Origin of the sequence: Bacillus sp. FSL K6-1366, assembly GCF_037976695.1 — a bacterium.
Lineage (GTDB): Bacteria > Bacillota > Bacilli > Bacillales > Bacillaceae > Bacillus > Bacillus subtilis.
In genome coordinates this window covers 1952903-2010573 of the sequence record NZ_CP150268.1, presented here as the reverse complement: position 1 = coordinate 2010573, position 57671 = coordinate 1952903, and the positions used below count along the sequence as shown (strand labels likewise).

At 46.4% G+C, this 57671-nt stretch carries 56 protein-coding genes, 1 pseudogene and 4 riboswitches (2 of these 61 running past the window's edge); of the genes and pseudogenes, 37 read left to right on the top strand and 20 right to left on the bottom strand.

The annotated features are described in order from the left end of the window. The 4 genes and pseudogenes from MHI44_RS10495 to dbpA form a co-directional block, all read left to right on the top strand. Positions 1-67, top strand: partial view of a hypothetical protein gene (locus tag MHI44_RS10495; protein ID WP_339203460.1) — the 3' portion only. The gene continues 386 nt to the left of window position 1, outside the view; the window shows 67 of its 453 coding nt (coding positions 387-453); the start codon falls outside the window, past its left edge; its stop codon occupies positions 65-67. Positions 68-84: 17 nt separating this feature from the next. Beyond that, positions 85-213 (top strand): annotated as a pseudogene (locus tag MHI44_RS10490) (hypothetical protein); the annotation flags it as partial. A 351-nt stretch (positions 214-564) separates the two neighbouring features. Then, a complete protein-coding gene (locus tag MHI44_RS10485) occupies positions 565-1713 on the top strand; it encodes a GDSL-type esterase/lipase family protein (RefSeq protein WP_339203458.1) in 1149 nt (382 codons plus the stop codon). 82 nt (positions 1714-1795) lie between these two features. Beyond that, positions 1796-3235, top strand: coding sequence for an ATP-dependent RNA helicase DbpA (dbpA, locus tag MHI44_RS10480; protein WP_038428034.1), 1440 nt, complete (start codon positions 1796-1798; stop codon positions 3233-3235). Positions 3236-3253: 18 nt separating this feature from the next. On the opposite strand, the gene MHI44_RS10475 is transcribed toward dbpA, so the two are convergent. After that, the gene (locus tag MHI44_RS10475; RefSeq protein WP_339203456.1) at positions 3254-4540 is read right to left on the bottom strand and encodes an MFS transporter; all 1287 of its coding nucleotides are present in this window, start codon (positions 4538-4540) and stop codon (positions 3254-3256) included. Positions 4541-4747: 207 nt separating this feature from the next. Between MHI44_RS10475 and MHI44_RS10470 the strand changes: the two genes are divergently transcribed. The 3 genes from MHI44_RS10470 to bglS all read left to right on the top strand — a co-directional run bounded on the left by MHI44_RS10470 (position 4748) and on the right by bglS (position 7381). Further along, positions 4748-5428: a hypothetical protein gene (locus MHI44_RS10470; RefSeq protein WP_029318618.1), complete on the top strand. Its 681-nt coding sequence runs from the start codon at positions 4748-4750 to the stop codon at positions 5426-5428. A gap of 94 nt (positions 5429-5522) precedes the next feature. Further along, entirely contained in the window at positions 5523-6356 is an 834-nt protein-coding gene (gene licT, locus MHI44_RS10465) for a transcriptional antiterminator LicT (RefSeq protein ID WP_003242598.1), read from the top strand. A gap of 296 nt (positions 6357-6652) precedes the next feature. After that, positions 6653-7381, top strand: coding sequence for a beta-glucanase (gene bglS, locus MHI44_RS10460; RefSeq protein WP_015483903.1), 729 nt, complete (start codon positions 6653-6655; stop codon positions 7379-7381). A 157-nt stretch (positions 7382-7538) separates the two neighbouring features. Here the strand turns inward: bglS and citH are convergent, their stop codons facing one another. Continuing rightward, a complete protein-coding gene (gene citH, locus MHI44_RS10455) occupies positions 7539-8819 on the bottom strand; it encodes a citrate transporter CitH (RefSeq protein WP_339203452.1) in 1281 nt (426 codons plus the stop codon). A gap of 199 nt (positions 8820-9018) precedes the next feature. On the opposite strand from citH, the gene MHI44_RS10450 reads away from it, so the two are divergent. The 3 genes from MHI44_RS10450 (at position 9019) to MHI44_RS10440 (ending at position 12235) form a co-directional block, all read left to right on the top strand. Beyond that, positions 9019-11079 (top strand): catalase, encoded by a 2061-nt coding sequence (locus MHI44_RS10450; protein ID WP_339203450.1) that lies wholly within the window; start codon positions 9019-9021, stop codon positions 11077-11079. Positions 11080-11128: 49 nt separating this feature from the next. Beyond that, positions 11129-11419, top strand: coding sequence for a hypothetical protein (locus MHI44_RS10445; protein WP_014478421.1), 291 nt, complete (start codon positions 11129-11131; stop codon positions 11417-11419). Positions 11420-11563: 144 nt separating this feature from the next. Then, on the top strand, positions 11564-12235 hold the full coding sequence (locus MHI44_RS10440) for a DUF3298 and DUF4163 domain-containing protein (RefSeq protein ID WP_137201115.1): 672 nt from the start codon (positions 11564-11566) through the stop codon (positions 12233-12235). Positions 12236-12276: 41 nt separating this feature from the next. On the opposite strand, the gene MHI44_RS10435 is transcribed toward MHI44_RS10440, so the two are convergent. After that, the gene (locus MHI44_RS10435) at positions 12277-13470 is read right to left on the bottom strand and encodes a NupC/NupG family nucleoside CNT transporter (protein ID WP_003227216.1); all 1194 of its coding nucleotides are present in this window, start codon (positions 13468-13470) and stop codon (positions 12277-12279) included. A gap of 127 nt (positions 13471-13597) precedes the next feature. Next, a riboswitch (purine riboswitch) is annotated at positions 13598-13699 on the bottom strand. A gap of 386 nt (positions 13700-14085) precedes the next feature. Here MHI44_RS10435 and MHI44_RS10430 point away from each other — a divergent pair. The 5 genes from MHI44_RS10430 (at position 14086) to MHI44_RS10410 (ending at position 18683) form a co-directional block, all read left to right on the top strand. Further along, complete coding sequence (locus MHI44_RS10430) at positions 14086-14934, top strand: methyltransferase domain-containing protein (RefSeq protein WP_339203448.1); 849 nt, start codon at positions 14086-14088, stop codon at positions 14932-14934. A 153-nt stretch (positions 14935-15087) separates the two neighbouring features. Then, complete coding sequence (locus tag MHI44_RS10425) at positions 15088-16506, top strand: GntP family permease (RefSeq protein ID WP_257434986.1); 1419 nt, start codon at positions 15088-15090, stop codon at positions 16504-16506. 23 nt (positions 16507-16529) lie between these two features. After that, on the top strand, positions 16530-17246 hold the full coding sequence (locus MHI44_RS10420; protein WP_339203446.1) for a CoA transferase subunit A: 717 nt from the start codon (positions 16530-16532) through the stop codon (positions 17244-17246). Next, a complete protein-coding gene (locus MHI44_RS10415) occupies positions 17243-17893 on the top strand; it encodes a succinyl-CoA--3-ketoacid CoA transferase subunit B (protein ID WP_003243049.1) in 651 nt (216 codons plus the stop codon). Before MHI44_RS10420 ends, MHI44_RS10415 begins: the two co-directional genes overlap by 4 nt. 16 nt (positions 17894-17909) lie before the next feature. Then, positions 17910-18683, top strand: coding sequence for a 3-hydroxybutyrate dehydrogenase (locus MHI44_RS10410; RefSeq protein WP_014481333.1), 774 nt, complete (start codon positions 17910-17912; stop codon positions 18681-18683). A 51-nt stretch (positions 18684-18734) separates the two neighbouring features. Here the strand turns inward: MHI44_RS10410 and MHI44_RS10405 are convergent, their stop codons facing one another. The 9 genes from MHI44_RS10405 to MHI44_RS10365 all read right to left on the bottom strand — a co-directional run bounded on the left by MHI44_RS10405 (position 18735) and on the right by MHI44_RS10365 (position 26548). Continuing rightward, positions 18735-19871: a 5-methyltetrahydropteroyltriglutamate--homocysteine S-methyltransferase gene (locus MHI44_RS10405; protein ID WP_042976790.1), complete on the bottom strand. Its 1137-nt coding sequence runs from the start codon at positions 19869-19871 to the stop codon at positions 18735-18737. Between the two features lie 77 nt (positions 19872-19948). Beyond that, a riboswitch (SAM riboswitch) is annotated at positions 19949-20055 on the bottom strand. Between the two features lie 68 nt (positions 20056-20123). After that, positions 20124-21257 carry a 5-methyltetrahydropteroyltriglutamate--homocysteine S-methyltransferase gene (locus MHI44_RS10400; RefSeq protein ID WP_339203444.1) on the bottom strand — a complete coding sequence of 378 codons (1134 nt, stop codon included), beginning with the start codon at positions 21255-21257 and terminating at the stop codon, positions 20124-20126. A gap of 82 nt (positions 21258-21339) precedes the next feature. Next, positions 21340-21446: riboswitch (SAM riboswitch) on the bottom strand. A gap of 65 nt (positions 21447-21511) precedes the next feature. Continuing rightward, on the bottom strand, positions 21512-22000 hold the full coding sequence (locus MHI44_RS10395; RefSeq protein ID WP_042976786.1) for an LURP-one-related/scramblase family protein: 489 nt from the start codon (positions 21998-22000) through the stop codon (positions 21512-21514). 128 nt (positions 22001-22128) lie between these two features. After that, entirely contained in the window at positions 22129-22392 is a 264-nt protein-coding gene (locus MHI44_RS10390; RefSeq protein ID WP_072173222.1) for a hypothetical protein, read from the bottom strand. Between the two features lie 289 nt (positions 22393-22681). Beyond that, on the bottom strand, positions 22682-22810 hold the full coding sequence (locus MHI44_RS10385; RefSeq protein ID WP_003227241.1) for a hypothetical protein: 129 nt from the start codon (positions 22808-22810) through the stop codon (positions 22682-22684). 104 nt (positions 22811-22914) lie between these two features. Next, on the bottom strand, positions 22915-24147 hold the full coding sequence (gene pepT / locus MHI44_RS10380) for a peptidase T (RefSeq protein WP_033882848.1): 1233 nt from the start codon (positions 24145-24147) through the stop codon (positions 22915-22917). A 49-nt stretch (positions 24148-24196) separates the two neighbouring features. Next, entirely contained in the window at positions 24197-24853 is a 657-nt protein-coding gene (gene yxjL / locus MHI44_RS10375; RefSeq protein ID WP_015714960.1) for a two-component system response regulator YxJL, read from the bottom strand. After that, entirely contained in the window at positions 24840-26057 is a 1218-nt protein-coding gene (yxjM, locus tag MHI44_RS10370; protein ID WP_339203442.1) for a two-component system sensor histidine kinase YxjM, read from the bottom strand. The genes yxjL and yxjM overlap by 14 nt, the downstream gene beginning before the upstream one ends. A 17-nt stretch (positions 26058-26074) precedes the next feature. Then, a complete protein-coding gene (locus MHI44_RS10365) occupies positions 26075-26548 on the bottom strand; it encodes a CcdC protein domain-containing protein (protein ID WP_042976783.1) in 474 nt (157 codons plus the stop codon). A 225-nt stretch (positions 26549-26773) separates the two neighbouring features. On the opposite strand from MHI44_RS10365, the gene galE reads away from it, so the two are divergent. Further along, positions 26774-27793, top strand: a complete 1020-nt coding sequence (gene galE / locus MHI44_RS10360; protein ID WP_029318629.1) for a UDP-glucose 4-epimerase GalE — start codon at positions 26774-26776, stop codon at positions 27791-27793. A 71-nt stretch (positions 27794-27864) separates the two neighbouring features. On the opposite strand, the gene MHI44_RS10355 is transcribed toward galE, so the two are convergent. Beyond that, complete coding sequence (locus tag MHI44_RS10355; RefSeq protein WP_121549361.1) at positions 27865-28404, bottom strand: DUF4352 domain-containing protein; 540 nt, start codon at positions 28402-28404, stop codon at positions 27865-27867. A 388-nt stretch (positions 28405-28792) separates the two neighbouring features. Then, positions 28793-28895: riboswitch (guanidine-I (ykkC/yxkD leader) on the top strand. Positions 28896-28971: 76 nt separating this feature from the next. Here MHI44_RS10355 and MHI44_RS10350 point away from each other — a divergent pair. Next, a complete protein-coding gene (locus tag MHI44_RS10350) occupies positions 28972-29808 on the top strand; it encodes a YitT family protein (RefSeq protein ID WP_019712849.1) in 837 nt (278 codons plus the stop codon). Between the two features lie 41 nt (positions 29809-29849). On the opposite strand, the gene MHI44_RS10345 is transcribed toward MHI44_RS10350, so the two are convergent. Beyond that, complete coding sequence (locus MHI44_RS10345; protein WP_339203440.1) at positions 29850-31307, bottom strand: aldehyde dehydrogenase family protein; 1458 nt, start codon at positions 31305-31307, stop codon at positions 29850-29852. 183 nt (positions 31308-31490) lie between these two features. On the opposite strand from MHI44_RS10345, the gene MHI44_RS10340 reads away from it, so the two are divergent. From MHI44_RS10340 to MHI44_RS10330, 3 genes are all read left to right on the top strand, one after another. Next, positions 31491-32384, top strand: coding sequence for a PucR family transcriptional regulator (locus MHI44_RS10340; protein WP_029318632.1), 894 nt, complete (start codon positions 31491-31493; stop codon positions 32382-32384). Positions 32385-32504: 120 nt separating this feature from the next. Continuing rightward, entirely contained in the window at positions 32505-33602 is a 1098-nt protein-coding gene (gene msmX, locus MHI44_RS10335; RefSeq protein WP_003242648.1) for a maltodextrin ABC transporter ATP-binding protein MsmX, read from the top strand. Between the two features lie 104 nt (positions 33603-33706). Further along, entirely contained in the window at positions 33707-34546 is an 840-nt protein-coding gene (locus MHI44_RS10330; protein ID WP_339203438.1) for a polysaccharide deacetylase family protein, read from the top strand. A gap of 13 nt (positions 34547-34559) precedes the next feature. Here the strand turns inward: MHI44_RS10330 and MHI44_RS10325 are convergent, their stop codons facing one another. The 3 genes from MHI44_RS10325 to cimH all read right to left on the bottom strand — a co-directional run bounded on the left by MHI44_RS10325 (position 34560) and on the right by cimH (position 37979). Beyond that, entirely contained in the window at positions 34560-34757 is a 198-nt protein-coding gene (locus MHI44_RS10325) for a hypothetical protein (RefSeq protein ID WP_021480969.1), read from the bottom strand. 57 nt (positions 34758-34814) lie between these two features. Then, positions 34815-36503 carry a M56 family metallopeptidase gene (locus tag MHI44_RS10320; RefSeq protein ID WP_339203437.1) on the bottom strand — a complete coding sequence of 563 codons (1689 nt, stop codon included), beginning with the start codon at positions 36501-36503 and terminating at the stop codon, positions 34815-34817. Between the two features lie 123 nt (positions 36504-36626). Then, entirely contained in the window at positions 36627-37979 is a 1353-nt protein-coding gene (cimH, locus tag MHI44_RS10315) for a citrate/malate transporter CimH (RefSeq protein ID WP_339203436.1), read from the bottom strand. A gap of 555 nt (positions 37980-38534) precedes the next feature. Between cimH and cydA the strand changes: the two genes are divergently transcribed. The 5 genes from cydA (at position 38535) to MHI44_RS10290 (ending at position 45284) form a co-directional block, all read left to right on the top strand. Next, positions 38535-39941 carry a cytochrome ubiquinol oxidase subunit I gene (gene cydA / locus MHI44_RS10310; protein WP_069703973.1) on the top strand — a complete coding sequence of 469 codons (1407 nt, stop codon included), beginning with the start codon at positions 38535-38537 and terminating at the stop codon, positions 39939-39941. Beyond that, positions 39925-40941, top strand: coding sequence for a cytochrome d ubiquinol oxidase subunit II (cydB, locus tag MHI44_RS10305; protein WP_003244559.1), 1017 nt, complete (start codon positions 39925-39927; stop codon positions 40939-40941). The genes cydA and cydB overlap by 17 nt, the downstream gene beginning before the upstream one ends. After that, positions 40941-42644: a thiol reductant ABC exporter subunit CydD gene (gene cydD, locus MHI44_RS10300; protein WP_015250901.1), complete on the top strand. Its 1704-nt coding sequence runs from the start codon at positions 40941-40943 to the stop codon at positions 42642-42644. Before cydB ends, cydD begins: the two co-directional genes overlap by 1 nt. Continuing rightward, positions 42641-44368, top strand: a complete 1728-nt coding sequence (gene cydC / locus MHI44_RS10295) for a thiol reductant ABC exporter subunit CydC (protein ID WP_003244401.1) — start codon at positions 42641-42643, stop codon at positions 44366-44368. The genes cydD and cydC overlap by 4 nt, the downstream gene beginning before the upstream one ends. An 85-nt stretch (positions 44369-44453) precedes the next feature. After that, on the top strand, positions 44454-45284 hold the full coding sequence (locus MHI44_RS10290; protein WP_339203433.1) for an NAD(P)H-hydrate dehydratase: 831 nt from the start codon (positions 44454-44456) through the stop codon (positions 45282-45284). 14 nt (positions 45285-45298) lie between these two features. Here MHI44_RS10290 and MHI44_RS10285 read toward each other — a convergent pair whose 3' ends face one another. Next, positions 45299-46672, bottom strand: coding sequence for a cytosine permease (locus tag MHI44_RS10285; RefSeq protein WP_003244111.1), 1374 nt, complete (start codon positions 46670-46672; stop codon positions 45299-45301). A gap of 211 nt (positions 46673-46883) precedes the next feature. Between MHI44_RS10285 and sigY the strand changes: the two genes are divergently transcribed. Genes sigY through MHI44_RS10255 form a run of 6 tightly spaced genes read left to right on the top strand, consistent with a single transcriptional unit; the run spans position 46884 to position 49788 of the window. After that, positions 46884-47420, top strand: coding sequence for an RNA polymerase sigma factor SigY (gene sigY / locus MHI44_RS10280; RefSeq protein ID WP_015250905.1), 537 nt, complete (start codon positions 46884-46886; stop codon positions 47418-47420). After that, positions 47413-47733 carry a YxlC family protein gene (locus MHI44_RS10275; protein ID WP_003227289.1) on the top strand — a complete coding sequence of 107 codons (321 nt, stop codon included), beginning with the start codon at positions 47413-47415 and terminating at the stop codon, positions 47731-47733. The genes sigY and MHI44_RS10275 overlap by 8 nt, the downstream gene beginning before the upstream one ends. Then, positions 47730-47936 carry a sigma Y negative regulator YxlD gene (gene yxlD, locus MHI44_RS10270; protein WP_003242917.1) on the top strand — a complete coding sequence of 69 codons (207 nt, stop codon included), beginning with the start codon at positions 47730-47732 and terminating at the stop codon, positions 47934-47936. Before MHI44_RS10275 ends, yxlD begins: the two co-directional genes overlap by 4 nt. Further along, positions 47933-48121: a sigma Y negative regulator YxlE gene (gene yxlE, locus MHI44_RS10265; RefSeq protein ID WP_003227293.1), complete on the top strand. Its 189-nt coding sequence runs from the start codon at positions 47933-47935 to the stop codon at positions 48119-48121. Before yxlD ends, yxlE begins: the two co-directional genes overlap by 4 nt. 6 nt (positions 48122-48127) lie before the next feature. After that, the gene (locus MHI44_RS10260) at positions 48128-49015 is read left to right on the top strand and encodes an ABC transporter ATP-binding protein (RefSeq protein WP_339203432.1); all 888 of its coding nucleotides are present in this window, start codon (positions 48128-48130) and stop codon (positions 49013-49015) included. Then, entirely contained in the window at positions 49012-49788 is a 777-nt protein-coding gene (locus MHI44_RS10255) for an ABC transporter permease subunit (protein ID WP_003243335.1), read from the top strand. Before MHI44_RS10260 ends, MHI44_RS10255 begins: the two co-directional genes overlap by 4 nt. Here MHI44_RS10255 and MHI44_RS10250 read toward each other — a convergent pair. Together MHI44_RS10250 and katX are read right to left on the bottom strand one after the other, a co-directional pair. Beyond that, positions 49785-50987, bottom strand: a complete 1203-nt coding sequence (locus tag MHI44_RS10250; protein ID WP_339203431.1) for an MFS transporter — start codon at positions 50985-50987, stop codon at positions 49785-49787. The genes MHI44_RS10255 and MHI44_RS10250 overlap by 4 nt on opposite strands. Positions 50988-51090: 103 nt before the next feature. After that, the gene (gene katX, locus MHI44_RS10245; protein ID WP_003243042.1) at positions 51091-52734 is read right to left on the bottom strand and encodes a catalase KatX; all 1644 of its coding nucleotides are present in this window, start codon (positions 52732-52734) and stop codon (positions 51091-51093) included. 128 nt (positions 52735-52862) lie between these two features. Between katX and MHI44_RS10240 the strand changes: the two genes are divergently transcribed. The 6 genes from MHI44_RS10240 to licA all read left to right on the top strand — a co-directional run. Then, a complete protein-coding gene (locus MHI44_RS10240; RefSeq protein WP_003227303.1) occupies positions 52863-53453 on the top strand; it encodes a DNA-3-methyladenine glycosylase in 591 nt (196 codons plus the stop codon). Between the two features lie 28 nt (positions 53454-53481). Next, positions 53482-53640, top strand: a complete 159-nt coding sequence (locus MHI44_RS10235) for a hypothetical protein (RefSeq protein ID WP_009968374.1) — start codon at positions 53482-53484, stop codon at positions 53638-53640. A gap of 162 nt (positions 53641-53802) precedes the next feature. After that, positions 53803-55728: a transcriptional regulator LicR gene (licR, locus tag MHI44_RS10230; protein ID WP_069703607.1), complete on the top strand. Its 1926-nt coding sequence runs from the start codon at positions 53803-53805 to the stop codon at positions 55726-55728. Positions 55729-55856: 128 nt separating this feature from the next. Continuing rightward, entirely contained in the window at positions 55857-56165 is a 309-nt protein-coding gene (gene licB, locus MHI44_RS10225) for a PTS lichenan transporter subunit IIB (protein WP_003218755.1), read from the top strand. Positions 56166-56180: 15 nt separating this feature from the next. Beyond that, a complete protein-coding gene (gene licC / locus MHI44_RS10220) occupies positions 56181-57539 on the top strand; it encodes a PTS lichenan transporter subunit IIC (protein ID WP_015250911.1) in 1359 nt (452 codons plus the stop codon). A gap of 18 nt (positions 57540-57557) precedes the next feature. Further along, positions 57558-57671 carry the start of a PTS lichenan transporter subunit IIA gene (licA, locus tag MHI44_RS10215; RefSeq protein WP_014478379.1) on the top strand. Its footprint extends 219 nt past the window's final position, so only the first 114 of its 333 coding nucleotides appear in the window; its start codon is at positions 57558-57560; its stop codon lies off the right edge, out of view.

Here is a 57671-nt window from a genome sequence, read left to right as displayed (position 1 = left end):
CTCAGGCGAAGGGATCATGTGGTTTGAATATGATGCTGTTGACATCTATATGGTTAGCGGTAACTAAAAATAGGAGGAATCCATTTGAATATCACACAATACGAAAAAGTGAAAAAACATCTTTCTGATGCGGATACAGGTCCATTTACATTCAACGAGTTTTCTTTCTATATGAAAGAAGATGATCGTTATATTCATATTCCTGTGTTTGAATTAAAACTATCTGCTCAAACCTGTGACATTCATTTGCGGTTTGAAGACATTAGTGCATCAAGGCTGGATGACCTTGAATCCATCGATGCGGTTGAGTTGGAGATTGAACCGACTGACGATCAATGGGAAAGACTCCGTTATTATGTGTATGACGAAGCAGATCAAATAAGCTTCTATTGCGGAGGTTGGGATGTGATCAAGTGTGACAAGAAGTCACACTGATTTTCCCCTTCTTGAGACTCTCCCCTCATTTTTATTCCTCAACGCCATTTTTTTCTCCCTTCAGCCATCATAAAGAAACAATCACCGAGTATGCATTAATGTATGCGTTTTCATAGAGGGGGAGTCTTGATGAAAAAATGGATGGCAACGGTTTTTGTGATGATGCTGATGCTGGGTTTTGACGGGATTGAGAGTGTGAAGGCAGTGGAGCCGAAGGTGTATCAGTTTGACTTTGGAAGCGGTTCGATGGAGCCTGGTTATATTGGTGTCAGGGCGTCTGATCGGTATGACCGATCAAAGGGCTACGGTTTTCAAACACCGGAGAATATGAAGGATGTGGCGGCATCCGGGACTGGTGTGAAGAGTGATGCGGTTCAGTTTTTAGCGTATGGGACGAAAAGCAATAACACGTTTAATGTGGATCTCCCGAACGGCCTTTATGAGGTGAAGGTGACGCTTGGCAATACGGCAAGGGCCAGTGTGGCAGCGGAGGGCGTGTTTCAGGTCATCAATATGACAGGGGATGGCGCGGAGGATACGTTCCAAATTCCCGTCACCGACGGGCAGCTGAATCTGCTGGTGACAGAGGGGAAAGCTGGCACCGCTTTTACGCTTAGCGCCTTGAAAATAAAGAAATTGTCTGATCAGCCGGTGACGAACCGAACCATTTATATCGGCGGCGACTCGACGGTGTGCAATTATTATCCGCTCAACAGCAGCAAGCAGGCGGGCTGGGGGCAGATGCTGCCTCACTATATCGATAAACACACCTTTCAAGTGAGAAACATGGCGTCTGGCGGGCAGATCGCGAGAGGGTTCAGAAATGATGGACAGCTTGAGGCGATCTTGAAGTACATCAAGCCGGGGGATTATTTTATGTTGCAGCTCGGCATTAATGACACAAATCCGAAGCATAATGAATCTGAAGCGGAATTTAAAGAGATGATGCGTGATATGATTCGTCAGGTGAAAGCGAAAGGAGCGGACGTCATCCTATCAACACCCCAGGGCCGGGCGACCGATTTTACTTCTGAGGGCATCCATTCGTCTGTAAACAGATGGTACAGGGCTTCTATTTTAGCTTTGGCCGAAGAGGAAAAAACACACCTCATTGACTTAAATGTCCTCAGCTCGGCATACTTTACATCGATCGGTCCGGAAAAAACACTTGGGCTTTATATGGATGGAGATACGCTGCACCCGAACCGCACGGGGGCCGACGCACTGGCGCGATTGGCTGTTCAAGAGCTAAAACGCCAGGGAATCGATGGCTTTTAACACGTCATTTTTTCGACAAAACACATATGCCTTCGTCAATTAGAGTATAATGAGAACATCTGCAAGAGACAGGAGTTTATACATGAGTCATTTTAAAAACTATCAAATCAGTCATGACATTTTACGAGCATTGGAAGGACTGGGATATACAGAACCGACCAAGGTGCAGCAGAGCGTGATCCCCGCTGCCCTTGAACGAAAGGATCTTGTCGTCAAATCACAGACGGGAAGCGGGAAAACGGCTTCGTTCGGGATTCCTCTCTGTGAGCTGGCGGATTGGGATGAAAACAAGCCGCAGGCGCTTATTTTAACTCCAACCCGTGAGCTTGCGGTGCAAGTAAAGGAAGATATCACGAACATCGGACGATTTAAACGGATCAAAGCGACAGCCGTATTTGGAAAATCCTCCTTTGATAAACAAAAAGCTGAGCTTAAGCAAAAAAGCCACATTGTTGTCGGCACGCCGGGACGTGTTCTGGATCATATCGAAAAAGGCACGCTGCCGTTGGATCGTCTCTCTTATTTGGTCATTGATGAAGCGGATGAGATGCTGAATATGGGCTTCATTGAGCAGGTGGAGGCGATTATCAAGCATCTGCCGACTGAGCGTACGACGATGCTGTTTTCGGCGACGCTTCCGCAGGATATCGAGAAGCTGAGCCGTCAATATATGCAAAACCCCGAGCATATCGAAATCAAAGCGGCCGGGCTTACCACAAGAAATATTGAACATGCGGTGATTCAAGTAAGAGAAGAGCATAAATTTTCATTGCTGAAAGATGTGCTGATGACGGAGAATCCCGACAGCTGCATCATTTTCTGCCGAACGAAGGAGCACGTCAATCAGCTGACCGATGAATTGGATGACTTAGGATATCCATGCGATAAAATTCACGGCGGAATGATTCAGGAAGACCGATTCGACGTCATGAATGAATTTAAACGTGGCGAGTACCGTTACTTAGTCGCAACGGATGTCGCCGCGCGCGGGATTGATATTGAAAATATCTCCCTTGTCATCAACTATGATCTGCCGCTTGAAAAAGAAAGCTATGTCCACCGCACGGGCCGAACGGGACGCGCAGGGAACAAAGGAAAGGCCATTTCGTTTGTCACGGCCTTCGAAAAACGGTTTTTAGCCGACATTGAAGAATATATCGGATTTGAGATTCAAAAAATAGAAGCCCCTTCTCAAGAGGAAGTGGCAAGGAAGAAACCAGAATTTCTAGCTAAAATGAATGACCGTCCGGAAAGCAAAAAGGACAAAAGCGAAGAGCTGAATAAAGACATTATGAAGCTGTATTTTAACGGCGGAAAGAAAAAGAAAATCAGAGCCGTTGATTTTGTAGGAACGATAGCTAAAATTGACGGTGTGTCAGCTGACGACATCGGCATCATTACGATCATGGATAACGCCTCATACGTTGAGATTTTAAATGGTAAAGGCCCTCATGTTCTCAAAGTGATGAAGAACACAACCGTCAAAGGGAAAAAGCTGAAGGTGAATAAAGCGAATAAATGATGAATGACCTGCTCCCAGTTAAAGGGGCAGGTCATTTTGCTGCTGGCTGACATTGGCGCTGGTCTCCTCCGGAACAAAGGCAAGAATCACAATACCAATTACAAACAAAATGATCAGACTGAACACCGCAGTCGAGGATTTCCCGGTCAGCTGGGCGGTCATGGCAATGAGCAGCGGCCCCATAATTGAGGCGAATTTTCCAAAAATGTTGTAGAAGCCAAAGAATTCATTGGCGTGGCGCTTTGGCACAAGCTTGGCGAAATAGGAACGGCTGAGGGCTTGAATACCGCCCTGCGAGGTGGCGACAAGCATAGCAAGTATCCAGAAATCAATCGTTGTCTTCATAAAATAGGCATACACGCAGACGATCATATAAATGACGATCCCGACGTACAGCATGGTCTTCCCCGTGAAGCGTTCTGCCAGTTTTCCGAATATAATCGAAAACGGTGCAGCGACCACCTGAGTGACAAATAGGATGATCAGAAGGCTTGAGGAACCGATCCCTAAATCTGATCCATAGGATGTCGACATCGTAATAATTGTGCCGACTCCGTCGATATAAAAGAAATAAGCGAGCAAGAAGAGGAAAAGTGCCCGGTATTGCCTGATCCGTTTCATCGTTTGGCCGAGCCGCTTAAAGCTGTTGATGACAATATGAGGTTCTTTTTTGATGTAATAGCGTTGATGGACATGTTTAATCATTGGGATGGTGAACAGCCCCCACCAGGCAGCCGTTATGAAGAAGGACAGCTGGCTTGCGGCCGATACAGACACTGGAATCGTCTCTGCTTGTGCGAGCAGGATGACAGCAATACTGATGATAAATGGAATCGTGCTTCCAATGTATCCTAAGCCAAAACCCCGTGCCGAGACGAGATTCATCCGCTTCTCAGGCGTGACGTCCACGAGAAAGGCATCATAAAACACATTGGCGCCGGAAAAACCGATAGCCGATATCGTATAAAACAGCAACAATAGCAGCCAATGCTCACTAGGGATAAAGGCGAGCATCGCGGTGCTGGCGACACCGGCTGACACAAAGAAACCGAAGAACTTTTTCTTGCACCCTTCATAGTCGGCGATTGTGCCTAAAATAGGGCCGAGCATCGCAAGAATAAACGTTGAAATCGCAATGGTATAGCCCAGATAGGCAGTCGATTGAGCGGCGCTGACACCGCTTTCCGCAGCAGCTGATTTATAAAATAACGGAAATACCGCGGTGGTCACGACAATTGAGTAAGCAGAATTTGCCCAGTCATATAATACCCAGCTGTTTTCTTGTTTCGTAAAACGTTTCATCATCAGAGCCCCCTCTCCGGTAACGATACTTCTATTGTACGAGAATTGGGCCTGAAAAGAATGGAATGCACGTCAATTTTTACAAAATATTTATGCTTTTGCGCTTCAAATCATACTTTTGATTTATTGCTGGGGTTAGGTGAATCTGGTACCATTTAACTATATTTTATGGTATTTTCCAGAAGGGATTCAGCAGAGAGGAGACAGAGCATGAGGCGAATAGGCTTGTGTATAAGCCTGCTGGTCACAGTTCTTGTGATGAGCGCATGCGAAAGTGAAGGTGAGGCTCAGATGTTCGCAGACTGTGATCAAAAGACAGTAAAACAAACCGAAGCCAAACCGATGAGCAGTAAGAAAAAGCAGGATTTCCAAGCCCTCGCAAGCGACAGGCAGCTGGCCATTGTGTTCAGTTCCATGATACAAGTGAGCGAAGCATTTGATTATGGAATCGGCAATCCAGAATACTTCGTGCGAAGCAGCATGACTGAAGAAGAAGCAGACATTGCGAAGGAGAATCTCGAATCGATTAAGCTTGAGAACAAATCGCTCAAAAAACAAAACAGCGAGGCGGTCGCCTTGCTACAAAAAACGCGTAATCAAGACATGAGCCGGATCGAAATTCAGCAGCTGACAGAAAATAGAGCCGCTTTTTTTGAGACCGCAGACAGTATGATCAAACTCATCGGCCAAGTCACACCGAAAAACGCGAAGAAGACAAGACAGCAGCTGGATCAGCTGAAAAAACAATATACACAATACAGCGCCGAAAGCGTCAAAATCATGAACAGCATTGTCAGAAAGCAGAAAGCTGACAAGGCATCATTTGAACGCCATCTGGAGGCGCTGCTTCAAAAACAGCCCGGACAGCAGGTACGGAGTGAATTGTACTGATCAGCTTCCGTCTTTCCCTGATGATATTGACCTAGTACAAAAAGAATGTACAATCAAGATATAGTCTGTTCTTAGTTGATTGGAGGGACATGTCATGAAAATTGCGAAGGTGATCAACAATAATGTGATCAGCGTGGTCAATGAACAAGGGAAAGAATTGGTCGTCATGGGCAGGGGGCTCGCGTTTCAGAAAAAGTCCGGCGATGATGTCGATGAAGCCCGCATTGAGAAAGTGTTCACGCTCGATAACAAGGATGTATCAGAAAAGTTCAAAACCCTTTTGTATGATATACCGATCGAGTGTATGGAAGTATCCGAAGAGATTATCAGCTACGCAAAATTACAGCTCGGCAAAAAGCTCAACGACAGCATCTATGTGTCGCTGACCGACCATATTAACTTTGCCATCCAGCGCAACCAGAAAGGGCTTGATATCAAAAACGCCTTGCTGTGGGAAACAAAACGGCTGTACAAAGACGAATTTGCGATCGGCAAAGAAGCGTTGGTTATGGTAAAAAATAAGACTGGTGTGTCTCTGCCAGAGGATGAAGCAGGCTTTATTGCTCTGCATATTGTAAATGCCGAGCTGAACGAAGAGATGCCCAATATCATCAACATTACAAAAGTCATGCAAGAGATTTTGAGTATTGTAAAATACCATTTTAAGATTGAATTCAACGAAGAATCGCTTCACTATTATCGGTTCGTCACCCACTTAAAGTTTTTCGCGCAGCGTCTTTTTAACGGCACTCACATGGAAAGCCAGGACGATTTTTTGCTGGATACAGTGAAAGAAAAGTATCATCGCGCGTATGAATGCACGAAGAAAATCCAAACCTACATTGAGCGGGAGTATGAGCACAAGCTCACAAGTGACGAGCTGCTGTATTTAACCATTCACATAGAAAGGGTAGTTAAACAAGCATAATGAGAGCGCTGACATTTTTATTTTCGTGTGTTCGTTTTTTTCTTACATTTCCATATGATAATGTTAGGATTGTTACTGATAAAGCAGGCAAAACCTAAATTACAATGAGTGCGGATCATCTCTGTCTGTGCTGATGGTAATTTAGGTTTTTATTTTTTTCAGAGGGAAGATGATGATAGTTACAGGATTCAAGTAAGTAAGATTCGGTATTATCATTATTTTGACCGATGTTCCCTTTTAAAAGAATCATGTAAGATCAACATAGAAAACGCTTTCAATGAGAGGGGAATGCCAATATGCCTTATCTGAAACGAGTGTTGCTGCTTCTTGTCACTGGATTGTTTATGAGTTTGTTTGCAGTCACTTCTACTGCCTCGGCTCAAACAGGTGGATCGTTTTTTGACCCTTTTAACGGCTATAACTCCGGTTTTTGGCAAAAAGCAGATGGTTATTCGAATGGAAATATGTTCAACTGCACGTGGCGGGCTAATAACGTATCAATGACGTCATTGGGTGAAATGCGTTTAGCGCTAACAAGCCCATCTTATAACAAGTTTGACTGCGGGGAAAACCGTTCTGTTCAAACATATGGCTATGGACTTTATGAAGTCAGAATGAAACCAGCTAAAAACACAGGGATCGTTTCATCGTTCTTCACTTACACAGGTCCAACAGATGGAACTCCTTGGGATGAGATTGATATCGAATTTTTAGGAAAAGACACAACGAAGGTTCAATTTAACTATTATACAAATGGTGCAGGAAACCATGAGAAGATTGTTGATCTCGGGTTTGATGCAGCCAATGCCTATCATACGTATGCATTCGATTGGCAGCCAAACTCTATTAAATGGTATGTCGACGGGCAATTAAAACATACTGCAACAAACCAAATTCCGACAACACCTGGAAAGATCATGATGAACTTGTGGAATGGCACGGGTGTCGATGAATGGCTTGGCTCCTACAATGGTGTAAATCCGCTATACGCTCATTATGACTGGGTGCGCTATACAAAAAAATAATGCCAAATGTGAAAGAGCCTGCTGCAATATAGCAGGCTCTTATGATTGTAATGAGAAGTTGTTGGCGTGAATCTTCTATTCACTCATAATATCCTATTTGATCTTCTCCCCTCTGTAAATCACGTACTCACTCAATGCTACGATCAAGCTCATACATTTAGAAAGAAATAATCCCAATCAAAAGTGCGGCAATCGTCATCACAATCATTGTTCCTACGGCCCATTTAATAGTGAATTTTTGATGGTCGCCAAAGCTGACGCCTGCCATTCCTACCAATAGATAGGTGGAAGGCACAAGCGGGCTGAGCAGATGCACAGGCTGCCCCAGCAAGGAGGCCCTTCCGATTTCAGCGGCGTCTATTCCGTAAGCGGAAGCGGCTTCGGCGATGATGGGAAGGACACCGAAGTAAAAGGCGTCATTCGACATGAAAAAGGTGAAGGGCATGCTGACGATCGCAGTGATCAACGGCAGGTGCGGGCCCATGGCATCAGGGATGAGTGAAACGAGAGAATGCGCCATGGCATCCACCATTTTTGTGCCGGAGAGAATGCCTGTGAATATGCCCGCAGCAAACACCATCGAGACAACGTTTAACGCATTACCCGCATGCGCCGAGATTCGTTTCTGCTGCTCTTTGACATTTGGATAGTTAACCATCAAGGCAACGGCGAACGCAGTCATAAAAAGAACAGGAAGCGGCAGCAGGCTGGTGATCAGTGCGGCCATCAGAGCGACAGTCAGCAGCAGGTTAAACCATTGAAGAGCGGGACGCTTGAGCGGTGCGGCCTCCGGATCGGAAGACGGTGCGTGATCAATCGAAATGACGCCGAGCCGCTTCCGCTCTTTCTTTCCGAGGATATAAGCAACGGCGATCACCCAGAGAATGCCGGCGATCATAGCGGGAATCAGCGGCGTGAAAACCTCTGACGTGTCCAATTTTAAGGAGGCCAAAACCCTCGCAGTCGGCCCGCCCCACGGGATAATATTCATAACCCCCGAACCGAGCATCGCTATTCCCGCTAACACCAAACGGTTCATGCCGAGCCGTTTGTAGAGAGGCAGCATCGCTGCAATGGTAATCATATAGGTTGTTGTCCCATCTCCGTCCAGCGAAATGGTCATGGTCAGAACCGCTGTGCCTACGGCGATTTTTAACGGATCTCCTTTGACAAACGATAAGATTTTGGCAATGAGAGGATCAAACAGGCCTGAGTCAATCATAATGCCGAAATACAGGATGGCGAATAACAGCATGATACCGGTAGGGGCGAGGTCTGTAACGCCCTGAATCATCATCTCGCCGAGATCTTTGCCAAATCCGCTGATCAGGGCAAACACAATAGGAACGACAATCAAAGCAATAAGAGCGGAAAGCCGGTTAGACATAATAAGGTACATAAAGACAATCATCATCACAAAACCGAGTATGGCAAGCATGATATGACCTCCCCTATTCAACAGCTTTTTGGTAAGCGCTTCCATCCTTTCTTTCTGTGAAGAAGGCTTATTTCAAATGTGTATGACCGCATATTTATATGTAGACCAAAAATCCTAATGAGCGGATTAGCAGTTTATATGAAGAACGCCACGGGTAAATGTGCTGTAGAATGTTTCGTTTTAAAAAGGGGGAGCAGACATGAGTGATGACCAAAACAAACGTGTAAATGAACACTCAAAGGACGAGCAGCTTGAGCAGTACAGGACCGATAACAGCGGGAAGAAAATGACGACAAACCAAGGCTTGCGAGTGTCAGAGGATGAGCATTCGTTAAAAGCCGGGGTTCGCGGTCCGACGCTGATGGAGGATTTTCACTTTCGGGAGAAAATGACGCACTTTGACCATGAGAGGATTCCGGAGCGCGTTGTGCATGCGCGCGGATTTGGCGTGCATGGCTTTTTTCAGGTTTACGAACCAATGACCGAGTACACACGGGCCAAATTTCTTCAGGACCCTTCGGTGAAGACACCGGTATTTGTCCGTTTCTCTACGGTTGCGGGTTCTAAAGGCTCCGCAGACACGGTGCGGGATGCCAGAGGCTTTGCGACAAAATTTTATACTGAAGAAGGAAACTATGACCTTGTGGGAAATAACATTCCGGTGTTTTTCATTCAGGACGCAATCAAATTTCCGGATTTGGTTCACGCGTTTAAGCCTGAGCCACACAATGAAATGCCTCAGGCCGCGACTGCTCACGATACGTTTTGGGATTTTGTCGCCAATAACCCTGAGTCGGCTCACATGGTGATGTGGACGATGTCAGACAGAGGCATCCCGCGCAGCTACAGAATGATGGAAGGCTTCGGCGTTCACACGTTCCGTTTTGTCAATGAACAAGGAAAGGCACGTTTCGTGAAATTTCACTGGAAGCCGGTGCTCGGCGTGCATTCTCTCGTATGGGATGAAGCACAGAAAATTGCAGGGAAAGATCCGGATTTCCATCGCCGTGACCTGTGGGAAACAATTGAAAACGGCGGCAAGGTTGAATACGAGCTCGGCGTGCAGATGATTGATGAGGAAGATGAATTCAAGTTTGATTTTGATATTCTTGATCCGACTAAGCTGTGGCCGGAAGAGCTTGTGCCGGTGAAGATCATTGGGAAAATGACGCTGAACCGCAACCAGGATAATGTGTTTGCGGAAACAGAACAAGTCGCATTCCACCCGGGAAATGTCGTGCCGGGCATCGACTTTACAAATGACCCGCTCCTGCAGGGACGGCTTTTCTCTTATACAGACACACAGCTCATCCGTCTTGGCGGCCCGAACTTCCATGAGCTTCCGATTAACCGGCCTGTATGTCCATTCCATAACAACCAATACGACGGCTATCACCGGATGACGATCAATAAGGGACCTGTCGCTTATCATAAAAACTCACTGCAAAACAATGATCCGTCGCCTGCGACAGCTGAAGAAGGCGGCTACGTCCACTATCAGGAAAAAGTCGAGGGCAAAAAAATCCGCCAGCGAAGCGACAGCTTCAACGATTATTACTCACAGGCGAAGCTGTTCTGGAACAGCATGTCTCCTGTGGAGAAGCAGCACATTATTTCTGCTTTCTGCTTCGAGGTCGGGAAGGTCAAAAGCAAAGACGTACAGCGGCAGGTCGTTGATGTCTTCAGCAATGTCGATGAAGATTTGGCGCAAGAAATAGCCAAAGGAGTAGGTGTGGCGGCGCCAGCGAAGCGTAAAGCATCTAAAGAAATTCTTACTTCGCCTGCGTTAAGCCAAGCCCGTACAGTGAAAACCGCGTCAACAAGAAAAGTCGCTGTACTTGCTGGAAACGGATTTCACGAAAAAGAGCTGCAAACAGTGCTGGATGCTTTAAAGAATGAAGGAGTTACAGTGGATATCATCAGTCAAAATCTAGGGTATATGACAAGCGACAGCGGCCAGCAGCTGGAGGCTGGCGGCACGTTTCTGACTGTTGACTCGGTTCTGTATGATGCCGTCTATGCCGCAGGAGGGCCGGAGTTAAAAGACAACAAACAAGCGATGGCGTTTATCAGGGAAGCTTACGATCACTACAAGGCGATCGGTGCGGCAAATGAAGGAATTGACCTTCTTCAATCCTCTGTCGGAACAACAGAGGGACCAGGCATCGTGACGGCTAAAGATGAATCTGACTACACCGCATTCAGCAAGACATTTATTGATGCGGTTGCCGCTCATCGCCATTGGGATAGACGAATTTGACCGGCTCCTGTATCTTAAAGAAAGATACTTTTCATAAGGAGCATGACACATGAACGAAAAACAGCTCGCTGAAGCTTACGAACGCGACGAAAATATGATGATTTTGGTGTTTGCCCAGTGGTGCGTGAACCATGATCTTGATCCGATGGAGCTGTACGCCAAAGCGTATCCGCAGCAAAAGCTGAATGAAAGCTTGAAAAAAACCATGGACGATCTGGTCGTGCCAAAACACGAAGCAGAGCACATTCCGGACCAGACTGTCATTGCGGTATTAGAGATGTTCGGAAATACAGATTTGGCACAGGCCGTTCATGAAGCGATTTCTGGGCGCAAACAGTAAAAAAAGAGACATCCTGTGTCTCTTTTTTTATTGGAAAAATCATGCTGTTAGACCTAGAAACTTCTTTCGATTTAATCAGTCTATAAAAGTGTGTATTGCTTAAATAAGGGAATGATAAACAACGACATCAAAGGAGGAGATTGTATGAAATGGAATAAAATGATGAAAGCCGCGGGGATTGCAGTCTTGCTTTTTTCCGTATTTGCATATGCGGCCCCATCTTTAAAAGCAGTTCAAGCGAAAACACCGACTGTCAGCACCCATACGTACAAAAAGATCAAGGAGTTAACGTATCCACAAGTGCATCACATCGGGAATGCCGCGTTTGAAAAGAAAATCAATCAAGAGCTGAAAGCCTTCATTGAACAATCGTATCAGGAATATCTGAAAAACAAAAAAGCAGGCGAACAGCAGGGCTTTAAAACGGAATATCAAACATCCTTCAGCGTCAAATACAATGCGGCAGGCAAGCTCAGCATTCAAACACTCAATTATATCTATTCAGGGGGCGCCCACGGTTTAACGTCTGTCCAGTCCTTCAACTATGACTTGAAAGCACAAAAGCGGGTGACGCTGGATCAGATTCTGAACACCAAAACAAAAGTCAGCAAAACGAGAGATTACCTATATAGCTATATCAAAAAACACGATGAGCTGTTTTTCCCTGATGTAAAGAAAGAGGATATAACCCTAAACAAAGACACAATGTTTTACTTTACGGCAAACGGGATCGCCATCGTCTTCGGCCAGTATGACTTGGGGCCTTATGCAGCGGGAATCCGGGATGTGCAGGTGCCAGCCTCTATTTATCAATAATGAAAAGAGCCATATCCGAAAAGGGATATGGCTCAATGTTTCTACCACACAAACAGGCCGACAATCGCAGCACTTAATAAAGATACCGCAATTCCGCTGACGAGCAGTTTCCACACGTTTCTCCCGATGACCGTTGACTTTTCTCCGTCAAGGATCGAATTGTACGTGCCGTAAATCATGCCGACAGTACTGAAGTTTGCAAAGGACGTCAGGAATGTCGTCGCCACCGCAACGGTGTGAGGCGGAAGGGATTTGAGATTGTTTTTCAAGTCAAGCATCGCAACAAACTCGTTCGTTGCTAATTTCATGCCCATCAGCTGAGCAACATACATCGCATCGTGCACCGGCAATCCAAGCAGGAATGCGAACGGACTGAACAGATAAGCAAAAATTGTCTGGATGGTCAGGCCGTGTACGAAAACGCCAAGAATGCCATTAACTGCTGACGTTAATGCGACATATCCGATCACCATTGCCAAAATAACGATAACCATGTTCATGCCGACAAGCATACTGTTAGAAATCGTAGAGAAAAAGTCTTTCTTCTCTTCTTTAGGCGGTGTATAGATGATATCTTCATCCTCCGGCACGTGAACAGGATTCAGCAGGTTTGCGATAATCAGCGCGTTTAAGCAGTTCAAAGGAATCGCTGTAAACACGTATGTCGCAGGCACCATTGACAGATAAGATCCGATAATGGAGCCGCTGATGCTGCTCATGCTCATTAAGCCGAATGTGAGCAGGCGGTTGTTGCTTAAAACCGTTAGCTGCTGGCGGATAACCGCAAGTGCTTCGGTATTTCCCAGGAACATCATTTGAATAGAGAAAAAGCTTTCTAATTTCGGCAAGCGGGAAGCCTTAGAAATCACCCATCCGATTTTATCAATCAGCCAAGGCAAAATGCCGAAATACGTTAAAATATCAAAGAATGTGACGATAAAGATAATTGGAAGAAGCGCACTAAAGAAAAAGTCTACTGTTTCATTCGCCATCACTGACGGAAAGGCAAACGCGATACCGTCACTGGCGCAAGCAATCAGCCAAGTGAAGAAATCACCGATTTTACCGATGGCCCAGCTTCCGACTTTTGTTCCCAGCATAAACCAAGTAATCAGCAATTCCAGAACAATTAACGTAATGATCGGGCGCCACTTGATTTTCTTTTTCTGCGGAGAACATAGGAATACAACTGCCATAATCACAATGAGACCGACAAGGTTTAGTAAAAAGTACATGATAGCAACTCCTATGAGGGTTATTATGGAAACAAAAAAAGCTCTTATCCTTCACAAATTCTGGAAGTGCAGAAAGTGTGAAAAATAAGAGCAAACAGAAAAGAACTTGTCCTTTTCAACTCGTTCAAATTTATTCAAACTTTCTTGTAGTCTAGTTTTTTACGGTTACTAGGTAGAAACAATCAGACCATATTACTGATCATATACAAGAATGTCTTTTTCTAAGATGATAGCAGTATTTTATCCTTTCACTTTTTGAAAATCAACCTTTTTAACTATTTTCACAATAATAAAATTTATATTCTAAAATGAGAAAATAAAGGAAAAACATGCTGGATTGCTATGCTGATATGATGTTGGCGGGATACCAGCATGTCAGTACTGATTTTTCTTCACTATAAGGTTCCAGCTCCTGGATATTTGTTGTATGATGGAAACGGGGAAACCCATACAGCAGAAAGGGAGTTTTTTTCATGATTATCCAATTCATTCGTTATAGATAATGACAGGTGTAGACAAACTGCCAGACCTGGCCAATTTTTGAGATAGGCCTAGGTTTATTTGTCTATGCCTTTTTCATTTATCTAAAAATGAATGAATGGGGTGTTTTTTATCATGAAGCGAACAGTTGATTTCAGCATGTTTCGATGCCCGCTCTGCGATTCTTCTATGGATGCGACATCAGGGAAAAGCTTGATTTGTACAGAACGAGGACATACATTTGATCTATCTCGGCACGGCTACGTGAACTTTCTGACGAAGCCGGTCAAAACCAGTTACGGTGCCGAGCTTTTTGAAGCGAGGAGCAGGCTGATTGGAGAATGTGGTTTTTTTGACCCGCTCCATGATGTGATTGCAGAACTCATCAGTCATCCCACATCTGGTCATGAGGCATTCACCATCCTGGACAGCGGTTGCGGGGAGGGTTCTCATTTGAATGCGCTTTGCGGGTTTGATTATGCAGGGAAAGCAGCGATAGGAACCGGCATAGATCTTTCGAAGGATGGGATCTTAAAAGCTTCTAAGGCATTCAAAGATCAGATGTGGGCGGTTGCCGATGTGGCGCGTGCTCCTTTTCATGATCGCCAATTTGATGTTGTTCTGTCTATTTTTTCGCCGTCCAATTATGCAGAGTTTCATAGACTGCTGAAGAATGATGGCATGCTCGTAAAAGTAGTGCCGCGAAGCGACTATTTAATAGAATTAAGGCAATTTTTATATACTGATTCACCAAGGCGCACGTATTCCAATGCGGCAGCTGTTGAGCGTTTTACAGCAAATGCTGCACACAGCCGTCCTGTCAGGCTGCGCTATGTTAAAACGCTTGACCAGCAGGCGATCCACTGGCTTCTCAAGATGACGCCGCTTGCCTGGTCGGCGCCGAAAGATCGAATAAGCCTGCTGAAAGAGATGAAATCAGCCGATATTACGGTTGATGTTGATATCCTAATAGGAATGAAATGAATGGCAGAGGAAAGCTCCGAAAAAAGGAGCTTTCCTTTTTTAATCGGAATAGTTGGCCCACGCTTCTCGTACATATGGAAAGGGGACGGAAACAGCCGATGCGGACAGGTTCATGTAAACGCTTTCTAGTTCGCGGAAACGGGGGATGTGTGTGTGGAACTGATCATCATTCTATTGGCGTTAGGTTTGCTGATGTTTACGGCGTATCGGGGATTTTCTGTCATATTGTTTGCGCCGATTTGCGCGTTATTCGCGGTGCTGCTGACAGATCCAAGCCATGTGCTTCCTTTTTTTTCATCAATTTTTATGGAGAAGATGGCGGGTTTTATTAAGCTGTATTTCCCAGTGTTTTTGCTCGGTGCCATTTTTGGAAAGGTCGTTGAAATGGCCGGGCTTGCGGCATCAATCGCGAAAACAATTGTCCGGCTTGTCGGGGCAAAAAGAGCGATACTTGCCATTGTGCTGATGGGTGCTGTCTTGACGTACAGCGGTGTCAGCCTGTTTGTTGTCGTATTTGCCGTATATCCTTTTGCGAAAAACATGTTCCAAGAAGCAAACATACCAAAACGCCTCATCCCGGGAACGATTGCTTTAGGGGCTTTTACGTTTACGATGGACGCACTTCCGGGGACGCCGCAAATCCAAAATGTCATCCCGACGTCGTTTTTCAAAACAGACATTTATGCCGCCCCTTGGCTGGGCTTGATGGGCGCAGTGATTGTGCTGGCAGCTGGGATGCTCTATTTGGAATCAAGGCGGAAGAAAGCGCAGGCATCTGGCGAAGGCTATGGCGGTTTTGATTCGCAGAATGCTCCTGCTCCTGAATCGATTGAGTCCGCGGCTGAACCGGACAAAAGCCCGATTCGGCACGCGCTTGCCTTTGTCCCGCTTATTTTCGTCGGTGCAGTGAATAAATATTTCACCATTTACCTGCCAAAGTGGTATCCGAATGGATTTGATTTTTCTTCCATAGGATTAAAGGAGTTCGGCAGGCTTGATATTTCTTCAGCAGCTGCTATTTGGTCGGTGGAGATTGCTTTAGTGATTGGCATCATCACAACGATTTTATTTGATTGGAGAAGTGTGTTTGCCCAATTGAAGGAAGGGCTGAATGAAGGGATTGGCGGCGCCTTGCTGGCATCTATGAATACGGGTGCCGAGTACGGGTTCGGCGGCATTATCGCCGCGCTGCCGGGGTTTCATAAGCTGAGCAGCGGAATTTCACATACTTTTACCGATCCGCTTGTAAATGGCGCCGTTACGACAACTGCGCTGGCGGGAATCACCGGCTCGGCTTCAGGAGGAATGGGCATTGCGTTAAGCGCGATGTCAGAACAATACTTACAGGCGATTCAGGCTTACAATATTCCGCCAGAGGTGATGCATCGGGTCATTTCAATGGCATCAGGCGGGATGGATACACTGCCGCATAATGGCGCCGTTATTACGCTTCTGGCCGTGACGGGTTTGACCCACCGGCAATCCTATCGCGATATTTTTGCGATCACGCTCATTAAAACGGCTGCCGTATTTGCTGTGATCGCGATTTACAGCCTGACTGGTCTAGTGTAGAAGAAAACGAAAGGGGCATCAATATGGAAAAAGTGCTGTCATCAAGCAAGGAAGCTGCGAAACTGATTCATGATGGGGATACGCTGATCGCGGGAGGGTTTGGGCTGTGCGGCATCCCTGAACAGCTCATTTTGTCTATAAGAGATCAGGGAGTAAAGGATTTAACCGTTGTCAGCAATAACTGCGGAGTCGATGACTGGGGGCTTGGTTTGCTTCTGGCTAACAAGCAAATCAAGAAAATGATCGCTTCCTATGTCGGTGAAAATAAAATTTTTGAGCGGCAGTTTTTAAGCGGAGAGCTTGAGGTCGAGCTTGTTCCCCAAGGAACGCTCGCTGAGAGAATTCGTGCAGGCGGTGCAGGCATACCGGGATTTTATACGGCGACAGGCGTCGGCACCTCCATAGCCGAGGGAAAAGAACATAAAACATTCGGCGGCCGGACTTATGTGCTGGAGCGAGGCATTACCGGCGATGTGGCGATTGTCAAAGCGTGGAAAGCGGACACCATGGGCAATTTGGTTTTTAGGAAAACGGCGAGAAATTTCAATCCCATTGCCGCCATGGCAGGCAAGATCACGATTGCCGAGGCGGAAGAAATCGTGGAAGCAGGAGAGCTCAATCCAGATCACATCCATACGCCGGGAATTTACGTACAACATGTCGTGCTTGGCGCGAGCCAAGAAAAACGGATTGAAAAACGAACAGTTCAGCAAGCATCGGGAAAGGGTGAGGCCAAGTGAAGGAAGCGAGAAAACGAATGGTCAAACGGGCTGTACAAGAAATCAAGGACGGCATGAATGTGAATCTCGGGATTGGCATGCCGACGCTTGTCGCAAATGAGATACCCGATGGCGTTCACGTCATGCTTCAGTCGGAAAACGGCTTGCTCGGAATCGGCCCCTATCCTCTGGAAGGAACGGAAGACGCGGATTTGATCAATGCGGGAAAGGAAACGATCACTGAAGTGACGGGCGCCTCTTATTTTGACAGCGCTGAGTCATTCGCGATGATAAGAGGCGGGCATATCGATTTGGCTATTCTCGGCGGAATGGAGGTTTCGGAGCAGGGGGATTTGGCCAATTGGATGATCCCGGGCAAAATGGTAAAAGGGATGGGCGGCGCCATGGATCTCGTCAACGGGGCGAAACGAATCGTTGTCATCATGGAGCACGTCAATAAGCATGGTGAATCAAAGGTGAAAAAAACATGCTCCCTTCCGCTGACAGGCCAGAAAGTCGTGCACAGGCTGATTACGGATTTGGCTGTATTTGATTTTGTGAACGGCCGCATGACACTGACGGAGCTTCAGGATGGTGTCACAATTGAAGAGGTTTATGAAAAAACAGAAGCTGATTTCGCTGTAAGCCAGTCTGTACTCAATTCTTAATGGGAAGGTGTTTGACATGAGAAAACAAGTCGCCTTGGTGACAGGGGCTGCCGGCGGAATCGGATTCGAAATGGCAAGAGAATTCGCCCGGGAAGGTGCCAGCGTCATCGTTTCAGACCTCCGTCCGGAAGCATGTGAAAAAGCAGCCTCCAAGCTTGCAGAAGAAGGCTTTGACGCGGCGGCCATTCCTTATGATGTGACAAAGGAAGCGCAAGTTGCTGATACGGTGAACGTCATCCAAAAACAATACGGCCGCTTGGATATTCTGGTGAACAATGCCGGTATTCAGCACGTCGCTCCGATTGAAGAGTTTCCGACAGACACCTTTGAACAGCTGATCAAGGTCATGCTGACGGCTCCCTTTATTGCAATGAAGCATGTTTTTCCGATCATGAAAAAACAGCAGTTTGGCAGAATCATTAATATCGCGTCTGTTAATGGATTAGTCGGCTTTGCAGGGAAATCCGCTTATAATAGCGCCAAGCACGGCGTCATTGGACTCACAAAAGTAGGGGCGCTGGAAGGCGCGCCCCACGGCATAACAGTCAATGCGCTCTGTCCGGGTTATGTCGATACCCAGCTTGTACGCAATCAGCTTAGCGATCTATCGAAAACTAGAAATGTCCCTTACGACTCTGTACTTGAACAAGTCATTTTTCCGCTTGTGCCGCAAAAGCGACTGCTTTCCGTCAAGGAAATTGCGGATTATGCCGTGTTTTTGGCAAGCGAGAAGGCGAAGGGCGTCACTGGGCAGGCTGTCGTCCTTGATGGGGGCTACACCGCACAATGACATAAAAAACACACTTGCTCCGCTAGGGAATCAAGTGTGTTTTTTCTTTTCTTATTTCCAAACATCATTAGCGATCTCAACCACATGGCGGAGCTTCGCCCATTGCTGTTCTTCAGTCAGCTTGTTGCCTTCCTCAGTTGAAGCAAATCCGCATTGAGGGCTGAGGCAAAGCTGGTCTAAGCTTACATAACGGGACGCTTCTTCGATACGGCGTTTCACGTCATCCGGATTTTCAAGCTCACCGAATTTAGATGTCACTAAGCCAAGAACAAGCTGAAGATCAGACCGTTTTACGTAACGGAGCGGCTCAAATCCGCCTGAGCGTGAATCATCATACTCTAAGAAAAGTCCGTCAAGATTCAAGCCGTCAAAAATGGTTTCGGCTGCTGCGTCATAGCCGCCTTCCGCTGTCCAAGTGGACTGGAAGTTGCCGCGGCAAATATGCATGGTTACCGTCAAGTCATCCGGGCGGTCTGCAATCGCGTCGTTAATCGATTTCGCAAACAGCTGGCGAAGCTCGTCAGGCGTTGTTCCGAACGCTTCGATTTGTTTTAAGCCTTTTTCAGATAAGAAAACGGCCCACGCTGTATCATCAAGCTGGAGGTAGCGGCAGCCTCTGTCATAAAACGCTTGAATCGCTTTTTTATATGCTTTGGATACATCATGCTGGAAAAGGTGATAGTCGTTTTTGTATGCACCTTTTTCCAATTTTCCGCGGAAAAACAGCATATTCGGGCTTGGAATCGTCATCTTTGGCGTCGCGTCACCGGCAATGCTATGGAGAAATGAGTAATCTTCAAGCATTGGGTGAGTTGAAAAGTCGATATCACCTGTGACTTTAATGCCGCGTGCTTTTGTCTGTACGTTATGGAATTGAATGCCTTGCTCAGGAGTAAACGGCTCAACGCCATCTAAGTTTTCCAGGAAATCAAAGTGCCACCATGCTCTGCGGAATTCACCGTCTGTCACGACGTTCAGGCCGGTTTCCTTCTGTTTTTCCACAATGCGGATAATTTCATCGTTTTCGATCTGGCGAAGCTGCTCAGCCGTAATATCGCCGGCCGCTTTTTGCAGCCGCGCTTTTTTAACGGGCTCAGATCTCAACAGGCTTCCGACTTGATCCGCGCGAAACGGCGGTTTTTTTCTTTGAAGTGATTTTTGTTCTGCGGGTGTTGTTTGTTGTGACATGTTGTCCATTCCTTCTTTCCATTCAAATGTAAAAAAGCTCTTCCTTTGGATAAGGAAGAGCTTGCGTGACAATCTCAACCTTATCTTCAAGAGCAATCGTTGCTCTAAAGGATTTAGCACCATTCTGTTAAACAGCGGTTGCCGGGTATCGCAGGGCCAGTCCCTCCACCTCTCTTGATAAGGAAAACCTTTTTATGAAATTTTCTGATAGTATCTATTATTCACACATTTTCTATTTCTGTCAATGATAGATTATCTCCACACATCGTTGGCAATGTCGATGACATGGCGAAGCTTTGCCCATTGCTGCTCCTCTGTCAGAAGGTTGCCTTCTTCTGTAGAGGCGAAACCGCACTGCGGGCTCAGGCATAGCTGGTCCAAGCTGACAAAACGCGCGGCTTCATTGATACGGCGTTTCACATCCTCAGGATTTTCAAGCTCGCCGTATTTCGATGTGATCAAGCCAAGCACGATTTGCAGATCCTTGCGCTTCACAAAACGGAGCGGATCGAAGTTTCCGGAGCGGTCATCATCGTATTCCAAGAACAGGCCGTCAAGGTTTAAGCCGTCCAAAATCGTTTCCGCTACAGCGTCGTACCCTCCCGATGCCGCCCAGGTTGAGCGGAAGTTGCCGCGGCAAATGTGCATTGTGATCGTTAAATCATCAGGCCGGTCTGCCACTGCATCGTTAATCGTTTTGGCAAACAAGGCGGGCAATGTTTCTGGATCGCCTCCGAGCGCCCGGACAACCTCTCTGCCTTTTTCCTCAAAGAAGAGAGACCATGACGTATCATCAAGCTGGAGATAACGGCAGCCAACATCATAGAAGGCTTTGATTGCCTTTTTGTACGCTTGGGCCAAATCATGAAAATATTCCTCTTGATCGTCATAAATGCCTTTATCCGCCTTTTCGCCAAAAAACAGCATATTTGGGCTGGGAATGGTCAATTTTGGCGTCGCGTTACCGGCAATCTCATGTAAAAATTGATAATCAGCGAGCGCTGGGTGGCTCGTAAAATCGAGTTTTCCCGTCACTTTGATGCTGCGCGCTTTCGTTTTTGTGTTATGGAACTGAATCCCCTCAGCCGGGATGAACGGTTCCACACCGTCAAGCCCTTCCAGGAAGTCATAATGCCACCAGGAACGCCGGAATTCCCCGTCTGTTACCACATCGAGACCGATTTCTTTTTGTTTTTCCACGATGCGGGTGATCTCTTGATTTTCGATATCACGAAGCTGTTCCGCTGTCATCTCACCAGCCGCTTTTTTTTGCCGGGCTTCCTTCACCGGAACGGAACGAAGCAAACTGCCGACATGATCGGCGCGGAAAGGTGCTTTGCGTTGTTTTTCTGTTTTTTGTCCTGCAACATTCGTTTGTTGAGCCATGTTATTCGCCTCTTTTCTGAAATATTGAGCATGTAAAAAGCTCTTCCTTTGTGTAAGGAAGAGCTTGAACGATCAAATCTCCGCCTCATCTGCAAGAACGCAATGTTCTTAAGGATTTAGCACCATTCTGTTTGAAACAGCGGTTGCCGGGTATCATAGGGCCAGTCCCTCCACCTCTCTTGATAAGGTAAAACTTCATATTCAGATTTCAATTATCTTAATATTATTACTTTTGGATCAATTGTCAATGTTTTTTAGAGAATACTTTCATTTTCATCGTTATATAAAACCATATCAAGCACGATAGCGATGGCAGTGCAAATCAGAACATCTTCCTCGTTTGCAATCTCCAAGTGATAGGAATCACCCCAGCTTAGCCACTTTTTGCTCACTGACATCCGGACATTTTCCCCGTCCGTCAGCTGGAATTCATCCCTCCATAAATCACCATCGATTTCCCAGTTAAGCCCGGAAATCACAAATTTCGGTTTGAAAAACGTTACTTTCTTCGTTACCTCACAAACTGTTTTCCCGCCAATTGAAATCTCATAGCGCGGCAATAAAGACATTAGTTTTTGTTCTATGGAAACGAGCGTTTTCCCAGATGAGTCTGTCATTTGTAATGAGTCTCCTAACGAGAAAAAACGCCCCTCCACCTTGAATGTTTCTTGTTCATCCCGGTCATAAATGTGAAATGCATCTTTAAATGAGAACATTTTTTGTTTCATAAATAACTCGATCATTGCTGAAGTCTCCTTTGGGTTTGCCTTGTATGAAATTACGGATAGGTGGCGAAAAGGTTTCAGGCTCTAAATCAAAACAATTTTAAAAGGCTGCGTGATTCAGCAGCCTTTTCGTTTGAAATATAGAATTAGGAAAGATGCATCCGGCGTTTTTGGCGGATGGCGTCAAGGTCGATTAGGTTGTTGTGATGAGGTGCGGCTGCTGGCAGAGGGCTTGTCTTTTGCGGTTTGCGGCGATTGTCCTTGCTGAAAGAAAAAAGAAGATAGCCGCATAATGCGATGATAATAAATAGGATCATATTACATACCTCCCAAAAAAAGTTTTGGTACTCTCTATTGTACGGATAAAAAGTCAAAAAGTATTCAAAAAATTCTAAATCAATAAATAACAAGAAACTGTCCCTCTAAAACAGTATAACCTGATGACCTGAAAATAGTCTTGAATCACGCTGTTTGCTCTTGTTGATGATTGGTTCTATAGTTACTATCGACGATAAAATAAATTCCTTTATATAACTTTTAACCTAAGTTTTCGTAATTCAAATTGCCTGTTTTTGGGTGTTGTTTTCTTGCTTGTTTGGTTTATACCCTATTTTGCGGAATTGAACACAAAAAACCCAAATTTCGGAGCATTTGGGCGGTACGGGTGAATACAGATTGTATCTTGGGGATTTGAATGTTTTATTTGAAGAAGCGTTTGAACATTTTTCTGATTTTTTGAAATGGGCTGGATTTCTTTTGCATGTTAAGCGGCCTGGAAATGATCCATTTTTTCAAGAGACTCTTTGCAGCGATTGCATGTTTTGTCATTGTTTTTCCTCCTCATTTGTTGATACTTGTTTTACGGAGGACGCGTTTAAAATGTTTCATTTTCACACAAAAAAGCCAGTCCTTTTTTGGACTGGCTTTTGGCATTAGGCTTGCGCTTCAAACTGCTTTGCAATCTCAACGATGACATTTACGGCTTTGACCATATTATCAACTGAGATGTATTCAAATTTGCCGTGGAAGTTTTCCCCGCCTGTAAAGATGTTTGGCGTCGGAAGCCCCATGTAGGACAGCTGCGATCCGTCGGTGCCGCCGCGGATGGGGGAAATCTTCGGTTCGATGCCGAGGTTTTCCATCGCTTGCTTGGCAATGTTGACGATTTCGATGACAGGTTCAATTTTCTCTCTCATGTTGTAGTATTGGTCGTTCATATCCAGCAGAATCCGGTCTTGCCCGTATTCGTTTTGAAGTTCTTCAACGGCACGCTTCATTGTTTCTTTTCTGTTTTGGAAATTCTCTTTGTCAAAGTCTCTAATAATGTAGTGGAGCTTTGTTTCCTCTACGTCTCCTTGAATCGACAGCAGGTGATAGAAGCCTTCATAGCCTTCCGTATATTCAGGCGCTTCGTCTGCCGGCAGCAGGCTGTTCAGCTTCATCGCGATTTTCGCAGAGTTGATCATTTTCCCTTTAGCTGTTCCGGGATGTACGTTGTTGCCTTTAATCGTAATTTTTGCGGCAGCGGCATTGAAGCTTTCGTATTCAAGCTCGCCGAGCGGCCCGCCGTCAACCGTGTAGGCAAAGGATGCATTGAACCGTTTCACATCAAATTTGTGCGGCCCTCTTCCGATTTCTTCATCAGGCGTAAAGGCGACTCTGATTGTGCCGTGCTTGATTTCAGGGTGTTTGATGAGGTAATCCATGGCTGTCATGATTTCAGCGATACCGGCCTTATTGTCTGCGCCGAGAAGGGTGGTGCCGTCTGTGGTGATGAGTGTATGGCCCTTATAGCCGGACAGCTCAGGGAATTGATCAGGTGACAGGGTGACCTGCAGCTGTTTGTTGAGAACGATGTCTTTTCCATCATAGCTTTCGATGATTTGCGGATTTACGTTTTTGCCGGTAAAGTCTGTAGCGGTGTCGACGTGAGCGAGAAAGCCGATTGTCGGCACGTCTTTTTTAGTATTGGAGGGAAGAGTTGCCATGACATAGCCGTTTTCATCAATGGCTGCATCCTGCATGCCGATGGACTTCAATTCATCAACGAGCATGTTTCCTAATGTCAATTGGCCGGGTGTGGAAGGACAAGTGTCAACGGATTCATCGGACTGTGTGTCGACTTTTACATATGTAGTAAACCGTTCAATGATTTCTTCTTTCATTTCCAATCATCTCCTTTGTCTTATTTTAGCATGGCGGGATGAGAGATTTCTATTGCACAATACCGTTTCGAATGGCAAATACGACTGCCTGTGTCCGGTCTTGGGCATTGCATTTTTGCAGGATGCGGTGCACGTGGGTTTTCACAGTGCTTTCACTGACGAAAAGCTTTTCAGCAATATCTTCATTTCTCAATCCGTAGGCCATTTGCTGAAGAACCTCAAGCTCTCTTTTGGTGAACGGCTCTGCCAGTTCTTCTGGATGGGGCTGTTGCTTCGCTCGAAATGTCTCACTGATAATTTTAGCAGCTGTGACTGTACGGAAAATCGCCTCGCCTCTCGCCGCAGCGCGAATCGCATCTATTAACTCCTCAGGAAGTGTATCCTTCAGCAGATAGCCGACTGCGCCCGCACGGATGCCTTCAAATACGTATTCTTCCGTGTCAAAGGTGGTTAAAATGACTATCTTTGTATTTGGAAGTGCGGACATAATGTCTTTCGCCGCTTCGATGCCTGAGCAATGCGGCATCTGGACATCCATGAGAATGACATCGGGTTTTGTTTGCTCCGCCAATTGAATAATATCGTGACCGTCGCCGGCCTCGCCAGAAACCGTCATATCCGGCTGTGCGTTGATGATGTAGCGGAAGCCTTCACGCACAAGCGGCTGATCATCGGCAAGCGCGACGCGTATGTTATCTTTGTTCATCTTTTTGCTCCTTATGCGTTGTCATGAGCGGCAATGACAGCTCAATTTTCAGGCCGCTCGGCTGTACGGCACTGAAAGTAAGGGAACCGCCTGCTTTTTCTGCGCGCTCTTTCATTCCTGTTAGGCCAAATCCATAAGTAAGGCTGCCGGTGAATTGTCCATCGTCGGTGATTGTGACATAGAGATGGGACTTGTCGTTAGAAATGACGGCCGCCGCATGAGAAGCGTCAGCGTGACGAATGATATTGGTCAGCGCTTCCTGCAAGATGCGGTAGATCGTTTCGCTCACGTTTGGAGGCCAAGACTCTTCTGACAGTCCGGCAGTATCTAAAGAAACGTGCAAGCCGCTCCGTTCCTCCACTTGATGAATGAGCCCCCGCAAAGCGGTAAGCCCCACCATCGATTCACTACGGCCCATTTGGTGAACGACAGACCGTACTTCTTGAAGACATTCCCTGGCGACACTCAGTACATTTTGAATGACTTTTTCTGAATCCTCCTTGCTGCTTTTAAGGATATAGGGAAGGGATTGAAGCTGAACAATCACAGAAGTCAGCTCGTGACCGATGCTGTCATGAATGTCACGGGCAATTCTTGTACGTTCCTCAAGGACCGCGTACCTTAATGAAAGAACAGAAGCCTCCTGCAACTCTGCATGCGCTTTCTGGAGTTCTTTATGAGCATGTTCCAGCTGCACATGCATTTTTGCCAATTCAGCATGATTCCGTTCAGCCTCCCTTCTCGCTTCTCGTCTGAAACGCATGGAGGAGAAGAAGACGTAGAGTCCGATCATGATCGAGATGTTGCTGATGATGGTATTCAAGCTTCCTCCATGTGAGGATAGGAGTAATATGTTGCCTCCAATTAAACATGCTGTGAAGATCAAGGATAGCCGTGAAGGGAGTCTAAAGGCGGCATATATCATTAAAAATACAATCAAAAAATAGGTGGCACCCTGCTCTTGGCCGGAAACAGCCCAAAAGAAATCGGTCAGGAGCCAGAGTCCGATGAATATGCTCAAACTAACAGCAGTGGATACCACATAGGGAATGATCCAAATGAATGCTAAGTATACCGCAAATACAAATGCTAACAAAATGGGATCAGCCTTAGTTGGATGAGATAAAAATTGTATGCAATTCAAAATGAGAATAAGGCTCGGCACAAGCTTCTTGTAGTGCCGAGCCGGAGATTGTCCGTTCATGCTGGTCCTTCTTTCAGTTATTGAATGGATACTTTGCCAGCGGTCAGCCGTCTGTAAGCTTTATAAAGCATGATGTTACGGGCTGTGATGGTGCCGAGGGGAACGAAGAACATAGAATGAATAATGGCAATAAACATCTCGTTGCTATCAGGCAGCCATGTTCTCGCGGCCATGCGCAAAGAAAGTATCACTAGAATGAGAATAACACTTCCAAGGGAGCCGCGTGAAGTGACCTTTCCGGTTTCCGGGTGAATCCGCACGTTTACCATCTTTCCAATGCCAAACCCGCAGACCAGCCCGATCAGTAATAAAATGCCGCTGATCGCCACATGTAATACGGAATGAAAATACGCCGGCTGAAACGATGCAGATACGCCCCATAAGAGCAACAGCGGAATGATCAGCAACTTCCCGGGCTTTACCGTTCTTTCTCGATACATCGATAAAATAATAAGAATCAATACAATAAAAATATAAGGGCTCATCGCCATGTCATCAAATCCTTTCTGCATTAAGCATAGCGAAAATAGGAAAGAAAAACGTCAACCGGCAGATTGATTTTTCAGCTCTATACTTGCTCGCTGCATAAAGGTATGAAAATGCTAATAATATATGAAGAAACTATTAATAAACGATTAAACTTCTTAAAAATGGATGTGGACCGGTTCTAAACACTATATAATGAAAACAGGTCATTTTTTAGGAGGGTTTACATCATGGCAATACTTGTTACTGGCGGTGCCGGGTACATTGGCAGCCACACATGTGTTGAACTATTGAACAGCGGCTACGAGATTGTTGTTCTTGATAATCTGTCTAACAGTTCGGCTGAGGCGCTGAACCGTGTAAAGGAGATTACAGGAAAAGATTTAACGTTCTACGAAGCGGATTTATTGGACCGGGAAGCGGTAGATTCCGTTTTTGCGGAAAATGAAATCGAAGCTGTGATTCATTTTGCGGGGTTAAAAGCAGTCGGTGAATCTGTGGCGATTCCGCTCAAATATTATCATAACAATCTGACAGGAACGTTTATTTTATGCGAGGCCATGGAGAAATATGGCGTTAAGAAAATCGTATTCAGTTCATCTGCGACAGTGTACGGCGTTCCGGAAACATCGCCGATTACGGAGGACTTTCCATTAGGTGCGACAAATCCTTATGGGCAGACGAAGCTCATGCTTGAACAAATATTGCGTGATTTGCATACAGCCGACAATGAGTGGAGCGTTGCGCTGCTTCGTTACTTTAACCCGTTCGGCGCGCATCCAAGCGGACGGATCGGTGAAGACCCGAACGGAATCCCAAATAACCTTATGCCGTATGTGGCACAGGTAGCAGTCGGGAAGCTCGAGCAATTAAACGTATTCGGAAATGACTATCCGACAAAAGACGGGACAGGCGTACGCGATTATATTCACGTCGTTGATCTCGCAGAAGGACACGTCAAGGCGCTGGAAAAAGTATTGAACTCTACAGGAGCCGATGCATACAACCTTGGAACAGGCACAGGCTACAGCGTGCTTGAAATGGTCAAAGCCTTTGAAAAAGTGTCAGGGAAAGAGGTTCCGTACCGTTTTGCGGACCGCCGTCCGGGAGACATCGCCACATGCTTTGCAGATCCTGCGAAAGCCAAGCGGGAACTGGGCTGGGAAGCGAAACGCGGCCTTGAGGAAATGTGTGCTGATTCCTGGAGATGGCAGTCTTCTAATGTGAATGGGTATAAGAGTGCGGAATAAGAATGGAGGCCTTCTCAATAGAGAAGGCCTTTAAAGAACAAGGGTGCCTGAACAGGCACCCTTTTTAGCTGTTATTTGATTTTCACAATAACATCATTACTGAATTTTAGTTTCCAAGTGCCTTTTGCATAAGCTTCCTTGTCAACTTCAAATGCTTTTACACCTGTTACTTTAATATTAGGATTTAGATCACTCAAAATTTTAGAGTTATCAACTTTTGTCTCAGTTGCATAGTTTACAGAAGCATCAATATCAGAATCATAAGAAGTACCATCAGCATCAACTAATTTAACAGTTGGAATTGAAAAAGAGCTAATCGGTTTTTTAGATACGTTTTTAATTGTATATTGAACAGCTACAATAGTACCTCCCTCAGATGCTTTCTTTTCAACATATTGAGTACCGACAGTATCTCTGTCCTCTACCTTCGTAACTGTCACTTCAGTTTTTTCAGTTTTTACAGTATCACCGATATTGTATGTTTTTTCAGTTTCTGCTTTGCTGCTGCTTGATGTTTTGGAAGTGGCTTCTGAACCGCCTCCGCCAATCATATTACCGATAATAATGATGACAACAACTGCGAGAATAAACGTAATGATTTTATGTCGCATAAAAAAGTTACGTTGATCCTTACCGCAGTTAGGACATTTTTTTACACCCTTTGCAATTTCTTGACCGCAAGCTTTACAGGGTACTAGTTTTCCTGCCATTATATTTCCTCCTATGTAATAAAATGTACGAAACATATGTACTATAATGCCTATATTATTTCACTTAGTCAATATAAAATTATGAATTTCTCATAATTATTATCATTTATAGTTAAATTTACTTGTAAAATATATGCTTTTTTTCTTATCGGTTATATCTGTTCTTTTTTAATAGATAAATCATTTTTTCTTCCAGCTTATCTGATGAAAACTCCGCAAATACCCCTTGAACCAATTCGAACCGTCCCTTATAATGCTAATATTGGAAAGTGAAAAGGATATGATAAAAACAGTGGTTTTCTAGGGTTCCGCAATGCAAATTGGACTGTGACCGAGAGAAAACACATAGCAGCTTGGCTGTTATGACACGGTGGGATAAAAGCCCAGGAGTTTCTGCTCTTTTTCGAGAGCGTTCTCCTGGGTTTTTTTATTTGCTAGAACAGAACAATGAGAAGGAGTGTTTTCGTGATGAAAAAGAGAATGTTGGATGTACTTATGCTTGTGATTGGCGCTTTTTTCTTCGCGCTTGCGGTTAATTTATTTGCGATTCCCAATGATCTTGGGGAAGGCGGAGTCACTGGGATTACGCTGATATTGTATTATCTGTTTCAATGGTCTCCTGGTGTCACGAACTTTATCTTAAATGCGTTTTTGCTTTTAATCGGCTACAAGTTTCTGGATGGAAAAACAACGGTTTATACGATCATTGCGGTTGCGGCAAATTCGCTTTTTCTTCATCTGACACATGGGTGGAGCATTCCGTCTGATGAATTGATCATTAATGCGATTTTCGCAGGTGTATTTGCGGGAGTCGGGATCGGCATGATTATCCGGGTCGGCGGGACGACAGCCGGTTCCGCAATTTTGGCCAGAATTGCTAATAAATATTTAGACTGGAATATCAGCTATGCACTCTTGTTTTTTGATTTAATCGTAGTATTCAGCTCTTATTTTATTATTGGTGCAGAAAAAATGATGTTTACGATCGTGATGCTGTATATCGGTACCAAAGTGATGGACTTCATTATTGAAGGTTTGAATACGAAAAAAGCCATTACGGTCATTTCAGAAAATAAGAGTGAGATTGCAGAGCAGGTAAATACCTTGATGGATCGGGGCGTGACGATTTTATCAGGGAAGGGAAATTATACGGGCCAGTCAAAAGAGATTTTGTATATCGTCATTAACAAACAGGAGCTGTCTATGCTGAAAAAAATCATTAGAAGCTGCGACAAAAAAGCGTTTGTGATCGTACATGACGTACGCGATGTGTTTGGCGAAGGGTTTGTGGATATATCTAAATAAAGAAAAATCCCTCTGTACTTGAAACAGAGGGATTTTTTCATTTAGAACGGATATTTGCGGTATTGCTTCTGTATCGAAATCCATTTCGTCACGGTAAATTCCTCGACGACCCACGGATTGCCGAAACGGCCGACACCGCTTGCTTTGTTTCCGCCAAAGGCAATATTCGGCGAATCATTGACGGACTGGTCGTTGACATGGGTCATGCCGCTGTCAATTTGCAGGGCGAACTTTTCGCCTTTTTCTAAATCAGAAGTGAAAACCGCAGAGCTGAGGCCGTATTCAGTATCATTTGCCATGTCAATCGCTTCCTGGTCGTTGCCAGCTTTAATAATGGTTGCGATTGGGGCAAACAGCTCCGTTTGGGCAATTTTGCTGTTGTTGTCCGCACCGACAAAGACGTACGGCGTCAGCACGTTTCCGACGCGTTTTCCTTCAACCGCAAGCTCAATGCCGTCTGTCTTTGCCTGCTCAATGATCTCCAGTGCTTTCTTGATTTGGCGCTCGTTGATCAGCGGGCCGACAACGGTTTTCGGATCGGTTTGATCGCCGTACGGAAGCTGTTTGACACGGGCGGTGAATTTTTCTACAAACTCATCGTATACATCTTGATGAACGATGATCCTGTTGATAATCATACAGATTTGTCCCTGGTGAATAAATTTTCCGAAAATCGCGGCATCCACAGCACGATCGACATCCGCATCTGAAAGAACGGCAAATGGATTGTTGCCGCCGAGCTCAAGTGCCATTCGTTTGAAGGCGCGACCGGCGATTTCACCGATGTGGCGCCCGACTGCTGTTGACCCTGTAAAGCTGATTAATCTCGGGATTGGATTGGTGAGCATGCCGTCCCCGATTTCCTTTACATCCGTCAGCATGACGTTAAGGACACCGGCAGGAAGACCGGCGTGTTCAAACGCTTTCGCAATGATGGTCCCGCCGGAAATAGCAGTTTGGATATCAGGCTTGTGAACAACGCTGTTACCCAGCGCAATTGCGGGCGCAATGGATCTCATGGATAGATTCATTGGGAAATTAAATGGAGAAATCGATGAAATGACACCTAGCGGAAGGCGGTAAATCTTATTGGTTTTCCCTTCAATGTCGGATGGCACCTCTTTGACGCCGCCTAATTCACCAGTATACGTCATGGCTTCATCTAAAATCGCAATCGTTTGTTCCAGCTCGATTGTTGATTTAATGATCGTTCCGCCAGTTTCGCGGGCGATCATCATAATGATGTCATCACGGTTTTCGTGTAAATAGCCGCGCGCTTTTTGCAGCACGGCTTTTCGGTCTTCCGTCGTGCTCTTGGCCCACTCTTTTTGGGCTTTCTGTGCAATGTCAAACGCATCCTCAAGCTGTTTGCCCGTTGCCAAAGATGCTGTTGTGATCACAGACTGGTCATACGGATTCAAAATGTCCTCCGTACGTCCGCTTTCTCCCCCAGTCCATTTTCCGTTGATAAAACTTTTGTTTAACGTTTCGAAACTCATAAGATGACCCTCCTTTGGTCCTGCATGTCTTCTTCTATTTCCGCTGAAGCCAATATGTAAACGAATGAGGTTTCCCTTTCAGTTTCTCGTCTATCTATACCGGATATACTCTTTTTTAGTGGAGAACATGTGTGTTTCGCCTTATACTGAATATACAGATCCTTACATAAGAGAGGAGACTCTATGAAATCGCTGCTGGCTATTTATCCCGGTTCGATTGTGTCTGAGGAGCTTTGCATAAGGGAAGGCTGTCTATGTTTTTTTGATGAGAGCAATCAGAGATATATCTCCATTCCGAAAACAGAGATCAGTGAAAAAGAAGTATTGGTGCTGCAGGCATTTTTGACGCCTGCGGATGAGGGCAATCAAATGTCTATGAAATCACCTGAGGAAAACAAGTGGTTTTCGTTCCTTTTTTCCAGAGGGGAATTGCCGGCGTACATAAAGAAACGGACGAGATTTGTTCACTTTCATTTGTTCGGCAAAATAGAAAGGACGTCCTTTACGGAAGCGGTTCGCCATTTTTGGCCGGTGTCTTTTGTGATTGTGTGGATCCATGAGGACAGAGGCGTGATTGTCGAGCAGGAAAGTGAAGCGGCGGCGGAGAAGGGCGAACTGGAATCGCTCGCAAAGGTTCTTGAAAGTGATTTCTACTTCAGTGTCCGTTTTTACGCCGGAAGATTTTACGAGCCGGATGAGTGTCTGCGAAAACATTATGCTCGTGAACAGGCGTATTTCCTGTTTGCTGAAAAACGGCTGCCTCAGGTGCAGAGTGTGACCTTTGAGATGATCTTTCCTTTTCTATTATTAGAAACAGAAAAAGAAAAACTGGAAACGCTGCTCTCTGAAGAAGCTGAGCTTTTATTTGGAAGTGAAGCTGAGCTAAGGAAGACCATTAAGCTGTTTATTGAAAACAACTCAAACGTCACATTAACAGCGAAAAAGCTGCATCTGCATCGCAACAGCCTGCAATATCGGATTGATAAATTTATTGAGCGGTCAGGGATAGATATCAAATCGTACAAAGGCGCACTTCTTGCCTATTTTATCTGCCTGCAAAATGAAAGTTCAGATTAAATTGGAAATATGCACGAAAAATGGCTGGGTGATTTTATGAACGCTGCCCATTTTAGCGAGAGGGAATTGCTGTTACACTTAATATAAGAAAGCGTTTACAATAACAAAGGGGGATGTTAGATGGCTGAATTGCGGATGGAGCATATTTATAAATTTTATGATCAAAAGGAACCGGCGGTTGATGACTTTAACCTTCATATTGCCGATAAGGAATTTATCGTATTCGTCGGCCCGTCCGGCTGCGGGAAATCAACGACGCTGCGAATGGTCGCAGGACTTGAAGAAATTTCGAAAGGCGATTTTTATATTGAAGGAAAACGGGTCAATGATGTAGCGCCAAAGGACAGGGATATCGCGATGGTATTTCAGAACTACGCGCTCTATCCACATATGACGGTCTACGATAATATCGCGTTCGGGCTCAAGCTTCGGAAAATGCCGAAGCCTGAAATCAAAAAAAGAGTAGAAGAAGCCGCTAAAATTCTCGGGCTGGAGGAATATTTGCACCGTAAACCGAAAGCGCTGTCAGGCGGACAGAGACAGCGGGTTGCGCTGGGCCGGGCAATCGTGCGGGATGCAAAGGTGTTCCTGATGGATGAGCCTTTGTCAAACCTGGACGCGAAGCTGAGGGTGCAAATGCGGGCGGAAATCATTAAGCTCCACCAGAGACTGCAGACTACTACGATTTATGTGACGCATGACCAGACAGAAGCGCTGACGATGGCGACACGGATCGTAGTCATGAAAGATGGGAAAATTCAGCAAATCGGGACGCCGAAGGATGTATACGAGTTCCCTGAAAACGTCTTTGTCGGCGGGTTTATCGGATCACCGGCGATGAACTTTTTCAAAGGGAAGCTCACGGATGGCTTAATCAAAATCGGTTCTGCGGCATTAACCGTCCCGGAAGGAAAAATGAAAGTGCTGCGTGAAAAAGGCTATATCGGCAAAGAGGTCATCTTCGGCATCCGTCCTGAGGATATACATGATGAATTGATTGTCGTGGAATCATATAAGAACTCTTCGATTAAGGCGAAAATCAATGTTGCAGAGCTGCTCGGTTCTGAAATCATGATTTATTCGCAGATCGACAACCAAGACTTTATTGCGCGGATCGACGCCCGCCTCGATATTCAATCGGGCGATGAACTGACGGTTGCATTTGATATGAATAAAGGCCATTTCTTTGACAGTGAGACAGAAGTGAGAATCCGATAAGATCAAAAAAACCGGACATGGGGATGTCCGGTTTTTTGCTATTGAAAATTTCAGAATCAAACCGATGAAAAAGGAGGAAGAAATAGACAGAAAGCAGGAGAACGATGAAACGATTGTTTTTAAGCATCTTTCTTTTGGGCAGCTGTTTGGCGCTTACGGCTTGCGCTGATCAAGAGGCGAATGCAGAGCAGCCGATGCCAAAAGCGGAACAAAAGAAACCGGAAAAAAAGGCAGTACAAGTTCAGAAAAAAGAAGACGATACATCCGCATGGATCAAAACAGAGAAACCGGCAAAGCTGCCGATTTTGATGTACCACAGCATTTCTTCAGGAAACAGCCTCCGTGTGCCAAAGAAAGAATTCGAGGCGCATATGAAGTGGATTCATGATAACGGCTATCAGACATTAACGTCGAAAGAGGCGTATCTCATGCTGACGCAGGATAAAAAACCGAGTGAGAAGTGCGTGCTGATCACATTTGATGACGGGTACACCGACAATTATCAAGATGCGTATCCGGTGCTGAAAAAGTACGGGATGAAGGCAACGATTTTTATGATCGGCAAATCGATCGGACATAAGCACCATCTGACAGAGGAACAAATGAAGGAAATGGCACAGCACGGCATATCGATTGAAAGCCATACGATTGACCACCTTGAACTGAACGGATTAACGCCTCAACAGCAGCAAAGTGAGATGGCTGATTCGAAAAAGCTGTTTGACAACATGTTTCATCAGCAAACCACCATCATCAGCTATCCGGTAGGGCGCTACAATGAGGAGACGCTGAAGGCAGCTGAAAAAACAGGCTATCAAATGGGCGTGACGACAGAACCGGGCGCGGCTTCGAGAGACCAGGGAATGTATGCCCTCCATCGTGTGCGCGTGTCCCCAGGCATGTCGGGCTCGGCTTTTGGTGCGTACATCGAATCAATGAAATAAAAAAAGGCGGCGTTTAATCGCCGCCCCCTCCGCCGCCACAGCCGGAATCGCTGAAACCTCCGTCACTGCTGCATCCATCATGGTATGAGCCGTTGTCTGAATAACCGAAATACCCGCTGTCCGCCTGCTGGCGGCTTTTATTATCCGATGACTGCGGCTGAATGACTGAAAGAAAAACAATAATAGCTATTATCAATAAGATCACTATCACTTCTGGTCACTCCCTTTTTTCACCATATCTGTTATACGGATGAAACGCTGACCGGTTTCATTTCAAAGTGATTGATTCTTTCAGGCGGTCTCTGAGCCAGCGCTTTAGCACCCCACGTCCTTTGTTTGACAATAAAGTGCCGACACGCCAATACATAGGGGGATGAGGAGCGAACTGAAAATCAATCAATCTGAAAAACCAGCTTTTATCACGGGTGAGAGAGTCAATTTGAAGCTCGTCTTCACCTATTTTAGAGCTGTAGGCACTTTGTTTCTGTATGTCCTCATCCTGCCGAACCGCCAAGATTTTCAAGGCTTCAGCCATTTGTTTGTAACCGCCCTCCAGCAATGATGCGCCAAGATTGTCAGCACGCACCTCCATCCATTGTGAACAAAAGGATTGATAGAGCTGGAATAGGATAATGATTGCCATAATGAAAGCCCAAAGCACAATTTTGTGGGCCTCGGGATGGGTGATATGCTGCTCAAACAAGAGGAAAATCCCAACGACAGCTCCAAGAAATAGAAAACGCAAAAGCTGTGATGACAGAACGTCACGTTTTTTGATATGAATTGCCTCATGGGCCAGAATGCCTTCGATGACACGCTGTGGAAGTGTTAGTGTGGCGCTTGTCAGGATGACCATTGACCTCCCGACATTCATGCCTACTGCCATTCCGTTGTAATCATCACTCTCCGTTTCGTATATGCGGACATGGGAAATGCCGGCCGATCGGAAAATCTTATCGGCCGCTGCCTGTACATGCGGATGATGACAAGGCTTGGCGTCCATCGCCGCCCGCAACACACGGTCTGACATATACATGTTGAATACCCAATACAGGATTACGGCAACAGCCATGACCCATGGAGAGGCGTGTAATGCGTATAACGCGAGCACCAATAAGGCGTAAGCGGATACCCCTTTTACGCTGGCGGCAAAATAAAGCTTACCGAGCAGCCGCTTCACATTTTTTCGATGATAAAACGGCAAAACAGAAATCACATTGTCCACATTGTTTTTTGCATCTGTGTATTCCTGAAGAATTGTTTTCCATTTTTGCGGTTCCTTCACCGTCAGAAACAGTGTTTCGCCGGGGAGAGACAGTTTAATGACTTGCTGAAAGCTTGTTGTCAAATCTAAACGTGATGAATACATTGTCAGAAGCGGATGGAGCTTTAAGAGATCAGCTGTTGATTCAAGCTGAATGTCCTTCAAATCGGAAAGCGGGTATGTACGGGTTTCATAGCGAGAGCTGATATGCAATTTTTCTAAGGCAGCTGAATAAAAAACCTTTACGCTGAAAACATTCAGTATACGCTTCACCAGTGCCCCACCGCCGGAGATCATGCCGAGAAGGATCACATATTTGAGAGGGCTTGTGTCAGGTCCATAGATGAAAAAAATAACAGCCCCTGCAAACACAATGGCGGTCAGCGTAATGTCTGACAGGAGACGTGTTTTGTTTCTGGCCAGCTCGATTTCCTGCCAGTCTCCCGAAGGTTTTTCCACACGCTCTGAAACAATGAGATCCATTGCAGTCCAATAGCAGTAGAACATTGTCGCGAGTGAGACAATGCCGTCCATGAATGAGAGATGAGAGAAGATGTAAGCCGCAGCGCCGACCCATAGAACAATATCAATCCAGAAGTCTATGGCCGGAATGAGTTTTGCTGCCAGGGCTGATATCAAATAAAATCCCAGCCCGAGAAGCATAAAGAGAAATAGATGAGTTCCCATAGGCATGCCATATTCCTTTCTATCTAGTATTTCCAACTATTACTATAGCATGAGGCGGGAACTTGCAAAAATATGGACATGCAAAAAAGCAAGCTCTTTCGTTTGACGAAGAACTTGCTCCGAGGTGTATCAATAAAATTGGTGAAGCAGCAATAAGGTTAAGGATACTGTAATCGCGCCCCCGATGCGGGTAGACACCTGGGCGAAAGGCATTAGCTCAAGCCTTTCAGCGGCGCTTAAAATGGCAACGTCACCGGTGCCGCCTTGCCCAGAATGGCATGCATTAATAATGGCGGTTTCAATCGGATACATGTTCAGCCATTTTCCAGTGAAGAAGCCAACGGCCATCATGGTCACAATGACAGACAGAATCGTGATAATATTGCTGAGGTTAAAAGCGGCGACAAGCTTGTCCCACGGCGTCATGGATACCCCAATCGCAAAGAGAAGCGGGTAGGTCACAGCTGTTGAAAAGAAGCGGGACACTCCAAACGCGCCATTTTCAATTGAGGCAGGCACCAATCTGAACAGCTTGATTAGAACAGCCAGTAAAAGCATGGCAACGGGTGCCGGAAAACCGAAAAAATCGTGAGCGAGCATGCCGACTAAGTATAAAGAAACAGCAAGGATACCGCCTGACGCAAATAAAGAAAGGTTGAACATTTGCTGTCCGCTTTGAGATTCCTCCAGCGCAGGGGACTCTTCTTCGGAGCGGTCCACTTTGCCGTTGCCTGTCCATTCCGGTTTTTTCTTTCCGATGCGGTTCAGCAATCCCGCTAGAATAATCGCGCACAAGCTGCCCAGCATAATCGATGGCAGAACAAGTGCAAACGCTTCCCCTTGAGAAATGGGCATGATGTCAGAATATCCGATGGACAGCGGGATAGCGCCTTCTCCGACTCCTCCAGCCATGATCGGAATGACAATGTACAGCAGGGTATGCTGAAATCCGAGTCCGAGCAATGTCCCGACAGCCAGTCCGACAATAGCGGCTGTGACAGAACCGACAATAAGCGGAATAAAGATTTTCATAAATGCTTTTACGAGTGTTTCTCTTTTCATGCCGAGGATGCTTCCAACGACAATGCCGGCGATAAACAAATATAGAAAGTTTGAGTTTTCTGTAAATTCTGTGGTGGATTTGACGATATCATTAGGCAGAAGGTGATAGTACACGACAGCGGACGGAATAAAAGTAGCTAGGATGGCCGGGCCGCCGATAGAACGAACTATCGGTATCGATTTGCCGATTTGGGCAAAGGTAAACCCGAAAAACGCCATGACGGCGATGGATGTCAAAATGTCACTTTTTACATCGTGATGCATAACAAAAACAGTGATTAATATAAACAGCAAGGCATACACAGGAAGCGGTATGATGCCTACTTTTATATTCATGGCTTTCGCAAACCAATTCTCTTTTCGAACCCCTTCGTGAATTGTATCCGTTTGCAATTGCATGTGTGTTTGAAGCTCTCCCATTGAAAAACCTCCCCTATTCTTGATGCAGTGAAATTGTTCACTATGTTAAGTATACTAAAAAATTGAAATTATTAATATATTAAAAATTTACTATTCAACTTTTCTCCACTTGCCGGTTCAAATGAAAAGAGGCATCCTGCCTAAAATCTGTTTATGACGGAGTGCGGAGAAACGAGTGCTGGTGCAGGGCAAGCATTTTGTTCGCAAGGAACGATGTGTTGATGTACGATAATAAAGGGTCATTTATCCTAGCAGCCGACATAAATAAGCAACAAAATAGACAAAAATCCGTCACATAGTGCGGGACTTTTTAGGTATTTTAGGCTTTATTTTTGAAATGAATCGTTGTAAAGTACTTAATATGAACCAGTCAGAGATTGTGTCATTTGGTCAGTCTGGCAATCTTGCCTCATATTGGACGACTTTTTGACACATTTGTGAAATATTGAACAATATTTTTTTTCGTCTATTTTGTGAATTACTGATCAAAGTCTCGGTTCTATTTGTGAAGTAGTGAGCAAATTAACAGTTTTAACCGGAAATGGAGGAGAAAGCATGAGTGAATTGGTATTAGCCCGCATACAATTTGCATCAACAACGTTGTTTCACTTCTTGTTTGTGCCGATGTCTATCGGGCTTGTGTTTATGGTTGCGTTGATGGAGACTCTTTATCTTGTAAAGAAAAATGAGCTGTATCTCAAAATGGCAAAGTTTTGGGGACACTTATTCTTAATAAATTTCGCAGTCGGTGTTGTAACGGGGATTTTGCAAGAATTCCAGTTTGGACTGAACTGGTCAGATTACTCCCGTTTTGTCGGAGATGTATTTGGCGCTCCGCTTGCGATTGAAGCATTATTGGCGTTTTTCATGGAATCTATTTTTATCGGATTATGGATTTTTGGCTGGGACCGCCTGCCGAAGAAAATTCACGCGCTCTGCATATGGCTCGTATCATTCGGAACGATCATGTCATCTTTCTGGATTTTAACAGCAAACTCCTTTATGCAGGAGCCGGTCGGCTTTACGATCAAAAACGGCCGCGCGGAAATGAATGATTTTGGCGCGTTGATTACAAACCCTCAGCTTTGGGTTGAATTCCCGCACGTTATTTTCGGTGCGCTTGCCACTGGAGCTTTCTTTATTGCCGGAGTGAGTGCTTTTAAACTGCTGAAGAAAAAAGAAGTGCCGTTCTTTAAGCAATCTTTTAAACTCGCAATGATCGTCGGCCTTTGTGCCGGTCTTGGCGTCGGCCTTAGCGGACACATGCAGGCTGAGCACTTGATGGAATCACAGCCGATGAAAATGGCTGCCAGTGAAGGCCTATGGGAAGACAGCGGTGACCCTGCTGCTTGGACCGCTTTTGCGACGATCGATACAAAAAATGAAAAAAGCTCAAATGAAATCAAAGTTCCTTATGCCTTGAGCTACTTGGCTTATCAGAAATTCAGCGGAAGTGTCAAAGGGATGAAAACCCTTCAGGCTGAGTACGAAAAAATATACGGAAAAGGCGACTACATTCCGCCAGTGAAAACGACATTCTGGAGCTTCCGTATCATGGTTGGCGCAGGCGTTGTCATGATCCTTGCTGCGTTAGGCGGCCTCTGGTTAAACCGCCGCAAAAAGCTTGAAAACAGCAAATGGTATTTGCGCATCATGATCGCGTTGATTTCCTTCCCGTTTCTTGCGAACTCCGCGGGCTGGATTATGACAGAAATCGGACGTCAGCCTTGGACGGTTATGGGGTTAATGACAACCGCTCAATCTGTGTCGCCTAACGTAACAGCGGGCTCCCTGTTATTCTCAATCATCGCATTCGGTGTGATGTACTTGATTCTGGGCGCGCTGCTTGTCTTCTTGTTTATCCGTGAGATTAAAAAAGGTGCGGAGCATAGTGATCATCATGATGTTCCTGTATCAACAGATCCATTTAGTCAGGAGGTATACCATGGCATCTCTTCATGATCTTTGGTTTATACTCGTTGCTGTATTGTTTGTAGGATTCTTCTTTTTGGAGGGCTTTGATTTCGGGGTCGGCATGGCGACCCGTTTTCTTGGCCATAATGAATTAGAACGCAGAGTGCTGATCAACACGATCGGGCCGTTCTGGGACGCGAATGAAGTGTGGCTTTTGACTGGTGCAGGCGCCATTTTCGCGGCATTCCCAAACTGGTATGCAACGATGCTGAGCGGTTATTACATTCCGTTTGTCATAGTGCTGCTTGCGTTAATGGGCCGCGGGGTCGCGTTTGAGTTCCGCGGCAAGGTGGATCATTTAAAATGGGTAAAGGTTTGGGACTGGGTCGTTTTCTTCGGCAGTCTGATTCCTCCGTTTGTGCTTGGTGTGCTGTTCACGACATTATTCCGCGGGATGCCGATTGATGCCGACATGAACATTCACGCACATGTATCTGATTATATCAATGTATATTCTATACTTGGCGGTGTGACGGTAACACTTCTTTGCTTCCAGCATGGATTAATGTTTATCACGCTGCGTACGATTGGTGATTTGCAAAACCGCGCCCGGAAAATGGCGCAAAAGATAATGGGTGTTGTTTTTGTAGCGGTTCTTGCCTTCGCGGCCCTTTCTGCGTATCAGACAGACATGTTTACACGCCGCGGCGAGATTACCATTCCGCTCGCTGTTTTGATTGTCATCTGCTTTATGCTCGCGGCTGTATTTATTCGTAAGAAAAAAGACGGCTGGACATTTGGGATGACAGGCGCTGGTCTGGCGCTGACCGTGGGAATGATCTTTATTTCCCTATTCCCTCGTGTAATGGTCAGCTCGCTTCATAGCGCATACGATTTAACAGTAGCTAACGCTTCTTCCGGAGATTATTCGCTTAAAGTCATGTCAATTGCAGCATTAACGCTATTGCCGTTCGTCATCGGCAGCCAGATCTGGAGCTATTATGTCTTCCGGAAGCGCGTCAGCCATAAGGAGCCTATGACTTATTAATGGGAAAAGACCTGTTTCGATATAAAGGAATGAAGCGGATTCTCACCTTGATTACTTGTTTAACGATGATTCAGACAGCCGCCATTATTATGCAGGCAGAGTGGCTGAGTGAGGCCGTAACCGGACTGTTCAACGGGAAGGGCATTACCTCCCTTTTTCCGATGATCGGCTTTTTCCTCATCGCTTTTATCGCCCGGCACGGGGTGACGGTGGCGCGACAGAAAATCGTCTATCAATACGCCGCCCGGACAGGAGCAGATTTGAGGAAAAGTTTTCTTGATCAGCTGTTCCGATTAGGCCCCCGCTTTGCAAAGAAAGAGGGGACGGGGCAAATGGTGACGCTGGCGATGGAAGGCATCAGCCAGTTCCGCCGCTACCTGGAGCTGTTTCTGCCGAAAATGGTCAGCATGGCGATTGTGCCTGCGGCAGTTGTCATTTATGTGTTTTTTCAGGATCGGACATCAGCCATCATTTTAGTCGCTGCTATGCCGATTCTGATCATCTTTATGATTCTCCTCGGCCTTGTCGCGCAGAGAAAAGCGGATCGTCAGTGGAAATCCTATCAGAGACTTTCCAATCATTTTGTTGATTCTCTTCGCGGGCTGGAGACATTGCGTTTCCTAGGTTTGAGCAAGTCACACAGCAAAAATATTTTCTATGTGAGTGAGCGGTATCGCAAGGCAACGATGAGCACACTCCGGGTGGCGTTTTTGTCATCATTCGCCCTCGATTTTTTCACGATGCTGTCGGTGGCGACAGTCGCAGTATTTCTGGGCCTGCGCCTCATTGACGGCGATATTTTGCTTGGCCCTGCTTTAACGGCGCTTATTCTGGCGCCTGAGTATTTTTTGCCGGTGCGGGAAGTGGGGAATGATTATCATGCAACGCTGAACGGCCAGGAAGCAGGAAAAACCATTCAAGAGATTTTGTCGCAGCCTGGTTTTAAAGAAGAGACGCCGCTTCAGCTCGAAGCTTGGTCCGATCAGGATGAGCTGAAGCTGTCAGGCGTGTCAGTCGGCCGTTCGGTGTCTGATATTCATCTCTCATTCAAAGGCAAGAAAAAAATCGGCATTATCGGTGCAAGCGGCGCCGGAAAATCAACATTAATTGATATTCTCGGCGGATTTTTAGAGCCGGATGGCGGGATGATTGAGGTTAATGGTACAAGCCGGTCCCATTTGCAGGACGGCAGCTGGCAGAAGAACCTTCTTTACATTCCCCAGCATCCGTACATTTTTGATGATACGCTTGGCAACAACATTCGCTTCTACCATCCAAGCGCTTCGGCAGAGGATACAACACGTGCTGCTGCCTCAGCGGGACTGACGGAGCTGGTGAACAACCTTCCTGACGGATTAGAGGGACGGATCGGGGAAGGCGGCCGGGCGCTCAGCGGCGGCCAGGCACAGCGTGTCGCGCTGGCCCGCGCCTTTTTGGGAAACCGTCCGATCCTGCTGCTGGATGAGCCGACCGCCCATCTTGATATCGAAACAGAATATGAAATAAAAGAAACGATGCTGGATTTATTTGAGGATAAGCTCGTCTTTCTCGCGACTCACCGCCTTCACTGGATGCTCGATATGGACGAAATTATCGTGCTTGACGGGGGCAGGGTTGCGGAAATCGGGACTCACAATGAACTGCTGGAGAAAAACGGTGTGTATACCAAACTCGTGAAGGCACAACTGGGGGAAAGAGCATGAAGAAAGAAGAATGGATTTTGCCGTATATCAAGCAAAATGCCCGCCTGTTCGTTCTGGTTATCTTTTTGGGTGCGGTGACGATTTTTTCTGCTGCTTTTCTCATGTTCACCTCAGGTTTTTTGATTTCTAAAGCGGCGACAAGGCCGGAAAACATTCTGCTCATTTATGTGCCGATTGTCGCTGTGCGCACCTTTGGGATTGCGCGCTCTGTGTCGCGATATGTGGAACGGCTCGTCGGCCATCACATCATTTTGAAAATCGTATCTGACATGCGCGTCCGCCTTTACAATATGCTTGAGCCGGGTGCTTTGATGCTGCGTTCCCGTTTTCGCACGGGGGATATGCTCGGCATTTTGTCTGAGGATATTGAGCATTTGCAGGATGCTTTCTTAAAAACGATTTTTCCTGCGATCTCAGCCTTGCTCCTGTATGCTGTGTCAGTGATAGCGCTCGGCTTCTTCTCTTGGCCGTTTGCCATATTGCTTGCGCTGTATTTGTTTGTTCTTGTTGTATTGTTTCCGGTTGTGTCTTTGCTCGTGACGAGAGCGAAGAATGCGAAGCTGAAAAGCGGACGGAATGTGCTGTACAGCCGTCTGACAGATGCTGTGATGGGTGTCAGCGACTGGATGTTCAGCGGACGCCGGCATGCTTTTATTGATGCTTATGAAAAAGAGGAACGTGATTGGTTTGAGCTTGAACGGAAAAAACAACGCTTTACAAGATGGCGGGACTTTGCTGCGCAATGCCTTGTCGCTGGCCTTATTTTGCTGATGCTGTTTTGGACAGCGGGACAGCAAGCGGACGGCGAGCTCGCTAAAACGATGATTGCCGCTTTTGTGCTAGTGGTGTTTCCGTTGACGGAAGCCTTTTTGCCGCTTTCGGATGCCTTAGGCGAAGTGCCGGGCTATCAGGATTCTATCAGACGCATGAACAATGTGGCTCCTCAGCCGGAGGCGTCACAAACTGAATCAGGGGATCAAATTCTCGATCTTCAAGATGTCACCTTGGCCTTTCGTGATGTGACGTTTTCTTATGACAACAGCAGCCAAGTGCTGCACAACTTTTCCTTTACGCTGCGCCAAGGAGAAAAAATGGCGCTGCTCGGCCGAAGCGGCTCTGGGAAATCAACATCGCTTGCATTAATCGAAGGCGCCTTGAAACCGGACTCCGGTTCTGTGACGTTAAACGGAGTGGAGACAGCGCTGTTAAAGGATCAGATTGCGGATGCGGTGGCCGTGTTAAATCAAAAACCGCACCTGTTTGATACAAGCATTTTGAACAACATCAGGCTCGGAAACGGAGAAGCAAGCGACGAGGATGTGCGCCGCGCCGCAAAGCAGGTCAAGCTGCATGACTACATTGAGTCATTGCCTGACGGATATCATACCTCTGTACAAGAAACCGGCATCCGTTTTTCCGGTGGAGAGCGCCAGCGGATCGCACTTGCGAGGATTTTGCTGCAGGATACACCGATCATCATCCTCGATGAGCCAACAGTCGGCCTCGATCCTATTACCGAACGTGAATTGATGGAAACGGTGTTTGAGGTGCTGAAAGGAAAAACGATTTTATGGATTACACACCATCTCGCGGGAGTGGAAGCAGCCGATAAAATCGTATTTCTCGAAAACGGCAAAACAGAAATGGAAGGAACCCATGAGGAGCTGCTGGCGGCAAACGAACGATATCGCCGCCTGTATCACCTTGATGTTCCTGTAAAATAAAAGACAGCCCTAAAAGGCTGTCTTTTTTGTTTGAAAAAGAAAAGGGACAGGAAAAATAGGAAAAGAAAGCAGAGGAGGGATAGAGATGAATGTTCCATTTTGGACGGAAGAGCATGTAAGGGCCACGCTTCCTGAAAGAGATGCGGAGAGCCATAAAGGCACGTACGGTACGGCTTTGCTGCTGGCTGGAAGTGACGACATGCCGGGAGCAGCGCTGCTTGCAGGGCTTGGGGCCATGCGGAGCGGTCTCGGCAAGCTTGTCATCGGTACATCAGAAAGCGTAATCCCGCTAATTGTTCCTGTTTTGCCCGAGGCGACCTATTGGCGTGACGGCTGGAAAAAGGCGGCGGATGCTCAGCTTGAAGAGACGTACCGAGCCATTGCCATCGGATCGGGCCTTCCGCAAACGGAAAGCGTACAGCAGGCAGTCGATCATGTGCTTACGGCTGATTGTCCTGTTATTTTGGATGCCGGAGCGCTGGCGAAGCGCACATATCCGAAACGGGAGGCCCCCGTCATCCTCACGCCGCACCCGGGCGAGTTTTCCCGAATGACAGGGGTGCCCGTGAACGAATTGCAGAAAAAAAGAGCGGAATATGCAAAGGAATGGGCGGCTCAGCTACAGACTGTCATTGTGTTAAAAGGAAACCAAACCGTCATCGCGTTTCCTGATGGAGACTGCTGGCTCAATCCAACCGGAAACGGGGCGCTCGCCAAGGGCGGAACCGGTGACACGCTGACGGGCAAGATATTGGGGATGCTCTGCTGCCATGAAGATCCAAAGCACGCCATATTAAACGCGGTCTATTTGCATGGTGCGTGCGCCGAGCTCTGGACGGACGAGCACTCCGCTCATACGTTGCTCGCTCATGAGCTATCTGACATCCTGCCCCGCGTGTGGAAACGATTTGAATGATAAAAAAGCTGTCTTCAGAGAGAAGACAGCTTTTCTTGATACCCCGCCCGTTTTTTCAGACGCGGTTTCATTAATACATAGTAAAGCACAGAAGGCACGGCCAAGCCGATAATCCATGCGATGTCTCCGCCGCCAAACATTTTGGCAAGCGGTCCGATGTAAAAGCTTGTGTTGATAAACGGAATTTCCAGCAAGATAGACAGAACGAACGCAATTGTGGTGATCCAATTGACCTTTCCATAAGGCCCGTTTACGTCGAACATGGCTTTGACTTGATACTTTCCGTGGCGAACGAAGTAGTAATCGACTAAATTGATTGCCGTCCACGGAATTAAGAAATAACTGATGAAAAAGATAAAATTCAAAAACAGCTCCATAAAATTGCTCTGTCCCAGTAGGCTTAAGACTGTGCCGACAAGCGTGACACCCAGGATCATGATGATTCTGACTTTGGGCGTGACTTTTAATTTCAGAAACGGCTCCAGCGTTGTTGTCGTGGACATGAAGGCCCCATACAGGTTAAAAACATTGATTGCCATTTGCCCAAATAACACAATGATCAGCATAATAAACGAGAAGGGACCGAACAATTGGACAATCTGGCTGCCTGAGTTTGCCGTAAAGTCAGGAAGTGAGGTTGTCAGCAATGCGCCGAGCAGCATCATCCAGATGGAGCTGACAGATGTACCTGCATAGCTGTACCAAAATGTTTTTGAAGCCGGTGTTTTAACTGGCAGATATCTTGAATAATCGGCAACATACGGCGCGTAGGCAAGCTGCCACGTCGCAACTGCGCTGACTGCCACCAAGAAAATTGGCAGATCAATCGCTCCGGGAATCCAACTGCCTGCTGGAATCGGCAATTGAAAAATGAGAATCGTTGCAGCAAAAAATACAGCAAAAGAGGTCCAAGAAAGGATTTTTTGCATTTTGTGAATCAAATCATGGCCGAAAATGGTGAGTAAAAAACATACGGCGCTTAAGCCTATAATGCTCCATGATCCCGGGATGGGAACAAAGCTGCTTAAGGTTCCGGCCGCCAGAATCGTACTGCTTGCGAAGAAACCAAGGTAGATAAACATGACTAAGAAGAGGGGAAGAATCGCTCCGATTACGCCGAATTGGGCACGGCTTTGAATCATTTGCGGGATGCCTAGCTGAGGGCCTTGCGCGGAATGAGACGCCATAAATATGGCACCGATTAAGGTTCCGCAAATAATAGCGGCAACACTCCAAAACAGATTAAGTCCCATTGCAACGGGAATCGTGCCGGTCACTAACGTGGTGATATGCATATTAGCCCCGAACCATACGGGAAATAAATCTTTCGCTTTACCATGTCTTTCTTCATTCGGAATATATTCAATCGTTCGCCTTTCTACTTTCAATGCATCGTCCTCCATATTGGATGTTTTTTTGAAATCTACATAAAGTCATAGCTTAACAGACTATAAGAGGGTTTACAAATAAGGATATGCAGCCAAACGGCCGGGAAGCCTGATCTGTCAATGGCTGAAAAGAATTGTAAAAAAGATGAACGCTTTTGAATCCGGTGTCGTCTCATAAGGCAGAAAAACAAAAAAGGGGGGATCACGGTCATTGGATACACATGAAGAACAGCGGCTGATCCAGCAGGCGAAAGAGGGAAACGACGAGGCGTTTACAGCCCTTTTCCACTATCACTATTCTTTCTTATATAAATACTTGTTAAAGCTTTCCCTTCACCCCGATCTCAGCGAGGAACTTGTTCAGGAAACCTTTCTGAAAGGGTACATCCATTTAAGAAGCTTTCAGGGCCGTTCAAAATTCTCCACATGGCTGATCTCCATTGCATCGCGGCTCTATCTCGATCACCAGAAAAAGAGAAAGAGAGAATGGAAACGGAATCAGACAGTTACGGAGGAAACAATCCGCAAGATCAAGTGGGACGTGTCGGCGAAAGGGGCAGAGTGGAGCGAAACGCTCGATCTGTTTTCAAAGCTGGACCCTAAACTGCGCACACCGGTTTTATTAAGGCATTACTACGGCTATACCTACGCTGAAATCGGGGTGATGCTTCAAATCAAAGAAGGCACTGTAAAGTCCAGAGTTCATAAAGGGCTCCAGCAAATCAGAAAGGAGTGGGATGATGAATAAAGAAAAGCTTTCTGATCATTTAAAGTCAGAATGGAAAAAAATTGATCAAACAGCCAATCCCTCTATACCGAATCAAAAAGAACTGCTTCACCAGCTGTCACAAATGAAAGCTGAATACAGAAAAAAACTTCTTCAAGAGATCATTTTATTTGTATTCTGCGCGCTGATGGTTGTGAGTGCTGCAATCTTAGCTTTCACTCAAGCTCCTGCTGTGTTTATTGTGCTTCAGGTTTGTGTGCTTGCGGTGCTGCCGATTTTGATTGCGGCTGAGAAAAAAAGGCATCTCGGCGAATGCGAGGTGAAACGCGGATGACACAAACAGAAATTATCATAACGGTTGCGGCTTGTCTCATCGTATTGGCGCAGGGAATCTTTTTATTTATTGATGCGAAAAAACGTAATCACATGGCATGGGTTTGGGGGATTGTCGGATTGATTCAAGCACCGATGCCTCTGATTTGTTATTACTTTTTTGTCATTAGGCCGGATCGGAAGAAAAGGGGGATCAAGCAATGAATATTTCTTGGGAAATGATTTTGCCGCTGATTGTATTACAGCTGGCTTTGGCGGTGTTTGCCCTTATCAGCTGTATAAAAGAAGAGCGGACGAACGGGCCAAAGTGGATGTGGGCTGCAATCATCGTATGTATCAATATTATCGGGCCGATTTTATTTTTCACCGTCGGCAGAAAGCAAAGGTAAGCCGATATGCTGTCTATTGAATCATTATGCAAATCGTACAGGCATCATGAAGCTGTAAAGAATATCAGTTTTCACGTGAATGAAAACGAGTGTGTCGCGCTATTAGGTCCCAATGGAGCCGGCAAAACCACGACTCTGCAAATGCTGGCCGGTCTGCTTTCGCCAACCTCCGGAAACATTAAGCTGTTAGGAGAAAAAAAGCCGGATCGGCGTTTGATTGGGTACCTCCCGCAGTATCCAGCTTTTTATTCCTGGATGACCGCAAATGAATTTTTGACATTTGCGGGGAGACTGTCCGGCCTTTCGAAGAGAAAATGCCAAGAGGAAATCGGCGAGATGCTGGAATTTGTGGGTTTGCACGAAGCGGCGCACAAAAAGATCGGGGGCTATTCAGGAGGCATGAAACAAAGACTCGGTCTGGCACAGGCACTGCTCAATAAACCGAAGTTTTTGATATTGGATGAACCGGTGTCTGCGCTTGATCCGACAGGACGGTTCGAGGTGCTGGACATGATGCGGGAGCTGAAAAAGCATATGGCCGTTCTGTTTTCTACACATGTTTTGCACGATGCAGAACAGGTGTGTGATCAAGTGGTGATTATGAAAAACGGTGAGATTTCATGGAAAGGCGAGTTACAGGAGCTGAAACAACAGCAGCAAACGAACGTTTTTACCCTTTCAGTGAAAGAGAAGCTGGAAGGCTGGCTTGAAGAGAAGCCTTACGTCTCAGCTATTGTCTATAAGAATCCGTCCCAAGCGGTTTTCGAGCTGCCTGATATACACGCTGGCCGGTCATTATTAAGTGACTGTATCCGAAAGGGATTGACCGTCACCCGCTTTGAACAGAAAACGGAGTCTCTAGAAGACGTCTATCTAAAGGTGGTGCACGCATGAAGGTGATGATGGCGCTATTGCAGAAGGAGTGGCTGGAAGGATGGAAAAGCGGCAAGCTGATTTGGCTGCCGATTGCGATGATGATCGTCGGGCTGACACAGCCGCTGACCATTTATTATATGCCGGAAATCATCGCACATGGAGGGAACCTTCCTGACGGCATGAAAATCAGTTTTACGATGCCCTCCGGGTCTGAAGTGATGGTCAGCACGCTTTCTCAATTCAACACGCTTGGCATGGCTCTGGTCATCTTTAGCGTGATGGGCAGTGTAGCCAATGAAAGAAATCAAGGGGTAACAGCGCTGATTATGTCGCGGCCTGTGACGGCAGCCCATTATATCGTGAGTAAATGGCTCATCCAAAGCGTGATCGGCATTATGTCGTTTGCAGCTGGATACGGGCTTGCTTACTATTACGTCCGGCTGCTGTTTGAGGACGCATCATTCAGCCGCTTTGCCGCAAGCCTTGGCCTTTACGCGCTTTGGGTGATATTTATTGTGACCGCCGGCCTTGCCGGAAGTACGATATTCCGGTCTGTCGGAGCAGCTGCGGCTTGCGGGATCGGGCTCACAGCAGCCGTTTCCTTTGCTGTTTCATTATTTCCAGATGGTGCGAAGTGGCTTCCGGCTGAGATTTGCAAGCAGGCGGAGCATATCCTTCTTCATGGAGAGCGGGCAGATTTTTTCGGATGGTCACTCACTTTCTCCATTCTGTGCATCATGCTTCTGGCCGTGTTTTCTGTGTGGCGCTTCCGGCGGTATGAAAGCTATTAATTGATCATGTTACGTTTTTGCGCGAGCATCACAAAAAAGGCGGCAAATGCCAGAGACCCGGCTCCATAAAAAACTCCCGCAAGCCCGACAAGCTGTGCGATTTTTCCGGCAAGAAGGGGCCCGAGGAAGATGCCTAGCGCATAAAATGATTGATAAAACCCCATCACTGACATTTTTAAACGGGCAGAACTGATTTCGACGACATGGCTTAGCAGCAGAGGAAAAACGAAGCCGAGCGCCAGCCCGATACAGGCGTGTGTGATGCAAACCGTGAACAATGCAGCTGAAAAAGGAACATATAGCAAACAGACCCCGGTGACAGCGAAACTAATGAGCATCACGGAGTAAGCGATAAGGCTTGTAAAGCGCAGAAACACAAAGCTTAATGTGGCGGCTGCGTGTGGGAGGAAAAAGGCGCTCATCACCCAAAGCAGCTCCGCGTCGCCCATTCCGAGCTGATCCATGTAAAGCGGCGTAAAACCAAACACTGTCATAAATAATATGGCATGGGCCGTCATAGACAGGATGGTGAAAAGCTTCAGCTTTGGCAGCCGCAATGTATCTTTGATGTACTGATTGACACGAATGGTGCCACGGTTTGCGGGAGGAGCAGACGGATCCTTAATAAAGCAGCAGATCACCAGACCTGCGGCAGAAGCTGCCAGCGCCATCCAAAAAGGAACCTGCCTCCCTAAATGGGCTGCGGCGAGCCCGCAGAACACAATGCTGGCAAACTGAGGCATGACGGTAAAAAACTGCATGATGCCCATTGCTTTTGATGCATTGCCATTGTTGAAATAATGTGCGTATAAAATGGTCGCCATCACCCACGTAGAAGCAGTGATTCCCGCGAAAAGCCGGGCGGCCAGCACGAAGAAGAAAGAATCAAACATCAGAAAAAGCAGGCTGCTGAGGACGGAAAAGCCGAACCCGGCAATTAACAATTGCTTGCGCAAGGAAAACAGGATGTCTGACAAAAGGCCGAGCGGGAATCGCAGAAGGATTTGCGTGACCCCGTAGCTGCCGAGAATGATGCCGATTGCGCCATATGAAAAGTGCAGATCCTCCAAATACAGACTGAATACAGGAACGTAAATATAGCCTGAAAACCAGAAACAAAATACCATGCATAAAAAAACGGCGTGATCTAAGGCGCCGATTGTTTTTTTCTGAGGAATCAAGTCCTGCTGTAATTCCATCTTATCTCTCCACCCCTTTCCTTCCAGTACAACACAATTGTTGAAAGCGTTTCAATAGAAAAATAAAAAAACAGGGCTTCAAAAAAAGCCCTGTTCGCTGTTGTTAATACGGATCAGATGGATGGCTCTCCTGTTCAGCCTGCTTTGCAGCCTGTTCCGTTTCAGTTGTGCCGATCGGCCCGTTGCTGTTGTTTTCGGAAACCTTTTTTAGCCCTTCTGCTACACGTTTTCCGTAGTCAGGATCAGCTTTTGTGAAATTCTCAATCATTTGATCCTGAATTTCTTTTCGGCACGTAGAAAGCGTATTCACCAAATTCGTAATCAATTCGTTCCGCTCAAATTCAGTAAATCTCCGGTACGTTTCTCCAGCCTGTCCGAAGTTGTTTGTTCTGTCAATCGCTTCACGCTTTACATCACCTTCGACATGCGGCGTATGGTCTTTTCCGTCCTGCTTCGCTTCCTTCAGCCCGCCCATAATGGATGGCTCATAGTTGACGTGCGGGTTTTGTCCTTCTGCTCTATCGACCCGATATTGCATCTGCCCGCCTTCCTGGTTGGTGGCGACATGCTTTTTCGGCGAGTTGATCGGAAGCTGCAGGTAATTTGCGCCTACACGGTAGCGCTGCGTATCAGAGTAGGCAAACGTACGCCCCTGGAGCAATTTGTCGTCTGAAAAATCAAGCCCGTCGACAAGCACCCCCGTTCCAAATGAAGCTTGCTCCACTTCCGCATGGTAGTTTTCCGGATTTTTGTTCAGAACCAATTTGCCGATCGGTTTCCATGGAAAATCGTCTTTATACCACAGTTTTGTCGGATCAAGAGGATCAAAGTCCAGTTCAGGATGCTCATCATCGCTCATGATTTGTGCATACACTTCCCACTCTGGATAATCGCCATTTTCAATCGCGTCATATAAATCCTGTGTGGCATGGTTAAAGTTTTTCCCTTGAATCTCTTCTGCTTCCTTCTGTGTCAGGTTGCGGATGCCCTGCTTCGGTTCAAAATGGTATTTCACGAGAACGGCCTTGCCCTCCTCATTCACCCATTTATAGGCATGTACGCCTGAACCCTGCATTTGCCGGTAGTTGGCCGGAATGCCCCAAGGCGAAAACAAGAAGGTGATCATGTGTGTCGCTTCAGGAGATTGAGAAATGAAATCGAAGATACGTTCACCATCCTGGATGTTTGTCACTGGATCAGGCTGAAATGCGTGTACAAGATCCGGAAATTTCAGCGGGTCGCGGATAAAAAAGATTTTCAGGTTGTTTCCGACCAAATCCCAGTTTCCGTCTTCTGTATATAGCTTTACAGCAAAACCGCGCGGGTCTCTCAATGTTTCAGGCGAGTGTTTTCCATGATTCACAGTTGAAAAACGGACAAATGCCGGTGTTTTCTTGCCTTTTTCCTGAAAGAGCTTGGCCCTTGTGTATGTTGAAATCGGTTCGTCTCCGAAGCTTCCGTACGCTTCAAAATATCCATGTGCACCTGCTCCCCTGGCATGAACAACCCGCTCTGGGATGCGTTCCCGGTCGAAGTGGCTGATCTTTTCGAGAAAATCATAGTTCTCAAGTGTTGTAGGCCCTCTATTCCCGACGGTTCTCACATTCTGGTTGTCAGTAACAGGATGCCCCTGCCTATTCGTTAAGGTATCCTCTGACTCGTTTTTCCCGGATGTCTTATGAGAAAACGCTTCCTCGCTCCCTTGGGCATTTGATTGGTGCTGCTTGTTTTGATGATCATCTTTCAATGGTTGGCCCTCCTTTTTTGAACGGTAACAATATTCCCTGAATGGAAAGATTTTAAAACAGCCGTTTTTTTTGATCTGCTTCGGGAATGGTACAATGTACAAAAATCGGTAAAAGGAGAGGTCGATTCGTGACGAGAGAAAAAAATCCGCTGCCCATCACGTTTTATCAAAAAACCGCTCTTGAGCTTGCCCCATCGCTTCTGGGCTGCCTTCTTGTAAAAGAAACAGACGAAGGCACAGCGTCAGGCTATATTGTGGAAACAGAGGCCTATATGGGGGCTGGAGACAGAGCGGCCCACAGCTTTAACAACCGCCGGACGAAGCGGACTGAGATCATGTTTGCAGAAGCTGGGCGGGTATATACATACGTGATGCACACCCATACATTGCTGAATGTCGTTGCGGCGGAAGAGGATGTCCCGCAAGCAGTATTAATCAGGGCGATTGAGCCGCATGAAGGCCAGCTGTTAATGGAGGAGAGAAGGCCGGGCAGGAGTCCGAGGGAATGGACAAACGGACCAGGAAAGCTGACGAAAGCGCTTGGCGTCACGATGAATGACTACGGACGCTGGATCACGGAACAGCCGCTTTACATCGAAAGCGGGTACACACCGGAAGCAATTTCAACCGGCCCGCGCATCGGCATTGACAACAGCGGGGAGGCACGCGATTATCCATGGCGTTTCTGGGTGACGGGAAACAGGTACGTGTCGCGTTAGCATGTTTAAGGAAGAGGCAATCAGGGGAATGGTTGAGAAAAAAGAAGGGAGAATCGGAGCTTTGAAAAAGATGATCAAAACCGTTATCAAATGGGCGCCGGTCATTTACCCGATTGTTCGAAAAATCATGAAGGACCGCAAGGCGTCTAAACAAAAGAATATGTCCGCATCTAGAACAGCCGGCTGATCCCGGCTGTTTTTTTATAGGTCAGTTTTCCCTCTAGTCCTCCGGATGTTCATTGACTTGCCATTCTCTCCATTATAGAATTTATATACATTTCGCATCCCTTCATCATCCTTTCTGCCTATTCACTGAATCCCTGCATCTACTAGTTAGGAGGTTTTTCTCATGCTTCATGGGCGACTACGTGATATTCTGCGCTTGCTGATGGCGGCTGAAGCCCCGGTGACAAGTTCGTTTTTTGCCGCGCAATTAAACGTAACGACGCGGACAGTCCGCAATGATATAAAGGAACTTCAAGGTGTGCTAAGCGGCCACGGTGCCTTTGTACAATCTGTAAGAGGCTCCGGCTACAAGCTCCGCATTGATGACGAGCAAGTATTCAGAACACTGCTGCAAGATGAATTTCAGCAAAAAAAGGGCCTGCCGGTATTGCCGGAGGAGAGAATGGCCTATCTTATGAAACGTCTGCTGCTGGCGGACCATTATCTCAAGCTCGATGAACTTGCTGAAGAACTATTTATCTCAAAATCTACACTCCAAACGGATTTAAAGGAAGTAAAGAAACGTCTGCTGCCTTACCGCATCGTCATGGAAACACGTCCGAATTACGGCTTCAAGCTGCGCGGGGACGAGGTGCAGATGAGGTACTGCATGGCGGAGTACATTGTTGATGAAAGAGAAACGGAGATAGATGTTTTAAATGAAAAGGCTGATATTTTGCCAAAAGAAGAAATTGAGATCATCCGTTCCGCCATCTTGAAAAAAATGAAAAACGACCGCATCCCTCTGTCCAACATGGGACTGAATAACCTCATTATCCATATCGCTATCGCCTGTAAACGGATCAGAACGGAAAACTATGTTTCTCTTTTCCCGAAAGATATGGATCATATCCTGCATCAAAAGGAGTACCAGGCTGCAGAAGCCATCGTAAAAGAGCTGGAATCAAAGCTTGCCGTTACGTTTCCGAAAGACGAGACGGCCTACATCACCATGCATCTCCTTGGCACAAAACGAATGACACAATCACAATGCGGAGAGGACACATTTTCAATAGAAGAGGAAACCGATCAGCTGACACTTGCCATGATCAAAGCTGTTGATCGTGAACTGAAGCTTGGCATCCTGCATGACAAAGAGCTGAAAATCGGCTTGGCACTGCATATGAAGCCGGCGATCAGCCGCAACCGATACGGCATGAATCTTCGAAATCCGATGCTGGCAGCGATCAAGGAACATTATCCACTCGCTTTTGAAGCCGGGATCATTGCCGGAATCGTGATAAAGGAACAAACGGGTATTGAGATTCATGAAAACGAAATTGGATATTTGGCTCTCCACTTTGGCGCCGCGATTGAACGAAAAAAAACAGAAAGCCCGCCGAAACGCTGTATCATTGTATGCGCATCGGGAGCCGGAAGCGCCCAGCTTCTGCGCGAAAAACTGCGTTCCCATTTCGGCAAGCGGCTCGATATTCTTGGAACGGCTGAGTATTATAGTCTTGATCAAATGTCCTACGAATCAATTGATTTTGTCATCAGCACCATTCCGATTAAAAAAGAGCTCCCTGTACCAGTACTGAAGGTTAACACCATCTTAGGCGGAACTGACTTTACAAAAATAGAATCTATTCTGAGTGATGAAAAGGAAAAAGCCAATCGCTACCTAAAAAAAGAACTCGTTTTTTTTCAGGAGGATCTGCGCTCAAAAGAAGAAGTGATTCAATTTTTAGGGCAGAAAGTGGTCGAATGCGGCTTTGCCGATGAAGAAATCATAGATTCCATTTTTGAAAGAGAAGACATGTCGCCAACGTGTTTTGGCAATCTTGTTGCCATCCCGCACCCGCTTGTTCCGCAGACGAAAACAACGTTTTGGGCCGTTTGTACGCTCAAAAAACCAATCGATTGGGAGAGTCAGCGAGTTCAGTTTGTCTGTCTGCTTTGTGTCGAAAAGGAGAACAAAGCGGATTTGCAAAGCATGTATAAACTGCTTGGCAGCATTTTGGATGACCCGGCGGCGGTGAACCAGCTGATCAAATGCCGTTCATATCAAGAGCTTTCGGATGTGTTTGACCAAAAAATGCTGAGCTGACAGCCTGTATATACCTTTTTTCCGTTGCCTGCGGAAAAACCCTGAGTGTTTATGAAAGCGATTTCATAATATGATGATAGCAACAGCAGGACATTACAAAATTGATCAAACTCTAGGGGGTCTTTTACATGAATATATTACTCGTTTGTGCAGCAGGCATGTCTACTAGTTTACTGGTGAGCAAGATGGAAAAAAGTGCGCAGGAACAGGGAAAAGACTATACCATTTGGGCAGTTTCAGGCGATTCTGTACAAAATCATATCGATAAAGCGGATGTATTGCTTCTCGGTCCGCAAGTCCGTTACATGCTTCCACAGCTCAAAAAATTAGGAGAGTCAAAGGGGGTTCCGGTAGACGTCATTAATACCGTCCATTATGGCACGTGCAATGGGGCGGAAGTGCTGAAATCAGCTGAACAGCTTGGACATGTGTCATAGAGAGGGGCGGGCTATGTGAATAAAGTCAATCAGATCTTAGAAGAAAAGGTCATGCCTATAGCGGGAAGAATTGCGGGACAGCGTCATTTGCAGGCGCTGCGTGATGGTATCATCCTCACGATGCCCCTGATTATCATCGGTTCCTTTTTCCTCATCATTGGCAACCTCCCGATCCCGGGATACGCTGAGTTTATGGCAAAAACGTTTGGCAGCTCCTGGTCTGAAAAACTGGCCTACCCAGTCGACGCGACCTTTGAAATTATGGGTCTTGTCGCCGCGTTCGGCATCGCCTACCGGCTCGCCGAGAAATACGGCGTTGATGCCTTGTCGGCCGGAGCCATTTCCCTTGCGGCATTTTTATTAGCAACACCTTATCAAGTGCCGTTTATGCCGGATGGCGCGACGAAAGAAATCATGGTTGGCGGCGGGATTCCGCTTTCGCTTATGGGAAGCAAAGGCCTGTTTGTCGCCATGATTATCGCAATGGTGTCCACAGAGATTTACCGCCTCATTATCCAGCGCAATTTAGTCTTCAAAATGCCGGATGGTGTTCCGCCGGCGGTAAGCAAGTCATTTGTCGCGTTAATCCCCGGCTTTGCCGTCATCTTCCTGATTTGGGCAGCCCGGCTGATTGTTGAAGCGACACCGTTTGAAAGCCTTCATAATATTGTAAGCGTTTTATTGGGGACTCCGCTTTCCATTCTGGGAGGAAGCCTTGGAGGAAGCCTTGTCGCCGAAGCCGTCAAAATGCTTTTATGGGCCTGCGGCCTTCACGGTGCAAACATTGTCGGCGGCGTCATGGCACCGATTTGGTACGGCGCAATGGATGCCAACCGGATCGCATTCCAAGCCGGTGAGGAGCTTCCTAAGATTTTCACCCAGCAATTTTTCGATATCTGGGTCAATATCGGCGGAAGCGGCGCCACATTGGCACTGGTTGTCACGATGTTCCTGCGCGCCCGAAGCAAACAAATGAAGCAGCTCGGGAAGCTTGCGGTCGGCCCGGCCATCTTCAATATTAACGAACCGATTATATTCGGAATGCCGATCGTCATGAACCCAATGCTCTTACTTCCGTTTATCATCACACCGCTTGTCACAGTGACACTTACGTACATCGGAATGAGCACCGGCCTTGTCGCAAAACCGGCGGGTATCGCAGTGCCGTGGACCATGCCGCCGATCTTTTCAGGCTACTTGGCGACAGGAGGAAAAGTCTCAGGTGCGGTCATGCAAGCCATTAATATTGCCGTGTCCTTTGTTGTCTACTATCCATTCTTCAGAATGTGGGATAAGCAGAAGCTGAAAGAAGAAAACGATCTGGAGCTGGTCCAAACGCCTGCAGCATCAGATGACAAAGAAGCGGCTCTGTAGAGAAAGGAAGTGAATCGCGTGAATGAGGAAATGGAACAAATCATTTTTCAAATCATCCTTCACGGAGGAAACGGTAGGAGCTCCGCAATGGAGGCCATTGCCGCTGCGAAAAGCGGTGACGCAGAAGAAGCG

What these genes read in the sequence shown, in the direction of transcription:
- galE (WP_029318629.1), top strand. Translation starts at nt 26,774, where the DNA reads ATGGCAATACTTGTTACTGGCGGTGCCGGGTACATTGGCAGCCACACA.
- cydA (WP_069703973.1), top strand. Translation starts at nt 38,535, where the DNA reads ATGAGTGAATTGGTATTAGCCCGCATACAATTTGCATCAACAACGTTG.
- citH (WP_339203452.1), bottom strand. Translation starts at nt 8,819, where the DNA reads ATGCTTGCCATACTCGGTTTTGTGATGATGATTGTCTTTATGTACCTT.
- MHI44_RS10405 (WP_042976790.1), bottom strand. Translation starts at nt 19,871, where the DNA reads ATGTCACAACAAACAACACCCGCAGAACAAAAATCACTTCAAAGAAAA.
- dbpA (WP_038428034.1), top strand. Translation starts at nt 1,796, where the DNA reads ATGAGTCATTTTAAAAACTATCAAATCAGTCATGACATTTTACGAGCA.
- MHI44_RS10275 (WP_003227289.1), top strand. Translation starts at nt 47,413, where the DNA reads ATGAATAAAGAAAAGCTTTCTGATCATTTAAAGTCAGAATGGAAAAAA.
- MHI44_RS10395 (WP_042976786.1), bottom strand. Translation starts at nt 22,000, where the DNA reads ATGATCGAGTTATTTATGAAACAAAAAATGTTCTCATTTAAAGATGCA.
- licR (WP_069703607.1), top strand. Translation starts at nt 53,803, where the DNA reads ATGCTTCATGGGCGACTACGTGATATTCTGCGCTTGCTGATGGCGGCT.
- MHI44_RS10485 (WP_339203458.1), top strand. Translation starts at nt 565, where the DNA reads ATGAAAAAATGGATGGCAACGGTTTTTGTGATGATGCTGATGCTGGGT.
- MHI44_RS10350 (WP_019712849.1), top strand. Translation starts at nt 28,972, where the DNA reads ATGAAAAAGAGAATGTTGGATGTACTTATGCTTGTGATTGGCGCTTTT.
- licB (WP_003218755.1), top strand. Translation starts at nt 55,857, where the DNA reads ATGAATATATTACTCGTTTGTGCAGCAGGCATGTCTACTAGTTTACTG.
- cimH (WP_339203436.1), bottom strand. Translation starts at nt 37,979, where the DNA reads ATGGGAGAGCTTCAAACACACATGCAATTGCAAACGGATACAATTCAC.
- MHI44_RS10340 (WP_029318632.1), top strand. Translation starts at nt 31,491, where the DNA reads ATGAAATCGCTGCTGGCTATTTATCCCGGTTCGATTGTGTCTGAGGAG.
- MHI44_RS10385 (WP_003227241.1), bottom strand. Translation starts at nt 22,810, where the DNA reads ATGACAAAACATGCAATCGCTGCAAAGAGTCTCTTGAAAAAATGGATC.
- MHI44_RS10430 (WP_339203448.1), top strand. Translation starts at nt 14,086, where the DNA reads ATGAAGCGAACAGTTGATTTCAGCATGTTTCGATGCCCGCTCTGCGAT.
- MHI44_RS10255 (WP_003243335.1), top strand. Translation starts at nt 49,012, where the DNA reads ATGAAGGTGATGATGGCGCTATTGCAGAAGGAGTGGCTGGAAGGATGG.
- MHI44_RS10475 (WP_339203456.1), bottom strand. Translation starts at nt 4,540, where the DNA reads ATGATGAAACGTTTTACGAAACAAGAAAACAGCTGGGTATTATATGAC.
- MHI44_RS10320 (WP_339203437.1), bottom strand. Translation starts at nt 36,503, where the DNA reads ATGCCTATGGGAACTCATCTATTTCTCTTTATGCTTCTCGGGCTGGGA.
- yxjM (WP_339203442.1), bottom strand. Translation starts at nt 26,057, where the DNA reads ATGAACGGACAATCTCCGGCTCGGCACTACAAGAAGCTTGTGCCGAGC.
- MHI44_RS10250 (WP_339203431.1), bottom strand. Translation starts at nt 50,987, where the DNA reads ATGGAATTACAGCAGGACTTGATTCCTCAGAAAAAAACAATCGGCGCC.
- yxjL (WP_015714960.1), bottom strand. Translation starts at nt 24,853, where the DNA reads ATGAACAAAGATAACATACGCGTCGCGCTTGCCGATGATCAGCCGCTT.
- MHI44_RS10450 (WP_339203450.1), top strand. Translation starts at nt 9,019, where the DNA reads ATGAGTGATGACCAAAACAAACGTGTAAATGAACACTCAAAGGACGAG.
- MHI44_RS10445 (WP_014478421.1), top strand. Translation starts at nt 11,129, where the DNA reads ATGAACGAAAAACAGCTCGCTGAAGCTTACGAACGCGACGAAAATATG.
- MHI44_RS10235 (WP_009968374.1), top strand. Translation starts at nt 53,482, where the DNA reads ATGGTTGAGAAAAAAGAAGGGAGAATCGGAGCTTTGAAAAAGATGATC.
- cydD (WP_015250901.1), top strand. Translation starts at nt 40,941, where the DNA reads ATGGGAAAAGACCTGTTTCGATATAAAGGAATGAAGCGGATTCTCACC.
- licT (WP_003242598.1), top strand. Translation starts at nt 5,523, where the DNA reads ATGAAAATTGCGAAGGTGATCAACAATAATGTGATCAGCGTGGTCAAT.
- MHI44_RS10345 (WP_339203440.1), bottom strand. Translation starts at nt 31,307, where the DNA reads ATGAGTTTCGAAACGTTAAACAAAAGTTTTATCAACGGAAAATGGACT.
- cydC (WP_003244401.1), top strand. Translation starts at nt 42,641, where the DNA reads ATGAAGAAAGAAGAATGGATTTTGCCGTATATCAAGCAAAATGCCCGC.
- pepT (WP_033882848.1), bottom strand. Translation starts at nt 24,147, where the DNA reads ATGAAAGAAGAAATCATTGAACGGTTTACTACATATGTAAAAGTCGAC.
- MHI44_RS10330 (WP_339203438.1), top strand. Translation starts at nt 33,707, where the DNA reads ATGAAACGATTGTTTTTAAGCATCTTTCTTTTGGGCAGCTGTTTGGCG.
- yxlE (WP_003227293.1), top strand. Translation starts at nt 47,933, where the DNA reads ATGAATATTTCTTGGGAAATGATTTTGCCGCTGATTGTATTACAGCTG.
- yxlD (WP_003242917.1), top strand. Translation starts at nt 47,730, where the DNA reads ATGACACAAACAGAAATTATCATAACGGTTGCGGCTTGTCTCATCGTA.
- MHI44_RS10260 (WP_339203432.1), top strand. Translation starts at nt 48,128, where the DNA reads ATGCTGTCTATTGAATCATTATGCAAATCGTACAGGCATCATGAAGCT.
- MHI44_RS10365 (WP_042976783.1), bottom strand. Translation starts at nt 26,548, where the DNA reads ATGGCGATGAGCCCTTATATTTTTATTGTATTGATTCTTATTATTTTA.
- cydB (WP_003244559.1), top strand. Translation starts at nt 39,925, where the DNA reads ATGGCATCTCTTCATGATCTTTGGTTTATACTCGTTGCTGTATTGTTT.
- MHI44_RS10470 (WP_029318618.1), top strand. Translation starts at nt 4,748, where the DNA reads ATGAGGCGAATAGGCTTGTGTATAAGCCTGCTGGTCACAGTTCTTGTG.
- MHI44_RS10410 (WP_014481333.1), top strand. Translation starts at nt 17,910, where the DNA reads ATGAGAAAACAAGTCGCCTTGGTGACAGGGGCTGCCGGCGGAATCGGA.
- msmX (WP_003242648.1), top strand. Translation starts at nt 32,505, where the DNA reads ATGGCTGAATTGCGGATGGAGCATATTTATAAATTTTATGATCAAAAG.
- MHI44_RS10440 (WP_137201115.1), top strand. Translation starts at nt 11,564, where the DNA reads ATGAAATGGAATAAAATGATGAAAGCCGCGGGGATTGCAGTCTTGCTT.
- bglS (WP_015483903.1), top strand. Translation starts at nt 6,653, where the DNA reads ATGCCTTATCTGAAACGAGTGTTGCTGCTTCTTGTCACTGGATTGTTT.
- MHI44_RS10290 (WP_339203433.1), top strand. Translation starts at nt 44,454, where the DNA reads ATGAATGTTCCATTTTGGACGGAAGAGCATGTAAGGGCCACGCTTCCT.
- MHI44_RS10355 (WP_121549361.1), bottom strand. Translation starts at nt 28,404, where the DNA reads ATGCGACATAAAATCATTACGTTTATTCTCGCAGTTGTTGTCATCATT.
- MHI44_RS10420 (WP_339203446.1), top strand. Translation starts at nt 16,530, where the DNA reads ATGGAAAAAGTGCTGTCATCAAGCAAGGAAGCTGCGAAACTGATTCAT.
- MHI44_RS10435 (WP_003227216.1), bottom strand. Translation starts at nt 13,470, where the DNA reads ATGTACTTTTTACTAAACCTTGTCGGTCTCATTGTGATTATGGCAGTT.
- MHI44_RS10400 (WP_339203444.1), bottom strand. Translation starts at nt 21,257, where the DNA reads ATGGCTCAACAAACGAATGTTGCAGGACAAAAAACAGAAAAACAACGC.